The organism is Paraburkholderia guartelaensis (genome assembly GCF_004353905.1).
GTDB lineage: Bacteria > Pseudomonadota > Gammaproteobacteria > Burkholderiales > Burkholderiaceae > Paraburkholderia > Paraburkholderia guartelaensis.
The window spans coordinates 56,476-109,509 of record NZ_SMOD01000028.1 but is presented as its reverse complement, the minus strand read 5'-3'; the positions used below and the strand labels follow the sequence as shown (position 1 = coordinate 109,509).

At 66.1% G+C, this 53,034-nt stretch carries 48 protein-coding genes and 1 pseudogene (1 of these 49 only partly in view); 18 read left to right on the top strand and 31 right to left on the bottom strand.

Annotated elements, in window-relative coordinates:
* The first annotated feature begins 62 nt into the window (after nucleotides 1-62).
* The 3 genes from E1N52_RS30000 to E1N52_RS29990 are packed head-to-tail and all read left to right on the top strand — an operon-like array spanning nucleotide 63 to nucleotide 2,469.
* Entirely contained in the window at nucleotides 63-440 is a 378-nt protein-coding gene (locus tag E1N52_RS30000) for a DUF2306 domain-containing protein (RefSeq protein WP_133186650.1), read from the top strand.
* Nucleotides 437-1,573, top strand: a complete 1,137-nt coding sequence (locus tag E1N52_RS29995; RefSeq protein ID WP_133186648.1) for a sensor histidine kinase — start codon at nucleotides 437-439, stop codon at nucleotides 1,571-1,573. Before E1N52_RS30000 ends, E1N52_RS29995 begins: the two co-directional genes overlap by 4 nt.
* Nucleotides 1,570-2,469, top strand: coding sequence for a LytR/AlgR family response regulator transcription factor (locus E1N52_RS29990; protein WP_133186646.1), 900 nt, complete (start codon nucleotides 1,570-1,572; stop codon nucleotides 2,467-2,469). The genes E1N52_RS29995 and E1N52_RS29990 overlap by 4 nt, the downstream gene beginning before the upstream one ends.
* Nucleotides 2,470-2,496: 27 nt before the next feature.
* On the opposite strand, the gene E1N52_RS29985 is transcribed toward E1N52_RS29990, so the two are convergent.
* The 5 genes from E1N52_RS29985 to E1N52_RS29965 form a co-directional block, all read right to left on the bottom strand.
* The gene (locus E1N52_RS29985) at nucleotides 2,497-3,285 is read right to left on the bottom strand and encodes an AraC family transcriptional regulator (protein WP_133186644.1); all 789 of its coding nucleotides are present in this window, start codon (nucleotides 3,283-3,285) and stop codon (nucleotides 2,497-2,499) included.
* 179 nt (nucleotides 3,286-3,464) lie between these two features.
* Nucleotides 3,465-4,226 carry an ABC transporter ATP-binding protein gene (locus E1N52_RS29980; protein WP_133186642.1) on the bottom strand — a complete coding sequence of 254 codons (762 nt, stop codon included), beginning with the start codon at nucleotides 4,224-4,226 and terminating at the stop codon, nucleotides 3,465-3,467.
* Nucleotides 4,217-6,076: a branched-chain amino acid ABC transporter ATP-binding protein/permease gene (locus E1N52_RS29975; protein WP_133186640.1), complete on the bottom strand. Its 1,860-nt coding sequence runs from the start codon at nucleotides 6,074-6,076 to the stop codon at nucleotides 4,217-4,219. The genes E1N52_RS29980 and E1N52_RS29975 overlap by 10 nt, the downstream gene beginning before the upstream one ends.
* Before the next feature lie 3 nt (nucleotides 6,077-6,079).
* Nucleotides 6,080-6,979, bottom strand: a complete 900-nt coding sequence (locus tag E1N52_RS29970; protein ID WP_133186638.1) for a branched-chain amino acid ABC transporter permease — start codon at nucleotides 6,977-6,979, stop codon at nucleotides 6,080-6,082.
* Between the two features lie 16 nt (nucleotides 6,980-6,995).
* Nucleotides 6,996-8,162, bottom strand: coding sequence for a branched-chain amino acid ABC transporter substrate-binding protein (locus tag E1N52_RS29965; protein ID WP_133186636.1), 1,167 nt, complete (start codon nucleotides 8,160-8,162; stop codon nucleotides 6,996-6,998).
* 274 nt (nucleotides 8,163-8,436) lie between these two features.
* Here E1N52_RS29965 and E1N52_RS29960 point away from each other — a divergent pair, with 274 nt between their 5' ends.
* Together E1N52_RS29960 and E1N52_RS29955 are read left to right on the top strand one after the other, a co-directional pair.
* On the top strand, nucleotides 8,437-9,681 hold the full coding sequence (locus E1N52_RS29960; protein ID WP_133186635.1) for a D-amino acid dehydrogenase: 1,245 nt from the start codon (nucleotides 8,437-8,439) through the stop codon (nucleotides 9,679-9,681).
* Nucleotides 9,678-10,472, top strand: coding sequence for a maleate cis-trans isomerase family protein (locus E1N52_RS29955; protein ID WP_133186633.1), 795 nt, complete (start codon nucleotides 9,678-9,680; stop codon nucleotides 10,470-10,472). The genes E1N52_RS29960 and E1N52_RS29955 overlap by 4 nt, the downstream gene beginning before the upstream one ends.
* A 3-nt stretch (nucleotides 10,473-10,475) precedes the next feature.
* Here E1N52_RS29955 and acs read toward each other — a convergent pair whose 3' ends face one another.
* The 14 genes and pseudogenes from acs to E1N52_RS29885 all read right to left on the bottom strand — a co-directional run bounded on the left by acs (nucleotide 10,476) and on the right by E1N52_RS29885 (nucleotide 27,571).
* Complete coding sequence (acs, locus tag E1N52_RS29950) at nucleotides 10,476-12,416, bottom strand: acetate--CoA ligase (RefSeq protein WP_133186631.1); 1,941 nt, start codon at nucleotides 12,414-12,416, stop codon at nucleotides 10,476-10,478.
* A 60-nt stretch (nucleotides 12,417-12,476) separates the two neighbouring features.
* On the bottom strand, nucleotides 12,477-13,055 hold the full coding sequence (locus tag E1N52_RS29945; protein WP_133186629.1) for an acetate uptake transporter: 579 nt from the start codon (nucleotides 13,053-13,055) through the stop codon (nucleotides 12,477-12,479).
* Between the two features lie 255 nt (nucleotides 13,056-13,310).
* The gene (locus E1N52_RS29940) at nucleotides 13,311-14,276 is read right to left on the bottom strand and encodes a chemotaxis protein (RefSeq protein ID WP_133186627.1); all 966 of its coding nucleotides are present in this window, start codon (nucleotides 14,274-14,276) and stop codon (nucleotides 13,311-13,313) included.
* Between the two features lie 160 nt (nucleotides 14,277-14,436).
* The gene (locus E1N52_RS29935) at nucleotides 14,437-16,758 is read right to left on the bottom strand and encodes a putative bifunctional diguanylate cyclase/phosphodiesterase (protein ID WP_133186625.1); all 2,322 of its coding nucleotides are present in this window, start codon (nucleotides 16,756-16,758) and stop codon (nucleotides 14,437-14,439) included.
* A gap of 297 nt (nucleotides 16,759-17,055) precedes the next feature.
* Nucleotides 17,056-17,349, bottom strand: a complete 294-nt coding sequence (locus E1N52_RS29930; RefSeq protein WP_133186623.1) for a hypothetical protein — start codon at nucleotides 17,347-17,349, stop codon at nucleotides 17,056-17,058.
* 22 nt (nucleotides 17,350-17,371) lie between these two features.
* Nucleotides 17,372-17,890: a hotdog family protein gene (locus tag E1N52_RS29925; protein ID WP_246089266.1), complete on the bottom strand. Its 519-nt coding sequence runs from the start codon at nucleotides 17,888-17,890 to the stop codon at nucleotides 17,372-17,374.
* Nucleotides 17,887-18,714 (bottom strand): beta-ketoacyl synthase chain length factor, encoded by an 828-nt coding sequence (locus E1N52_RS29920; RefSeq protein ID WP_133186621.1) that lies wholly within the window; start codon nucleotides 18,712-18,714, stop codon nucleotides 17,887-17,889. Before E1N52_RS29920 ends, E1N52_RS29925 begins: the two co-directional genes overlap by 4 nt.
* A gap of 5 nt (nucleotides 18,715-18,719) precedes the next feature.
* On the bottom strand, nucleotides 18,720-19,925 hold the full coding sequence (locus tag E1N52_RS29915) for a beta-ketoacyl-[acyl-carrier-protein] synthase family protein (RefSeq protein WP_133186619.1): 1,206 nt from the start codon (nucleotides 19,923-19,925) through the stop codon (nucleotides 18,720-18,722).
* A gap of 28 nt (nucleotides 19,926-19,953) precedes the next feature.
* Nucleotides 19,954-20,814, bottom strand: a complete 861-nt coding sequence (locus E1N52_RS29910; RefSeq protein ID WP_133186617.1) for a polysaccharide deacetylase family protein — start codon at nucleotides 20,812-20,814, stop codon at nucleotides 19,954-19,956.
* On the bottom strand, nucleotides 20,811-23,354 hold the full coding sequence (locus E1N52_RS29905) for an MMPL family transporter (protein ID WP_133186615.1): 2,544 nt from the start codon (nucleotides 23,352-23,354) through the stop codon (nucleotides 20,811-20,813). The genes E1N52_RS29910 and E1N52_RS29905 overlap by 4 nt, the downstream gene beginning before the upstream one ends.
* On the bottom strand, nucleotides 23,354-23,923 hold the full coding sequence (locus E1N52_RS29900) for an outer membrane lipoprotein carrier protein LolA (RefSeq protein ID WP_246089267.1): 570 nt from the start codon (nucleotides 23,921-23,923) through the stop codon (nucleotides 23,354-23,356). The genes E1N52_RS29905 and E1N52_RS29900 overlap by 1 nt, the downstream gene beginning before the upstream one ends.
* 173 nt (nucleotides 23,924-24,096) lie before the next feature.
* Nucleotides 24,097-25,053 (bottom strand): annotated as a pseudogene (locus tag E1N52_RS29895) (LpxL/LpxP family acyltransferase); the annotation flags it as partial.
* Nucleotides 25,050-26,834 (bottom strand): AMP-binding protein, encoded by a 1,785-nt coding sequence (locus E1N52_RS29890; RefSeq protein ID WP_133186678.1) that lies wholly within the window; start codon nucleotides 26,832-26,834, stop codon nucleotides 25,050-25,052. The gene E1N52_RS29890 and the pseudogene E1N52_RS29895, both read right to left, overlap by 4 nt.
* A 68-nt stretch (nucleotides 26,835-26,902) precedes the next feature.
* Nucleotides 26,903-27,571: a COG4648 family protein gene (locus tag E1N52_RS29885; RefSeq protein WP_133186609.1), complete on the bottom strand. Its 669-nt coding sequence runs from the start codon at nucleotides 27,569-27,571 to the stop codon at nucleotides 26,903-26,905.
* Between the two features lie 527 nt (nucleotides 27,572-28,098).
* On the opposite strand from E1N52_RS29885, the gene E1N52_RS29880 reads away from it, so the two are divergent.
* The 3 genes from E1N52_RS29880 to E1N52_RS29870 all read left to right on the top strand — a co-directional run bounded on the left by E1N52_RS29880 (nucleotide 28,099) and on the right by E1N52_RS29870 (nucleotide 30,146).
* Nucleotides 28,099-28,359, top strand: coding sequence for a phosphopantetheine-binding protein (locus tag E1N52_RS29880; protein WP_133186676.1), 261 nt, complete (start codon nucleotides 28,099-28,101; stop codon nucleotides 28,357-28,359).
* Between the two features lie 71 nt (nucleotides 28,360-28,430).
* Entirely contained in the window at nucleotides 28,431-29,147 is a 717-nt protein-coding gene (gene fabG, locus E1N52_RS29875; protein WP_133186607.1) for a 3-oxoacyl-ACP reductase FabG, read from the top strand.
* Nucleotides 29,148-29,387: 240 nt separating this feature from the next.
* On the top strand, nucleotides 29,388-30,146 hold the full coding sequence (locus E1N52_RS29870; protein ID WP_133186605.1) for a glycosyltransferase family 2 protein: 759 nt from the start codon (nucleotides 29,388-29,390) through the stop codon (nucleotides 30,144-30,146).
* Between the two features lie 15 nt (nucleotides 30,147-30,161).
* Here the strand turns inward: E1N52_RS29870 and E1N52_RS29865 are convergent, their stop codons facing one another.
* Nucleotides 30,162-33,740: an indolepyruvate ferredoxin oxidoreductase family protein gene (locus E1N52_RS29865; RefSeq protein WP_133186603.1), complete on the bottom strand. Its 3,579-nt coding sequence runs from the start codon at nucleotides 33,738-33,740 to the stop codon at nucleotides 30,162-30,164.
* A 258-nt stretch (nucleotides 33,741-33,998) separates the two neighbouring features.
* Between E1N52_RS29865 and E1N52_RS29860 the strand changes: the two genes are divergently transcribed.
* The 4 genes from E1N52_RS29860 (at nucleotide 33,999) to E1N52_RS29845 (ending at nucleotide 38,413) form a co-directional block, all read left to right on the top strand.
* Nucleotides 33,999-34,610, top strand: a complete 612-nt coding sequence (locus E1N52_RS29860; RefSeq protein ID WP_133186601.1) for a hypothetical protein — start codon at nucleotides 33,999-34,001, stop codon at nucleotides 34,608-34,610.
* Between the two features lie 302 nt (nucleotides 34,611-34,912).
* Complete coding sequence (locus tag E1N52_RS29855) at nucleotides 34,913-36,070, top strand: HPP family protein (RefSeq protein WP_133186599.1); 1,158 nt, start codon at nucleotides 34,913-34,915, stop codon at nucleotides 36,068-36,070.
* A gap of 121 nt (nucleotides 36,071-36,191) precedes the next feature.
* The gene (locus E1N52_RS29850) at nucleotides 36,192-36,605 is read left to right on the top strand and encodes a MarR family winged helix-turn-helix transcriptional regulator (protein WP_133186597.1); all 414 of its coding nucleotides are present in this window, start codon (nucleotides 36,192-36,194) and stop codon (nucleotides 36,603-36,605) included.
* Between the two features lie 5 nt (nucleotides 36,606-36,610).
* Complete coding sequence (locus E1N52_RS29845; RefSeq protein WP_133186595.1) at nucleotides 36,611-38,413, top strand: chloride channel protein; 1,803 nt, start codon at nucleotides 36,611-36,613, stop codon at nucleotides 38,411-38,413.
* 16 nt (nucleotides 38,414-38,429) lie between these two features.
* Here the strand turns inward: E1N52_RS29845 and E1N52_RS29840 are convergent, their stop codons facing one another.
* The 4 genes from E1N52_RS29840 to E1N52_RS29825 form a co-directional block, all read right to left on the bottom strand.
* Nucleotides 38,430-38,837 carry a DUF2000 domain-containing protein gene (locus E1N52_RS29840; protein ID WP_133186593.1) on the bottom strand — a complete coding sequence of 136 codons (408 nt, stop codon included), beginning with the start codon at nucleotides 38,835-38,837 and terminating at the stop codon, nucleotides 38,430-38,432.
* 91 nt (nucleotides 38,838-38,928) lie between these two features.
* The gene (locus E1N52_RS29835; RefSeq protein WP_133186591.1) at nucleotides 38,929-39,786 is read right to left on the bottom strand and encodes a sigma-70 family RNA polymerase sigma factor; all 858 of its coding nucleotides are present in this window, start codon (nucleotides 39,784-39,786) and stop codon (nucleotides 38,929-38,931) included.
* Complete coding sequence (locus E1N52_RS29830; RefSeq protein ID WP_133186589.1) at nucleotides 39,783-40,259, bottom strand: carboxymuconolactone decarboxylase family protein; 477 nt, start codon at nucleotides 40,257-40,259, stop codon at nucleotides 39,783-39,785. Before E1N52_RS29830 ends, E1N52_RS29835 begins: the two co-directional genes overlap by 4 nt.
* A gap of 142 nt (nucleotides 40,260-40,401) precedes the next feature.
* Complete coding sequence (locus E1N52_RS29825; protein ID WP_133186587.1) at nucleotides 40,402-41,172, bottom strand: alpha/beta hydrolase; 771 nt, start codon at nucleotides 41,170-41,172, stop codon at nucleotides 40,402-40,404.
* 181 nt (nucleotides 41,173-41,353) lie between these two features.
* On the opposite strand from E1N52_RS29825, the gene E1N52_RS29820 reads away from it, so the two are divergent.
* A complete protein-coding gene (locus tag E1N52_RS29820; RefSeq protein WP_133186585.1) occupies nucleotides 41,354-41,974 on the top strand; it encodes a TetR/AcrR family transcriptional regulator in 621 nt (206 codons plus the stop codon).
* On the opposite strand, the gene E1N52_RS29815 is transcribed toward E1N52_RS29820, so the two are convergent.
* The gene (locus E1N52_RS29815) at nucleotides 41,959-42,735 is read right to left on the bottom strand and encodes an SDR family NAD(P)-dependent oxidoreductase (RefSeq protein WP_133186583.1); all 777 of its coding nucleotides are present in this window, start codon (nucleotides 42,733-42,735) and stop codon (nucleotides 41,959-41,961) included. The two genes, E1N52_RS29820 and E1N52_RS29815, sit on opposite strands and share 16 nt — an antisense overlap.
* Before the next feature lie 186 nt (nucleotides 42,736-42,921).
* Between E1N52_RS29815 and E1N52_RS29810 the strand changes: the two genes are divergently transcribed.
* Nucleotides 42,922-43,821, top strand: a complete 900-nt coding sequence (locus E1N52_RS29810) for a LysR family transcriptional regulator (protein ID WP_133186581.1) — start codon at nucleotides 42,922-42,924, stop codon at nucleotides 43,819-43,821.
* 68 nt (nucleotides 43,822-43,889) lie between these two features.
* On the opposite strand, the gene E1N52_RS29805 is transcribed toward E1N52_RS29810, so the two are convergent.
* The 4 genes from E1N52_RS29805 to E1N52_RS29790 are packed head-to-tail and all read right to left on the bottom strand — an operon-like array spanning nucleotide 43,890 to nucleotide 46,604.
* A complete protein-coding gene (locus E1N52_RS29805) occupies nucleotides 43,890-44,522 on the bottom strand; it encodes a LysE family translocator (protein ID WP_133186579.1) in 633 nt (210 codons plus the stop codon).
* A gap of 28 nt (nucleotides 44,523-44,550) precedes the next feature.
* Nucleotides 44,551-45,519, bottom strand: a complete 969-nt coding sequence (locus E1N52_RS29800) for an MBL fold metallo-hydrolase (RefSeq protein ID WP_165979469.1) — start codon at nucleotides 45,517-45,519, stop codon at nucleotides 44,551-44,553.
* Between the two features lie 22 nt (nucleotides 45,520-45,541).
* Nucleotides 45,542-46,153, bottom strand: a complete 612-nt coding sequence (gstA, locus tag E1N52_RS29795; protein WP_133186577.1) for a glutathione transferase GstA — start codon at nucleotides 46,151-46,153, stop codon at nucleotides 45,542-45,544.
* Between the two features lie 49 nt (nucleotides 46,154-46,202).
* Complete coding sequence (locus tag E1N52_RS29790) at nucleotides 46,203-46,604, bottom strand: hypothetical protein (protein WP_246089265.1); 402 nt, start codon at nucleotides 46,602-46,604, stop codon at nucleotides 46,203-46,205.
* Between the two features lie 108 nt (nucleotides 46,605-46,712).
* Here E1N52_RS29790 and E1N52_RS29785 point away from each other — a divergent pair, with 108 nt between their 5' ends.
* Nucleotides 46,713-47,681, top strand: a complete 969-nt coding sequence (locus tag E1N52_RS29785) for a LysR family transcriptional regulator (protein WP_133186575.1) — start codon at nucleotides 46,713-46,715, stop codon at nucleotides 47,679-47,681.
* A 161-nt stretch (nucleotides 47,682-47,842) separates the two neighbouring features.
* Entirely contained in the window at nucleotides 47,843-48,862 is a 1,020-nt protein-coding gene (locus E1N52_RS29780; RefSeq protein WP_069265783.1) for an alcohol dehydrogenase, read from the top strand.
* A 59-nt stretch (nucleotides 48,863-48,921) separates the two neighbouring features.
* Here the strand turns inward: E1N52_RS29780 and E1N52_RS29775 are convergent, their stop codons facing one another.
* Nucleotides 48,922-50,688: a SulP family inorganic anion transporter gene (locus tag E1N52_RS29775; RefSeq protein WP_133186573.1), complete on the bottom strand. Its 1,767-nt coding sequence runs from the start codon at nucleotides 50,686-50,688 to the stop codon at nucleotides 48,922-48,924.
* A 400-nt stretch (nucleotides 50,689-51,088) separates the two neighbouring features.
* On the opposite strand from E1N52_RS29775, the gene E1N52_RS29770 reads away from it, so the two are divergent.
* Together E1N52_RS29770 and E1N52_RS29765 are read left to right on the top strand one after the other, a co-directional pair.
* Nucleotides 51,089-51,673 carry an ANTAR domain-containing response regulator gene (locus E1N52_RS29770; protein ID WP_133186571.1) on the top strand — a complete coding sequence of 195 codons (585 nt, stop codon included), beginning with the start codon at nucleotides 51,089-51,091 and terminating at the stop codon, nucleotides 51,671-51,673.
* A gap of 20 nt (nucleotides 51,674-51,693) precedes the next feature.
* Nucleotides 51,694-52,815 (top strand): CmpA/NrtA family ABC transporter substrate-binding protein, encoded by a 1,122-nt coding sequence (locus E1N52_RS29765; RefSeq protein WP_133186670.1) that lies wholly within the window; start codon nucleotides 51,694-51,696, stop codon nucleotides 52,813-52,815.
* 24 nt (nucleotides 52,816-52,839) lie between these two features.
* Here E1N52_RS29765 and E1N52_RS29760 read toward each other — a convergent pair whose 3' ends face one another.
* Nucleotides 52,840-53,034: the 3' portion of an antibiotic biosynthesis monooxygenase family protein gene (locus E1N52_RS29760; RefSeq protein ID WP_133186569.1), read on the bottom strand. 99 nt of this gene lie beyond the right edge of the window; 195 of the gene's 294 nt are visible here — the last part of the coding sequence; its start codon lies beyond the right edge, outside the window; its stop codon occupies nucleotides 52,840-52,842.

The window sequence follows — 53,034 nt, the reverse complement described above, 5'->3', positions numbered from 1 at the left end:
CCCCGCCCCCACTCAGCACACTGCAGACATCGCCCCCGCTCGACCCGCCAAGGAGAGCCCGCATGTCTGCCATCATTGCTGCGCACGTCGTCGCCGCAACACTTTCTGTCATACTCGGAACCGTCGTCATGCTGACCGAAAAGGGCAGCGCGCGGCACAAGTGGCTCGGCCGCCTTTGGGCGCTGACGATGTTCGCTGCCGCGCTCAGCTCGTTCGACATCCGCGAGCTGCATCCGGGGCATCTGTCCTGGGTGCACGGCCTGTCGCTGCTGACGTTCGTAAGCGTCGGGCGCGCCATCTGGGCGATCCGCCACGGCAACGTCCGCGGCCATCGCCTCGCCATGCGCGGTTCGTTCTTCAGTCTCATCGCTGCCGGTCTTGCCGCCGTTGCGACGCCGCACCGCCTGCTCAACCTCATCGTCACAAGCTGGATCGCATGATTCCTGGCACGCACGTCGAGTTTCCGAACGCCGCCGACCGCTTGCCCGCGCCGGCGGCCAATGCCCTGATCGCCGGATTCGCGCGCGAGGGCATGATCGTCGTCATCGGCAACACGCTGATTGCGGTCGCGCTCACCGTCGCGGGCGTTCACGAGCGATTCATCGACAACCTCGTCTTCAGCCAGGCGATCGGGCTTTCGATCATGCTGCTGCTCGACGTCGCCCGCTTCTTTCTGCAACGCCACAATGCGCTCACGGGCCCGCGACTCGCCCTCGCGATGGTGCTCGCCATCATGCTCGGCGCATCGATCGGGCGCGGCATTGCGAGCGTGGTGCTCGGGATCGGCTTGCACAACGCGTTCGCGACGAAGGATCTCGCGCTCACCGGCTGGATCGCGCTCACCGCCACGCTGCTCGTCACCTGGTATGGCTGGTCGCGCACGCGCATTGCCGAGCTGAGCGAGCAGGTCGCGCGCACGGCATGGCAAAAGGAAGCCGCCGAACGCACGGCCCTGAGCGCGCGGCTGCAAGCGCTGCAGGCGCAGATCGAGCCGCACTTTCTCTTCAACACGCTGGCAACGCTCGACAGCCTGATCGCGTCCGACCCGCCGCGTGCGCGCGACCTGCTCGCGAGCCTCAACCGCTTCCTGCGCGCGACGCTCGAGGCCTCGCGCGCGCAAAGCGAAACGCTCGCGGTGCAGTTCAAGGTGCTCGACTCGATGCTCGCCGTGCACGCAATGCGCATCGGCCCGCGCCTGGCCTACGCGCTCGACCTGCCGCACGATTGCGCCGAACTCCCGGTGCCGCCCATGCTGTTGCAGCCGCTCGTGGAAAACGCGCTCAAGCATGGCATTCAAGGTGCGCTCGAGGGCGGCAGGATCGACGTCGTCGCACGGCGCGACGGTGAGCATCTCGAACTGAGCGTGACCGATACCGGACCGGGCTTTGGCGCGACGCCGGGCACCCAGGGCGCGGGCGTCGGGCTCGTGAACGTGCGCGAGCGGCTTGCAGCGATCTATGGCGAGCACGCGTCGCTCACGCTCATCGAGAACGTGCCGCATGGCCTCGTTGCGCGCGTACGGCTGCCGCTGCGCGAAGCCGTCGGCGTAAGCGTGCAGGAGTCCGGATCATGAAACGCCAGACGGCCGCCGATACGGCGCAACACGGCGACGGCTCGCGCCGCTCGCTAGACACCCCGACCGCGCTGATCGCCGAGGACGAGCCGCTGATCGCCGCAGCGCTTGAGCGCGAACTCGCGGCCGTGTGGCCGGAACTGCGCATCGTGGCGACGGCCAGCAACGGCCGCGAAGCCATCGAGCACATCGGCGCGCTCGCGCCCGACGTCGCATTCCTCGACATCGCCATGCCGGGCGCGACCGGCCTCGATGTCGCGCGCGCGTGCGCGAATCTCGCTGCGCCGCCGCAAATCGTGTTCGTGACCGCCTACGACGCCTACGCGCTCGAAGCCTTCGAGGCCGCGGCCATCGACTATCTGCTCAAGCCCGTGGAGACAGCGAGGCTGGCCCGCACGGTGGAGCGCCTGCGCGCACGGCTCGCGCGATCGGCGACGGACGACGCCGAGGCTCCGCGGATGCAGGCGGATCTGCAACGCGTACTGCGCCAACTGGAAGCGATCACCCAGGACGTGCGCGAAGCGCGCGCCGGTGCGCACGCGGGCAATGCGGAAAGCGCCCCGCGCGGAACGCCGCTGCGTTATCTGCGCGCCTCCAGCGGCAACGACATCCGCATGGTGCCGGTAGACGATGTTTTGTACTTCGAAGCAGCTGACAAATACGTCGTGGTCACGACGCGCAGCGGCGAACTGCTGATCCGCACGAGTCTGCGAGAGTTATGCGCGCAACTGGACCCCGCGCGCTTCTGGCAGGTTCACCGCGGCACGGTGGTCAACGTGGACCAGGTGGAATGCGCCTCGGTCAGCGCGATCGGGAAGATGACGTTGAGGCTGCGCGGCCACGCGGGCGCCCTCGACGTGAGCCGCCAATACGCACACCTGTTCAAGCAGATGTGACACGCGCCGCGAAAACGGCAAACGCCTTCAACGCGGCTCGCTTTTCAAATACCGCTGAGGCGTCTCGCCCATCGTCTTGCGGAACATCGTGATGAACGTGCTCGAATTCGCGTAGCCGAGTTCGGCCGCGATCTCCGCCACGCGCACGCCTTGGGCAAGCTTCGACACGGCCTCGACGATGCGCAATTGCTGGCGCCAGTGGCCGAACGTCAACCCGGTCTCGTCCTTGAAGCGCCGCGCGAGTGTGCGCTCGCTCGCCCCCACGCGCTCGCCCCAGATAGCGAGCGAGTCACCATTGGCCGGCGCCGCCAGCAGGAAATCGCAGATCTGCCGCAAACGCCGGTCGAGCGGCAGCGGCAACCCGCCGCCCGCAGCCTTGCGCGAATCGCGCATTTCACTGAGCAACAGCGGCGCAATGAGCGCGTAACGGCGCTCCGGGTCGCGCTCGCGGTCTTCGACCATCGCCGCCACCAGTTCGCGCAACAGCGACGAAACGCTCACCGCGTGGCATGCGGATTCCGGCCACGGCGACGCCTCCGGCTCGAAGTACACGCTATGCATGCACACCGCGCTCGTCGCGATCAACTCGTGGCCCACGCGCGGCGCGATCCACAGCCCGCGCTGCGGGCCGAGCGTCCACATGCCGATGGGCGTCGTCACGCGCAGCATCCCGCTCACCGTAAAGACGAACCGCCCCTGATCGTGTGAACGCCATGATCCTCTATGGGAAGCATCGTATTGATAGCTTGCCGCCATGATTGGCCGTTCGAGCTTGCGGTGCGGGATTTCAGGCCGATGCAACCAGATCTGATCCACGATCGGAGAGTCCTTCGCTGATTTTCCAAAAAAGCATCCGTTTCGCGCAATTTATGCTCATCGCATCGCACCGGGTCGCCATGTATCGTATTTTGCATCGGATAACGATTAATTGCTAATGCAAACGAGAATGATTCTCTATATGTTGTATGGAAGCTCCAGAGAACCGATGTAGCCGCCTAGACGGCCCCGCCCTCCTGCGCCGCCGCACTGCCGCCGAGATACGTGGCGCGCACGCGGTTATCGTCGGCCAGTTCATGGGCCGAACCTGCGAGCGCCACACGGCCGCCCTCCAGCACGTAGGCCCGGTTCGCAATGCGCAGCGCCTGGCGCGCGTTCTGCTCCACGAGCAACACCGCCGTGCCCGCGTGGCTGATGCGTGCAATCACTTCGAAGATCGCGCGCACGAGCTTGGGCGCGAGCCCCATGGAAGGCTCGTCGAGCAGCACGAGTTTTGGCTTCAGCATGAGGGCGCGCGCAATCGCGAGCATCTGCTGCTCGCCGCCGCTCAATGTGCCGGCGAGCTGATCCTTGCGCTCGCGCAGTCGGCTAAATGTTTCGTATGCCTGAGCAATGCCCTGGTCGAGCGCGCCCGCGTCGCGCCGCAAGAGATAGCCGCCCAGGCGCAAGTTCTCTTCGACCGTCAACCCGCCGAAAATACGGCGCCCCTCCGGCACGTGCCCGATCCCAAGCGCGACGATACGATGCGACGGCAGCCCGACGAGCGCCTGCCCCTCGAACGCAATGTTTCCGCCGCGCGGACGCAGCAGCCCGGAGATCGTGCGCAGCGTCGTGGTCTTGCCCGCGCCGTTGGCCCCGAGCAGCGCGACGATCTCGCCCGGCCCGACATCGAGCGAAACGCCGTGCAGCGCTTCGATGTTGCCGTAGTTCACGCGCAGGTCGCGAACGTCGAGGAGCTTGTCGGACGTCTCTACCCCCATAGCGACTTCTCCCCGTCCGTGGCGTCGGGTCCGTCGTCTTCCTCGGCCGTACCCAGGTAAGCGTCGATCACGACAGGGTCGTTCTGGACTTGCGCGGGCGTGCCCTGCGCAATGATCTCGCCATGATCCATCACGATGATGCGGTCGGACACGCCCATCACGAGCGCCATATCGTGTTCGATCAGCAGCACCGTCACGCCCAGGTCGCGGATGCGGCGGATCTGCGCCATCAACGCGTGCTTTTCGGTTGGGTTCATGCCGGCGGCGGGCTCGTCGAGCAGCAACAGGCGTGGCTGGCTCGCCAGCGCGCGGGCGATTTCCAGCCTGCGCTGATCGCCATATGGCAGGTCCGAAGCATACTCGCTCGCACGCGCACCGAGCCCCACGAGGTCGAGCCAGCGCTGCCCGAGCGCGCCATGCTCGGCGGCTTCGGCGCGCGCGGCGCGCGTGCCCACCAGTTCCGCCACGAGGGCCGTGTGCAGGCGATGATCCATGCCGATCAACACGTTCTCGAACGCGCTCATATGGTTGAAGAGGCGGATGCCCTGAAACGTGCGCGCAATGCCGCGATGCACGTTGCGATGGGGCGCACCGCCGCCAAGCGGCTCGCCGCGCCAAACGAGGCGGCCGCCGCTCGGGCGGATCACGCCCGTCAGGCAGTTGAACACCGTGGTCTTGCCCGCGCCGTTCGGGCCGATCAACGCGAGAATCTCGCCGCTGCGCACCTGGAACGTGATGCCGCCGATCGCACGCACGCCGCCAAAGCGGCGCTCGAGGTCATGCACCTCGAGCAGGGTTTCGTGCGCGGCGGCGGCTTCGAGGCCACTGCTATCGGCGAGAGAAACGGCCGACGTGGGTTCCTTGCCCGCGGCTTCCGCCGCTTCCGCTTCGTGCGCCACCGTCTCCTCTTCGGGCCGCGGCGCGGCGCGCCTCACGCGCGCGGGCCACAATCCTTGCGGACGCAACAACATGAGTACGACGAGCGCCACGGCAAAGCCGAAAATACGCCACAGGTTCAGGAAGCGCAGCATTTCCGGCAACCCCGCGACGATCAGCGCGCCGAGTATCACGCCGGGAATGCTGCCGCGCCCGCCCATCACGACGACGATGAGGATCGTCACCGACTGCAGATACGTGAACGCCGTAGGGTCGATCGTACCGAAGCGCGCGGCGAAGAGACTGCCCGCGAGGCCGCCGATCAGCGCGCCGATCACGTAGGCGAGCATCTTCACGCGCAGGGTCGCGACACCCACCGCCTCGGCGGCGGCCTCGTCCTCGCGGATGCTGGTCCACGCGCGCCCGAGACGCGAGCGTCCGAGCCGCACCGCGAACACCAGCACGACGATGAAGAACGCCATGCCCAGCACGTACACCGAGCGCGGCGAACTGAACTCGAAGCCGAACAGGTTCGGCGGTTCGATGCCGTAGATGCCGTTCGGCCCACCGGTAATGTCGAGATTGGTGGCGACGATGCGCGTGATCTCGCCAAAGCCGAGCGTGACGATGGCGAGATAGTCGCTGCGCAGGCGCAACGTGGGATAGCCGATCACGACGCCGGAAGCGCCCGCGAACGCAAGGCTGAATGGCAGCGTCGCCCAGAACGAGAAATGCAGCAGCGTTTCGAGCAGCGCCGTGGTATAGGCGCCGATGGCAAAAAACGCCGCGTAGCCGAGGTCGAGCAACCCGGCATAGCCCACGACGATGTTCAACCCGAGGCCCAGAATCGCGTAGGTGATGATGGTGAGCCCGACATCGACGATATAACCGCTCGCGAACTTGGGCAGCGCGATCGCCAGCGCGATCAGCACGCCGGAAACGACCCATGAGGTGTCCGTGGCCCGCGCGCGCATGGCTCACATCCTCTCGACTACGCGTTCGCCGAACAGCCCCGTCGGCTTCACGACGAGCACGGCGATCAGCACACCGAACACGAACACGTCGGTCCACTGCGATGACACATACCCTGCGCCGAACGCCTCCAGCAAGCCGATCAGGAAGCCGCCCACCATCGCCCCCGGAATATTGCCGATGCCGCCGAGCACAGCCGCCGTAAACGCGCGCAGCCCGAGCACGAAGCCCATGAAGAAGTTGATCTGTGTGTAGAAAAGCCCTTCCATCACGCCGGCGACTGCGGCAAGCGCCGAGCCGATGAAGAACGTGAGCTGGATGAGCCGCTCGACGTCGATACCCATGAGCCGCGCCGCATCCTGATCGATGGCGAGGGCGCGCATGGCCGTACCGATGAACGTATGGTGTACGAACAAATATAGCGCGATCATCAGCGCGAAGCTGGCCGCGACAATGCCGATCTGCGCGAACGTGATATGCACTTGCGCAATGTCGAAGCCGGTATGCGTGAGCAGGTGCGGATACGTGCGAAAGCCCGCGCCGTAAGCGATCAGCACGCCGTTCTCCAGCAACAGCGAAACGGCTAGCGCCGTAATGAGAATGGAAAGCCGCGGCGCGCGCAGCAACGGCTGGTAGGCCACGCGCGCGATCGCCACGCCGAGCACGCCGGTGGCGAGCATGGCGGCCGCGAAGGCCACGAGCAGCGCGAGCACGAGCGGCAGGTGAGCAGCCGCGAGCACGGAAAGCGCGGTCCAGCCCACGAACGCGCCCACCATGAAGAGATCCCCGTGTGCGAAGTTGATGAGCCGGATGATGCCGTAGACCATCGTGTAACCGAGGGCGACGAGCGCGTAGAACGAGCCGATCGTCAGCCCCTCGATGACGAACTGGAAAAAGGTGCTCATGGGCGGCCCGGCGCGGTTACTTCATTGCCACCCACTTGCCGTTTGCATCCTGGCGCTGGTAAGGCTCGAACTGATCGTTATGCACGACGACCGTGATGTACACGGCGCGGCTGCGGTCGCCCTTCGGATTGAAGCCGATCGTGCCCGTGGCGCCCGGGTAGTTCGTGATCTTGTGCAGCGCGGCGCTGATGTCCGCTGGCTTCGCCGACTTGCCATCGGCGATGGCCTTGGCGGTCACGCCCACGGCGTCGTACTCGTACACCGAGTACGGCCCCGGCCCCTGACCATAGCTCTTGTTGTACTGATCGAGGTATTCATGCGCGCCGGGAAGAAACTGTGCGAGCGGCGCAGTCGTAATGATCATGCCGTCGGCGGCCGGGCCGGCCGTCTTCATGAGCGTCGGGTCATTGGTGCCGTCGCCGCCCATGAAGGTCATCTTCAGGCCCACCTGGCGCGCTTCCTTCACGAGCAGGCCCGCTTCGGAGAAGTAACCCGTGTAATAGATCACGTCCGGCTTGAGCGAGGAAACCTTGGTGAGTGTCGGCGAATAATCCATCTGGCCCGGCGTGATCGAGTCTGCGTAGACCACGTCCACGCCCATCTTCTTGAGCGATTCCACGGTGTTCTGCGCGAGGCCCTTGGCATAGGTCGTGTTGTCGTCGATCACCGCGGCGCGCTTCACGTGCAGCGAATTCTTCATGAAGCTGGCCGCGAAAGGCCCTTGTTCGTCGTCACGGCCAATCGTGCGGAACACGTTGTCGTAGCCCATTTCCGTGAGCTTCGGATTGGTCGACGCGTCGAGCACGTAGGGAATGCCGGCGCGGTGGAAGGCGGTCAACTCGGGCAAGGCCGCGCTCGAGCAGTAGCCGCCGGCCACGGCAACCACGCCCGCGTCCACGAGTTTCTGCGCGGCCTGAACCGCCGTTTGCGCGTCGCACGCGTCGTCTTCGGGCACGAGTTCGATCTGCTTGCCGAGCACGCCGCCCGCCGCGTTGATTTTCGCGGCCGCGAGCTTCGCACCGTTCAGGATATCCGTGCCCGCTGCGGCGCTGCTGCCCGAAAGCGGCACCGGCACGCCGATCTTGATGGTCTGCGCCTGTGCGAGTCCAGGTACGAGCGCAGCGAGCGATAAGAGAGTGAGCGCGAGGGTTGCGTGCAGCGCGCCATTGTTCTGAGGATTCATGTGAGCGGCTCCTGAGCGTGGACCCGACCGGGCGATGCCGCAACGCAGGCGAGCCCGCGCGGTCAGTTAGCGAAACGAAATAATTCGTCCAGTGCGATGCCCTGCAGGTCTCACGCGCTCATGGCGCGCGGCTTGCATGGGGACCGGCGCATAACGACTTATCCATGATAGATGCATGCCACCGTTTAACTGCTATAGGGTATGCGCGTATACAAATTGCGTGCGCTCGCGGCAGCGTGAAGGTACTTTTGTATACACACACGGAGGGGCGCGAATGAAGACCATCGTACTGGGCGGCGGCATCGCAGGCGTCACGAGCGCGTACTACCTCGCGCGCGACGGCCGCGACGTCACCGTTATCGAGCGACGCTCAGGCGTTGCGCTCGAAACCAGTTTCGCCAATGCGGGGCTCGTCGCGCCGGGGCACTCGTACACGTGGGCCTCGCCCCGTGCGCCGAAAATCCTGCTCAAATCGTTGTTCATCGAGGGCCAGGCGCTGCGCCTGCGCCTGAAGGCCGATCCGCACATGTGGGCATGGTGCGCGCAATTCCTGCTCAACTGCACCGAGGCGCGCTCGCGCGAGAACACCTCGCGCAAGGTGAGGTTGTGCCGCTATTCGCAGCATCAACTGCAAGACGTCACGGCACGCGAGCAGCTCGAATACGACCTCATCAGCCGCGGCCTGCTCTATCTCTATCGCGACGCCGCATCGTTCGAGCGCGGCCGCGCCCACATGTCGATCCTCGTCGAGAACGGACTGCCGCTCGAAACGCTCGACGCCGCCGCAGTCGCGGCACGCGAGCCCGCGCTCGCCCACGCACGCGAGCGCATCGCGGGCGCGATCTACTGCCCGACCGACGCAAGCGGCGACGCGCACCGCTTCACGCGTGCGCTCAAGGAGGTTTGCGAACGTATGGGCGTGCGCTTCGTGTTCGACGCCCCGATCGAGGCCATCGAAGCCGCCGGCGACCGCATTGCCGGCGTGCGCACGAGCGCCGGCGTGATCCAGGGCGACGACTATGTGCTCGCGCTCGGCTCCTGGTCGCCGATCCTCGCGCGGCCACTCGGCTACCGCATCGCGGTCTATCCTGTGAAGGGCTATTCGGCCACGTTTCCGTGCGGGCCCGAGCATCGCCCGCCCGAGATGGGCGGGGTGGACGAGAACCACCTCGTGGCATGGGCGCGCTTTGGCGCGCGCCTGCGTTTCACGGCCACCGCGGATTTCGCGGGCTACGACACGCGGCACACGCCCGGCGATTTCACTTCGATGATGCAGGCGGCGCGCGAACTTTTCCCCCAGGGCGCCGACTACACGCAGCCGGCGTACTGGGCCGGACTGCGCCCGATGACGCCCGAAGGCACGCCGCTGATCGGCCGCACGCGCCATCGCAACTTCTTTCTGAACACGGGTCACGGACACATGGGCTGGACCATGTCGTGCGGCACCGCAAAACTGCTCGCCGACATCATGGCCGGGCGTGAGCCCGAACTCGACATGACGGGATTGACGCTGAGATGAACGCTACCCATACCGCACCGCCGCAAAATCACGAGGATGCCTACACAAAACTCGACTTCGCGCTCGACGACGGCATTGCCCGCCGCGCAGCGATCGGGCTCGTCGTGCTGGCCACCGATCATACGATCGAATACGAATGGCGCGACCTGTTGCGCCAGCCGGGCGTGGCGTTCTACGAGAGCCGGCTCGAGAATTCGCCGGACATCACGCCGCCGCGCCTCGCGGAAATCGAGGCGCGCATCGCCCCCGCCGTGAGCCTCATGCTGCCCGGCGAGCGCCTCGACGTGGTGGCGTTCGGCTGCACGTCGGCTTCGATGGTGATAGGCGAAGACAAGGTTGCGGCGCGCATCCGCGAGGCGCGGCCGGACATTGCCTGCACCACGCCGATCACGGCAGCGCTCGCCGCGTTAAAGGCGCTCGAGGTGCGCCGCGTGGCGCTGCTGACGCCCTACGTGCGCACCATCAACGATTTCATGCGCGATTACATCGAGGCGCGCGGCGTGGCCGTCACGCGCATGGCTTCGTTCGAGCATGCGGACGATAACGAGGTGGCACGCATCGACGCGCGTTCGATTCGTAGTGCGATAGAAACGCTGGCGCGCCACGACGATGCCGACGCGGTGTTCGTCTCGTGCACCAGCCTGCGCGTGGCCGCGCTCGTGCCGGAGATCGAAGCGCAGACCGGCAAGCCCGTGCTGTCGAGCAACTACGCGATGGCGTGGCACGCGCTGCGGCTCGCAGGGGTCCAGGATAGCGAGCCGCAGTTGGGGCGCTTGTTCACGCGCCAGTGACGTTCAGTGCGCAACGCGATGATCGATCAACTCCTTCACGACCCTCGGGTCGGCCAGCGTTGAAACGTCACCGAGATTGTCGTAATCGCCGTCGGCGATCTTGCGCAGAATGCGGCGCATGATCTTGCCCGAGCGCGTCTTCGGCAGCACCGGCGCCCACTGGATGCAGTCGGGGCTCGCAATCGGCCCGATCTCCTTGCGCACCAGCGCGACCAAAGCGGCGCGCAGCGTTTCACTCGGCTCCACGCCCGCCTTGAGCGTCACGTAGGCGTAAATGCCCTGCCCCTTGAGCGAATGCGGGAAACCCACCACGGCCGCCTCGGCCACGTCTGGATGCGAGACCAGCGCGCTTTCCACCTCCGCCGTGCCGAGCCGGTGGCCTGAGACGTTCACCACGTCGTCGATGCGGCCCGTGATCCAGTAGTCGCCATCAGCGTCGCGATAGCAGCCGTCGCCCGTGTAGTACTTGCCTTCGAACTGGCTGTAGTAGACCTGGCGCATGCGGTCCGCGTCGCCATAGACGTAGCGCATCTGCCCTGGCCACGAGTCGAGCATGCAGAGGCTGCCTGCCGCTGCGCCTTCGAGCACGGTGCCCTTTTCATCGACGATGGCCGGGCGGATGCCGAAGAACGGCCGCGTGGCCGAGCCGGGTTTGAGCGTGGTCGCGCCGGGCAGCGGCGTGAGCATGATGCCGCCCGTTTCGGTCTGCCACCATGTATCGACCACCGGGCAGCGCTTGTCGCCCACCACCTCGTAGTACCAGAGCCATGCCGCCGGGTTGATCGGCTCGCCCACCGTGCCGAGCAGACGCAGCGACTTGCGTGACGTGCGCTTGACCGGCCCTTCCCCATCGCGCACGAGCGCGCGGATCGCGGTCGGCGCCGTGTAGATGATCTGCACGTTGTGCTTGTCGCAGACCTGCCAGAAGCGCGAGCTGTCCGGATAGTTCGGCACGCCTTCGAACATGAGCGTGGTCGCGCCGTTGGCGAGCGGTCCGTACACGATATAGCTATGCCCCGTCACCCAGCCGACGTCCGCCGTGCACCAGTAGATGTCGCCGTCGTGATAGTCGAACACGTACTGATGCGTGAGCGAAACGTAGGTCAGATAGCCGCCCGTGGTATGCACGACGCCCTTGGGCTTGCCAGTCGAACCGGAGGTGTAGAGGATGTAGAGCGCATCCTCCGCGTTCATTTCTTCCGGCGGACAGTCCGCAGGACTCCGATTGATCAAATCGTGATACCAATGGTCGCGACCTTCGCGCCAGTCGACCTTGCCGCCGGTGCGCCGCACCACCACGCATGTAGTCACGGCAGGACATTTCGCCATGGCGTCGTCGGCGCTCGCCTTCATCGCGATCGTGCGGCCGCCGCGCACGCCTTCGTCCGCGGTGATGAGGATAGTCGACTCGCAGTCCTGAATGCGATTGGCAAGCGCCTCGGGCGAGAAGCCGCCGAACACGACCGAATGGATCGCACCGATGCGCGCGCAGGCGAGCATTGCCACTGCGGCCTCGGGAATCATCGGCATATAAATGGTCACGCGGTCGCCGCGCTTCACGCCTAGCGACTTCAGCGCGTTGGCGAATTTGCAGACCTCGCCGTGCAGCTCGCGATACGTGATCGTGCGGCTCACCTTGGGATCGTCGCCCTCCCAGATGATGGCGGGACGATCGCCGCGCGTCGCCAGATGCCGGTCGAGGCAATTGCTGCTGGCGTTCAGCGTGCCGTCGTAGAACCAGCGTATGTGCAGATCGCGGCTCGCGAACGACACGTCTTTTACCTGGGTATAGGGCTTGATCCAGTCGAGCCGTTTGCCCTGTTCGCCCCAGAATGCTTCGGGGTCCTCGGTCGAGCGGCGGTACATCGCTTCGTAACCGGCCTGATCGACCCATGCTTTTGCGGCCCATTCCGCGGGCGGCGGAAAGACCCGATGCTCATCCATGATCCCCTCCTCGGGATGAGGCGCCGCCGCGCCGCATTGGCGTGGCGGCGTCGGGAACGCTCAAGCCGCGCGCGGCTGCGGCGCGACGTAGGGATGCGTGGGCAGCACGGTGCGCCCAAAGCTCTCGTTGATCACCATGGCCGCGGAGGCGTAGAACGCGAGCGCAGCGGTGATGAGGCCCGTATAGCCGCCCAGACGCGTGATCATGGCCATGCCGCTCCACACACCGATTGCCAGCAGTCCGAAGGTAATCCAGAGCGCGAGAAAGACGAGCTGGACCGAGGTGCTCGTATGCATGGAGCCAATCCACATATAAAACGTGAACACGCCCCATACGAACAGATACCAGCCGACGAACGACTCGGGAACCTTCGTGCCAAGAAACGCAGCGAATAGCGCAAAAGACCACCAGAACGCGCCATAGCTCAAAAACGCCACGGTGCCGAGCGTGTTGCCGCGCGGAAACTCCATCACGCCGGCGATCATTTGCGCCGTGCCGCCGAACGCGAACGCGAGCGCAAGCACGAGGCCCATCGAATCGGCGCTGTACCAGCCCGCGTTGATCATGCTTAGCATCCACGTCGTGAATGCAAATCCGGCAAGGCCTAGCGGTGCCGGGTTGGAAAGATTGCCACCCATGGTCCCTCCTCCACGCGCAGGCAGCCGTCCAATGACATGGCCACAAGCGCGCAAAACAAGTGCATCTGCCGAGTCATTATAGGCAACATATCACAACGTGATATTTATGCCGACAATGTGGCGCCGGATAGCGCGCATATGGCATGCCTGGCGGGCACACGTCTGAGGATTCGGGTTGGCGAATGCGCCAGAAAGAAGGGAGAAAGAGCAACGCGCCGGTACGTTGCGCACCGGCGCGAACATCAGCTGATGAAATCAGGCGTAAATGGGCTTGCCAGCCAGTGCGCTGCGAATCGCACCCGCGAGGTCGCCAGCGGCGAATTTCGCCACATAGCCGCTCGCGCCTGCGTTCTTCACATGCGCTTCATTCGCGGTGCCCGTGAGCGACGAATGGATCACCACGGGAATATCCACGGTGCGCGGGTCCGCCTTGATCTTGCGCGTCAACGTGAAGCCGTCCATCTCCGGCATTTCGAGGTCGGTCAGCACGAGCGCGATGCGATCTTTCGCGCGCACGCCGTCGCGTTCCGCGCTCGTCGCAATCGCGTCGAGCTGCTTCCACGCTTCGAGGCCCGTCTTCGCCATCGTGTATTCCACGCCGAGCGCCTTGAGGCTCTGGCCGATCAGCTCACGCGCGAAACCGGAGTCGTCGGCGGCCAGCACCTTCGCACCCGGCGGAATCATCGCGGGCTCGCCCACGTCCTCCGCCGCGACCGCGCCGTGCTGCGCCGGGAAGACGTCGCGCAGCACCTGCTCCACGTCCACCACCTGCACGAGCTTCTTGCTCTCGGGGTCGTTCTCGAGCCGCGCGATGCTCGTCACGCGGTTGCCCATCGTGACGTCGGCGGTCAGCACCTGGCTCCATTCGAGCCGCACGATCTCGTCCACGCTTTCGAGCGCGAAACCCTGCGTGGAACGCGCGAATTCGGTCACGAGCAGGATGTTCAGGCCCGTGGCCGGCTCGCAGCCCATGAGCCGCGGCAGGTCGATCACGGGCATCACCTGGCCGCGGATATTCGCCGCGCCCAGCACGTAGGGGGACGACGCCGCGATCGGCGTGATCGCCGGCATGCTCAGGATTTCCCGTACCTTGAAAACGTTGATGCCGAAGACTTCGCCAACTTCGCTGCCCGGCGCCGCGCCGAGACGGAAAAGCAGCAGCTCGAACTGGTTCGTGCTTGTCAGGCGGGTTCGATCGTCGATTGCGAAGCCGCTATCCATGATTCTCTCGTGTCCTTTTCCTCTGGCGTGATGCGTGCGGCATCCGCCTCCTGCCAACGTCTACGGCCTGGCGCGGGAAATCTTGAGCCCCCTGCCTTGAGCCCGCCAATCCCGCACGACCGTGCCGGATCGGGGCGCACTCAGGCGCACTCAGGCGCGCTCAGGCGCCCTCGCGCACGCGGCCAGCGGCATGCTCGCGCAGCAGCGCCGCGCAGTCCTGGGCGCTCACCGGCCTGCCGAACAGGTAGCCCTGCTGCCGCTCGCAGCGTAGCGAGCGCAGAAACGACGCCTGCTCGGGCGTTTCCACGCCCTCGGCGGTCACGCGCATGCCGAGCGAGTGCGCCATCGCCACGACGGCCTGGGTGATCGCCACGGAGTCGCGGTTGTCGGGCAGGCCCGCGACAAACGTGCGGTCGACCTTCAGGTGGTGCAGCGGAAAACGCTTCAAATACGAAAGCGACGAATAGCCGGTGCCGAAGTCGTCCACCGAAATGCGCACGCCGATATCGTTCAGCGCGTGCAGGAGCGGCAGCACGCTCTGGCTGTCGCTCATGAGAATGCCTTCGGTGATCTCCACTTCGAGGGCATCGGGCGCGAGGCCCGTGCGCGCGAGGCAACCCTGCACCTGTTCGACCAGCCCGTCCGCGATCTGGCGCGGCGAGAAGTTGACCGCCATGACGAAGTCGGGCGCGAGGAGTCGCCGCCACTGCGCGGCCTGGCGGCACGCGTGCTCGAGCACCCACTGGCCGATCGGGATGATCATGCCGGTGTCCTCGGCCACGGGGATGAACTCCACCGGCGAGACCTGGCCCAGTTCCTCGCTCTCCCAGCGCAGCAGCGCCTCCGCGCCGATCATGCGGCCGCTTTCGCCATCCACGATAGGCTGATAGACGAGCCGCAGCTCGCCCGAAGCGAGCGCGCGGCGCAGCCCCCGCTCGATCTGGAAACGGCGCTGCAGGCGCTGGCGCAGCTCGGTCGTGAAAAACTGGAACTGGTTGGTGCCGCGCTGCTTGGCCGCGTACATGGCCGAGTCGGCGTTGCGCATGAGCGCGGCGGCGCTGCGGCCATCGTCGGGATACAGGCTGATGCCGATCGAGGCGCCCAGGTAGTACTCGTTGCCCGCCACCGCGAACGGCGCGGCAAGCGCGCCGAGCACGCGCTGCGCGAGCGCGACGAGGTCATCCACGCTGTCGTAGCAGCACACTGCGATCACGAATTCGTCGCCACCCACACGCGCGAGCGTGTCCCGCTCGCTCACGCAGCCGATGAGACGCCGCCCCACGTCGCGCAGCAGCGAGTCGCCGGCTTCGTGGCCGCCCGTGTCGTTGACCTTCTTGAACCCGTCGAGATCGACGAAGAGGAGCGCCGGCTTTGCCGAACACGTGGCGCGCTCCAGCATCGCGTGCATGCGCTCGGCGAGGAAGGTGCGGTTGTACAGGCCTGTGAGCGCGTCGCGCGTGGCGAGATAGCGCAATTGCTGCTGCGCCTCGCGCACCGGTCCGATATCCGTAAACGAGACCACCACGGAGACCGGTTCGCTTTCCCCGGGCCGGAAGATCGGCAGCACGTTCTCGCTCACCCAGACGATCTCGCCATCCGCAAGCTCGAGGCCGACCGTCTCGCCGAGCACCGGCTCGCCCGTTTCGAGGGCCTTCATGCTCGGGCGCTTCGAGGTAGGCAGAGGCTTGCCGCTTTCGTCGAGCACGCGCGGAATCACCTGCATGATGCTCAGGCCGATGGCGTCCTCGGGCAGGCGCAGGAGGCGCCGCGCGCTGCGGTTGCAGGCGAGCACGGTGTCGTCGCGGGCCTGCATCACGATGCCTTCGTTGAGGTGGTCCACCACGAGGCGGTGGTGCTCCTCGCTGAGCGCGAGACGCTCGGCCATGGTCTGCTGGTTGAGCATGGCCGCGACGCTGCGGGCGATGTCGCACAGCAACGCCTCCTCGGCCGCGCTGGGCCGCCAGGGCCGGCTCTGGTACACCGCAAGCGCGCCCAGCACGCCGCCGTTGTCGTCGTCGAGCGGCGTGGTCCAGACCGCGCGCAGGCCGCTGTCGAGCGCGATGCGGCGGTACTCGCCCCATTCGTGCGCGAGTTCGTAGTCCTCCACGCATATCGTGCGCCGCTCGGCGATCGCCGTGCCGGACGGGCTCGTGCCGGAACCGACCGGCGTGCCGTCGAACGCGGCGTGATACTGCGCCGGCAAGGACGGCGCGCTGCCGATGCGCAGGCGCTGGCCGTCGGCGTCCAGTTGCAGGACCGCGCAGTTCGCGCCCGCGCCCAGCAGCCGCTCGGCGCGGCAGCAAACTTCCGCCAGCAGTTCAGGCAGCGCCATGCTGCGCGACACCAGGCGCAGTACGCTGCGTTCCTGCGCGAGCGCCGCATCTGTTCCGTTCGCGGCCCCGTCCGATTCTTTCGACACCTCCGACTGACCGCCCCGTGATCCCTCTGCGCCGAACGCTCCCGCCGCTTGGGAATAGACCATACCTTCTTCCCCTCTTGTTGCCGCGGCGCGCGGAGTCCATGCAGCGCCTGCGGCCGGCTCGATCTCAAGTGTGGTACGCGGCAGACCACCCGCCGTCAGGCGAGCGATTGCGCCGCCCCTGCATTAACGGCAAGGGCGGCGCGATTCTTGAAGCGTTGGGATGGAACGGCGGGGGCCGGCGGCGAGCCGGATAACAGGGCGCGGACGGGAAGGCGCGCCGGGTGGAGGGGTATGCGCGGCGCGTAGGCGTGCGCGAGGGTAAACGCCTACGCGTGTCGGCATGCAGCAGAAACTGCCTTACGCCTGGCTCTTCTCGCTGCTTTCGCCGCTGCCGTCCTTGTGGAACACGCGCTTGGTCGCGCGCTTGGTGGCCTCGTAGCCTTCGCGCGACGCATGCGCGATGCCATGGCCCACCGTCTTCGCCGCGTTCGCGGTGGCGTGGCCGAAGTCGCGCGCGGCGTGGCCGGTTTTCGTGGCCGCTTCCTTTGAGTCGTGCTTGATGTTCTCCTTCACTTCGTGAAGGTCGGCGTGCGCCATCGAGCTGGCCATGCCCAGCACGAGCGCGGCAAGTATGAACCGTTTGGATTTCATCATCGGGCTCCCTTTTGTATTGTCATCGAATGACTGCGGACGCGTCGAGCATGACTGCCGCGCGTCCCGTAAGCAGCACGCGGCCCTCGCCGCGCACCGTAAAACCATAGAGTATCGTGTTGCCGCTGCCGCTCACGCGTTCGGCTTCGATCGCGAGCGGGGCGGCGAGCGTGTCGAGGCGCTCGATATGCGCCACCACCGTGCGCACGCTCGCAAGAAAACCCACGCGCGGACGCCCCGCCTCTGCGCCGTCCAGTGCGCCGAGCAACGCGCCATGCACCGCCATCGCCTGCGCCGCGTACTCCACGCCGCAGACCGCCGCAAGGCGGCCGCGCGAGCGCAGCGGATTGTGCGGATCGCGATGGCTCGTCGCTATGCAGCGGATATGCGTCTCATCCCATGACTGTACCGCGTCGAGCAGGCACATCGTGCCGCTGTGCGGTATGCGCGCCGCGATCCATGCGCGGTCGAGCGGCGCGATCGTCGCGGCGTTCTCGATCACATCCGCGAGCGTACCCGGCAGGGTGGCTTGCGTCGTCATGCGCCCTCTCCCATCGCGTCCAGAGGCGTTACGTCGATTTGCACGCGCAGTTCAGGCATGTAGTCGATGACAACGCTCGCAGGCTGGCTGGATGTGTCCATGCACGCGAGCGCTTCGAGCAACGGCAGCACGCGGGCGGCGGGATTGTTCGTGCGCAGGGCTTCGAGTTCGGGCGAAGCGAGCGGCGTTGCAAGCGCTTCGGTGAGCGTCACGTCGAGGCGCGCGAGCGTCGCCGCGCTCGCCTGCGGTGCGAGCACGAGCGCCACGCCAAATGCATCGGCCACGGGACGCAACGTGTGCAGCGGCTCGGGATAGTCGGCGTCGTAGGCGATCAGCAAGGTGGGCACGCCATCCACGGCCACCTGACACGCGCTTTCGAGCAGCCCCGCTGCAAAGCTGCCGTCGTGTGCGCACAGCACGTTCGATGCGGCCTGGTCGCGCGTCGCGATGCTCCAGTAGCCCGCGGGCGCGTTATGCACCGAGTTGTGAAAACGCGTGGGCGAAAGCAGGCGGTCGTCGCCGGCGAGCGCATCGCAGATTATGTGGCAGTTCTGACCATCTCCACCCGAGGCCGCGAACACGGCGGCGAGCGTCGTCGCGTCGCGGCCGCTCGCCGCGACGGCCTCGTGGCCCACGGCGAGCGCAGTCTTGACGACGGCCCCGGTGCGGCGGCGCTCTGCCGCCGGCAGCCCTTCCGGCGGCGGCAGCACCGTGCGTGCACTCGCGTAGGGCGCGCGCGCGGCGAGCACGTCGGCCGTCTGCGGCCAGTTGACGAGACCCGGGCCGATCACGCCGACGCTTTCGATGAATACGGAAAGTCTCATGGCGGTCATCCGTGATGTGCGCGGTCCGCGCGGCCGAACAGGAGGCTGCAGTTCGTGCCGCCAAAACCGAATGAATTGCTGAGCGCGGCACCGACTTGCGCCTCGCGGCTTTCCAGCACGTAGTCGAGGCCGAGCGCGGCGTCGGGCTGCGTGGTGTTGACGCCGGCGGGCACGAAGCGATGGCGCAGCGCGAGCGCCGCGATCACGGCTTCGAGCGCGCCCGCCGCGCCGAGCGAATGCCCCGTCGCGCCCTTGGTCGAGCTGCACGGCGTGCGCTCGAACAGTGCGTTGATCGCGCGGCTTTCAGCGACGTCGTTGCTCGGCGTGGCCGTGCCATGCAGATTGATGTAGCCGATTTCGCTTGCGGCCACGCCCGCGGTGGAAAGCGCCTGCGCCATCGCGGCGCGCGCGCCGAGCCCATCGGGATGCGGCGACGACATGTGATGCGCGTCGCTCGATTCGCCCACGCCGAGCAGCAGGATGGCGTCGTCGTCCATCGTGTCGGGCGTGCGCTCGAGGAAGGCGAACGCCGCGGCCTCGCCAATCGAAATGCCGTTGCGGTTCACGTCGAACGGGCGGCACGGATCGCGCGAAAGCAGCTCGAGCGAGTTGAAGCCGTACAGCGTCGTCAAGCAGAGCGAATCGACGCCGCCCACCACGGCCGCATCGATCAGCCCCGCCTCGATCATGCGGCGCGCGGAGCCGAACACCTTCGCGCCCGACGAACAGGCCGAAGAAATCGACGTGGCCGGCCCGCGCAGGCCGAAGTACGCGCGCACGAACGAAGCCAGCGCGAACGGGTTGTGCGTCTGCGCGTAATGAAAGCCCGGCTTGAGCGCGCCGCTTTCCAGGTCCCGCTGCCGGTAGGCGTTTTCGGTTTCGAGAATGCCCGAAGTGCTGGTGCCGACGAACACGCCCACGCGCTCGGCTCCATAGCGCGCAACGGCGGCCTGAATGTGTTCGGCGAAACCGTCCTGCGTGAAGCCGATCTGCGCGAGACGGTGGTTGCGGCAAGCGTAGTCCGCGAGATCGGCGCGCAGCGTCTCGCTGTCGAGGCCCGCCACTTCGCCTATCCACGTATCGAGGTCCGCACGCTCGAAGTCGCAGCGCGCGAGGCCCCCGCGCTTGCCGCGCAGCGCGTCGAGCGTCGCGTCGAGCCCGCGCCCGAGGCAGCTGGTAGCGGTGAAATGCGAAAGGATGAGTGGTTTCATTCAGTCGTTCCGTTGGCGCAGCGGTGGATCAGGGTTGACCGGCCTCGCCGTCGAGGCACGCGCGCAGTGTGGTCCACTGCAGCTGGCGTTCGGCGGCGGCGCGCAGGAGCGGCGGCAGCACGTCGAGCACGAGCGGCTCGCCGCGCGCGTCGCGCGCCGCGTGGCCGTCGTGCACGAGCAGGATGTCGCGGGCAGCCAGTCCATCGAGCAGACGGTGCGTGACCGTGCCGGCGTCTTTCGCGCGGGTGTCGAAGCCGCGCCGCGTCCAGCTCGCGAGGTGCAGGCCGAGGCCGCACAGCACCGGCTCGAGGAACGGATTGCGCAGGCCAGCCGGTGCGCGGAAAAAGCGCGGCGGCGTACCTGCGATTTCGGTAAGCGTGCGCTGCGCCGCCTCGATCTCGCGCTTCATCACGAGCGGCCCCGAGACCGAAAACGTATGCCGATGGCTCTGACTATGGTTCTCGACGGCATGGCCGCGCGCCACGATCGCTTCGACCAGATGCGGGTGGCGTTGCGCCAGATCGCCGATGCAGAAGAACGTTGCGCGCGCATCGAAGTGGTCGAGCAGGTCGAGCACGCGCGGTGTCACTTCGGGGTCCGGACCATCGTCGATGGTGAGCGCGATGCGCTGCCCCGCGTGTTCGGGCAGGCGCGTCCAGTTCGGGCCGAGCAACGCGCTGCGCGGCCACAGGCCCGCGGCGATGAGCGCGAGATGCGACGCGACCACGCTGCCCGCGGCCCACGGCCATGCGTGCGGCTGCGCGACCAGGGCGGCGGCCGCGCCCGCGTGCACCGCCGCCGCGCCGCAAATGGACGGCGACGGCATCCAGCGGCGCGCCGTGGCGGACGCGGGCGTCACACGCGTAGTGGGCAACGAAGCCGAGTTCATGCGCGGCCTCCGTGCGGGTGGGTCATATGCGCGCGTTCGGGGCGCGGGCGAGCGGGCCGCCGCTCGTCGGGGGTATCGGCGGCCACGTGCGCCTCGGCGCTGCTGTGCACGAGCGGCGGCGCGAGAATCGCCGCGAATACGAGCGCAAGCATCGCGCCGGGCCCGACCGTCAGCCCGAACGTTTCGAGCAGCGGCACATGAGACAGCGAGAGCAGGCCGAAGCCCGCCACCGTCGCGAGATTGGCGACGAGCAGCGAGACGAGCGTGCGCGGCGTGATGCCCGCTGCGTCGTCGCGCTTGCAGAAGAACAGCGCATAGTTCGAGCCCACCGCGACGATGAGCAGCATGCCGACCAGGTGCAGGATGGTGAGCGATACGCCCGCCAGTGCGAATCCCGCCGCCACGACCAGCACCGACGCGACGAGCGGCGCGAGCGCCCTCGCCGCACGCGAGAACGAGCGTAGCGCGAACACCAGCAGTAAGACGATAACGACGAAACCCGCGAGCGAGAGGCGAATGTCTTCGTGCACGTAGTCCACGTACATGCGGTCGGCTTCGGCCTTCATGTCGACGAAGAGCGCGCCCGGCACGTTCGCACGGGCGACGGCATCGCTCACGGAGCTGGCGTCGAGGCTCGGCGTATTCACGGCTTGCGCGCTTTGTGAATGGCGCGGCGCGCGCAAGGCGAGCATGGCGCTCCACTGGCCGTCGCGCTGGGTCAGGAGCGCATCGACGGCGAGCGCCATCGACGTGCCCTTGAGGTCCGCGCGCGTGACGAGCGGCGCGTTGCGCGCCGCCTCGACGTCGGCGAGGAACGGCGTGAAGGCGTCGGGCCTCACGTCCACCGGCTGGTTCTTGATCGCCTCTTGCAGGCGCGCCGTGAGCACGTCCTTGCCGGGCAGGCTCGCGAGGCGCGCACGCTGTGTGGCGTCGCTCGGCAGGTAGCGCGCGGGGCTCTCGAAGCCGCCCAGCACGCCACGCTCGACGAGCGGCTGCAGTTGCGCGCCGACCTTCTCCGCGCCTTCGAGCGCGGCCTGCTCGCTCGCGGCCGGAATCACCACGAGATAGCGCACGTCGGGCGCGCCCACGTCCGCGCGCAGGCGCGTGTCGAGCGCCTGGCTCGCGGTGGGCACCGGGCTCAGGGAGGAAAGTTCGTGGCTCCAGAGGTCGTCGCGATGCAACCAGAGCGACGCCAGCGCGGCGAGCACGAGCGCCGCGAGCGGCCAACGCAGGCGCGGCGCGGCGTGCGCGAGTCGCGCGAGCGAAGCGCCGATGCGCGAGACATCACGAATCGCGACTGCGCCGCCCGACAGCTGCGGCAGCACGAAGCGCGTGACGAGCGCGGCGCTCACGAGGCCCGCAATCGAATAGAGCCCGAGTTGCACGAGGCCGGGGAAGCCCGAGAACAGCATCGTCGCGAAGCCGCACACCGAGGTCAGCACGCCAAGGCGGATGGTCGGCCAGTAAGCGGCGAGCCATGCGCGCATCGTCTCGCGGCTCTGAGGCGCGCCGCGGGGGCCGCCTTGCGACGACTGCACGAACAGATAGATCGAATAGTCCACCGCCTCGCCCATCAGCGTCGTGCCGAAGCCGAGCGTCAAACCATGCACCGTGCCGAACACGAGCGAAACCGTGGCAATGCCCGCCGCCACGCCCGAGAACACCGGCAGGAGCCCGAGCCCCAGCGTGCGCGGCGAGCGGTACAGCGTGAGCAGCAGCGCGACGATCAGCACGAGGCTCAGGGTGGAGAGGCGTTCCACGTCGTGGCGAATCGCGTCGCGCGTGGCGACGCCGAACACGCCCGGCCCCGTCAACGATACCTGGTAGGCCGAAGCATTGGGCAAGGTGCGCGTGGCGGCGGCAAAGGCGGCGCGCACGGCGTCGATGGCGTGGGACTGGGCGTCGGTATCGGAGCCGGCAGCTGCCGTTTGCGCCACCAGCACGGCGCGCCGGCCGTCGCGCGAAGCCCATACGCCGCCGCGGCTCGCAGGCTGCGCCGCGCTGTCGAGCTGGCCGACCATCGCCGCCACTTCGCCCGTGGGGTCGTGCGGCAGCAGGTCCTTGGCAACGAGGCCCGCCGACGAAGTCAGCAGATCGAGGCTCTCGCCCAGCGCCTCGTGCAACCCTCGTTCCGTAAAGTGCTGCGGCGTGACCGCGGGGCTCAGCACATAGCGGTGCGCGAACATGAACTGCTCGTCGCGCGCGTCGTTCTGGCCCGAGCCGTTGTGGATCGCCACGAATTGCGGGTCGGCGCGCAAGGTCGCCGCCACGCGGCGCGAAAGTTCGGCGCGCGTGCTCTCGTAGCCGCCGTCGATGCCGACGAGAATCAGCCGGGAAGCCAGGCCGTCGCGCAGTTGATCGACGAGCACTTGCTGCGTGGGGCTCGGGGAGCGCGGCAGAAACGCCGAGAGATCGGCGGTGAAATTCGCGCGGCCGATCGCCACCGCGCACGCGACGAGGCACAGCAGCCACACCGCAACGGCGCGGCGCTGCACGAGCGCGAAGCCGCGCGCAAGGACCGGATGGGCGCGCGGGTCCATCAGTTCGCGTCCGCGGAAAGGGCATGCAGACGCATCACCGAATGATCGCCGTCTGCCTGCTGGATCGCGACGCTGCGCATTGCGTCGCGCGTGCCGTCGATCGTGATCGTGCTCACCACCTTGCGCATGCGCGAGTCGAGCGGCGTGAGCGTGAGCGTCCAGTCGTCGCCCTCACCCGTGAGCGCGACCTTGTACACCTGCTCCAGCGCGAAGCGGTTGCCCGCGAGCGTCGCACGGATGCTCTCGATGAACGCGCCCAGCTCCGGATAGCGAGCGAGCGCCAGCGTGTATTTGTGGTTCTCGCGCTGCACGGTCAACATGTCGCCGTCCACCACGAGGTGCTCCGGCTTCGGGTTCTGCGTGATCTTTTCCAGATGATCGGGCGCGACGAACACGAGTTCGCCCGACGACTCCACGGGCTGTGCCGCGATCGAGAGGTACTTCGTCTCGGTGAAGCTCGCGTGGCCGGACTTGTGCTGCGCGAGCGTGGACATCAGACGGTCGAGCGTCCAGGCGGGCTGCGCGGATTCGGCAGCCTGTGCCTGCGCGGCAGGCGCGGCCGCCGTCATGATGGAAGCGGCAATGAAAGCGGCGCTCGCCAGCGCACGCTGGCAGCGCGTGCGCAAGGTTGCGCAACGACGGATCGCGCTCATGCGTCGGTCACCTCGTGCACGGGAAGCTCGGCATGGGGGCGCGTCTCGCGGCGGCGCACCGGAGATGGCGCCGGCGCACGGGCCGCGGCGCTTGCTGCCGCGGTTGCCGATGCCGGCGCGCCAGCTTGCGCGCCCTGCTTGCCGCCCTGCCAGAAGTCGTAGTAGTTGAACCAGTTGTACGGCGCCTTGCGGCAATAGCGGTCGAGCAGCGCGACATAGCGCACGAGCGCCGTGTCGATGGCGCGCTGGCGCGCCTCGCGCGGCACGTCGGTGAAGTCCGCCAGCGTTTCGAAGTGCACGTCGTAGCGATTGCCGCCGCGATACAGGCCCGTCATGAACAGCACAGGGCGCTTGAGCATCGCGGCCATGTAGAGCGGACCGAGCGGGAACGCCGCCGGCTCGCCGAGAAACGCCATGCGGCGCATGGTGGCGTCGTCGTCGGCGAGCAGCGTGCGGTCCGCGAGCATGCCCACCATGCAGTTCTGGTCGAGACGCTCGTGCACCTTCAGCATCGAGCCGACCTGGCCGAGCCCGATCACTTCCGGTTTCGCCGCGGGATTCACGGCGGCGAGCGTCGCGTTGATCTTCTGCGCGTTCTCTTCGTACATCGTCACGACCACGCGCAGGTCGGGCCGCGTGCGGCCGAGCGCGCGCACGATCTCGAAGCTGCCGAGGTGCGCGCCCATCAGGAACACGCCGCGCCCCTTGGCGAGCGTCTCGTCCACGAGCGTATGGCCGTGCGGGCGGATATCGAACATGTCGAAGCGCGCGTTCGCCAGGTAGATGCGGTCGTGGATCGTCGAAGCGAACGTGAACACGTGGCGATAGATGTCGCGCCAATGCGCCGGGCGGCCCAGCACGCGGCGCAGGTAGTCGCGCGAGGCCGCGCACGCGCGCGGCGAAAACAGCACGAAATACAGCGCGATCAAATGCAGCAGCGCGCGGCCCGCGCGGCGCCCCAGGCGCAGCGAGAGCCACGTCATGACGCGCAGGAGCAGCGTGTTGCTGCGCTCCTGCTGGTTCGCCCAATCGGTGCGCTTGGTCATGGCTGCGCTCCGGTTTGCGCGCTCGCGCGCGTGAGCGGCTCGGCGCCGAGTGCGTCAACGGGCGCGTCACTGATGACGCCGCTCGCGACATCGCGCGCGCCCGCGCGCAGCGTGAAGCGGATCGCGCCGCTCGCCGCCGCGTCCCATGCGAGGTCGAGTGTTTCGCCCGGCGCGGCCGGGCTCAGGAATTTCGCGGTGCTGAGCTTGAACGTGGTGAACGGCCGGTTCAGCGCGTCGCCGATCGCGTCGATGGCGTGATCGAGCAGCACGACGCCGGGCACGATCGGGTGACCTGGGAAGTGGCCCGGCAGCGCGGGATGATCGGCGGGAATCGTGAACGAAAGCGTGGTCGCGGGTTCGGACAGTGCGCAACGCGTGTCCTTCGCGGTGGGCGCGAGGCCGCCGCGCATCTGCCGCACGACGAACGCCGCGAGCACGTCTTGCGGCAGCTTGCCGGTGTCGTTGCGCGGCAGGGAATCGACGAACAGGAGCGGACGCGGCAGAAACGCGCGATCAATGCGCTCGCGCAGCGCGCGCTGCAGATCGGCGAGCGTCAGCGTGGGCGCGACCACGAGCGCGACGAGGCGCTGCACGACGTCGTGTCCCGTATGCGCATCGTGCTCGAGGTGAGCGGGCATGAAGAACACGCCGTCCACCACGCCAGGAATCGCGTTGAGCTGATGGTTGAGGTAGGCGAGCGAGGTGCGTTTGCCCGCGATGTTGATGAGGTCCGCCTTGCGCCCGTGCAACAGGAAACGCTGCGCGTCGAGCAGTTCGATGGCGTCGCCCATCGGCACCGGTTCTTCCACATGGCCGCCCGAGACCCACATCGTCGGGCCTTCGTCGTCCTGGGCCGCGCTTTCGCGCGCTTCGAAGCGGACCTTCGGGAGCAGTTGCCACGTTGCGCCCTTCGCGGTGCGGCGCGTCGCGATCTGGCCGGTTTCGGTGCTGCCGTAGATTTCGACGAGCGGCGCCTTCAGGCGGGCTTCCGCTTCGAGTGCGAGCTTTTCCGAAAGCGGCGCGGTGGCGGAGAGCACCAGCTCGGCCGGCGGCAGCGCGTGACCGGTGGCGAGCAGCGCACGCAGATGGATCGGCGAGGTCACGAGCACGCGCGGGTGCGGCACGGCTTCGAGTTCGTCGCGGATATCGACGGGATAGAACGGCAGCCGGTTGCTGAACGCGAAGCCGCCGATCAGCGGGAGCAACACGGTCACTTCGAAGCCGTACATGTGCTGCGGCGGCACCGTGCCGACGATCGTGCAATCGTGCACGGCGAGCAGGCCGTGCCGCTCGGCCGCCGCGCGCACGCCCGCCACCAGCACGCCCCACGTCTTGCCATGCGGCACCGGCGCGCCGGTGGACCCCGACGTGAACACGTAGGCCGCGACGCGCGACGCATCGATCTGCGGGACGACGAAGGGCGCGTGCTCGTCGGCTTCCTGTTGGGCTTCGGGATACGCGAAACGCGGCAGGTCGATCGCGCAGTCAGGCGCATCGTGGAGGCAGAACGCGTCGGGTGCGAACGAGGCGAGCTGGCGCACCGTTTCCGGCGTCTGCGTGGAGGGCAGCAGGCTGATGCGGCTGGACACGAGCGCCGCGCACAGGCCGACGGTAAAGCGGTAGCGGTCGCGGCAGACGTTGAACACGTGGCCGCCCGCCGGCAGCGCCGCGGCCACACGCGTGACATCGGCGAGGAACGTGCGCACCGTAACGGGCGCGCCGTCGCGCCAGGCAATGACCTGGTCGGGCGACGTATGAAAAACGAGCGGATGAGTCTGCATAACTTCAGTCAATACGGATTCCTGCGTTGTTCCCTGCTTTGATTCAGGCTGGCGAGCGGCATCCATGATCAGGAATGCTCCGCGCGGGCCTGTGCCGTCTGCTGGGTCGTCTGCCGGTATGCGCGAATCGCGTCGAGCATGCCGGCATTCGGCTCGCCCGGCAGCGCGAAACGCCTGCACGCGTGCTCGGCGACGAACATCACCGCCACGAGCGGCAACGCCAGATAGTTGGCGAACGTCGACCACGCGACGATCGGTGCAACCGCGAACATCAGCGTCGAAACGCCGGCAATCGCGACGAAAAAGAGCGTCCACGCGAGCGTGATCTGGCGCGTATAGCGCGCAACGGCAGGCGTCAGCGCGCCGCCGTGGATCATCGACGCGAACTGCGTGCAAAGCGGCACGCGCCCCGCCGCGAGCGTGCGCCCGAACAGGAGCGCCATCGCGAGGTTGAAGCTCACATGCTCCAGATACAGTCCCCACTCAAAGTGAAAAGCAAGTGGCGTGCGCATGAACCACAGCGCGAGCACCACGAGCGTCCAGAGCGGCAGCAGCCACGCCCGGCGCGGCGAGCGCGCGGCGGCGGCCAGCGCGATCGCGAGCGGGGGCACGAGCGCCATGGCCAGGCCGAAGCCGTGCGCGCCCGGCGTCGCCACCGCGTAATGCGCGCCGATTTGCCAGCCAGCCACCGCCGCCACGCCAGCCACCGCGCGCGCCGCCGCAGCCACCGTGCTCATCGCCGGCCTCCGCGCACGCGCGCGCCAGGCCGCCGTGCGCACGGCGCCGGCTGGCAGGCGCCCCCGGTACGGTCCAGGACGGGTTGGCTGGGCGAGGAAAGCATCTGGCGAATATCGCAAATACGGTCGAAAGTGAATTGTATGGTTAGGCAAGCGCCACGAAACATCATAAGAAACGCAAGTATCGGGCCGGTTTCTTGCAAGCTCGTTCAGGCACGCACATTTTAAGATTGGCGGGACACGATCACCTGTCCTGCCAGACGCCGGTTTGTAACTGAATGTTCGGAATCGCGCCAGACAAGGCTTTTGTCCGATCCAGACAGGCCCGAAGCCGCGCAAGCGTCTCGCGCGTTCCGATCCCAAAAATGCGCGGCGCCTGGCACCGACCCTCTGTAACCCTTTCGCCTGGGAGCACCGTATACGCACCGAAACCCTTCACTTAGAATCCTGGTAACTTTTACATCAAACGAACCCTAAAAACGGGTGGCCGGCGCTTTCGGCCCGCACGCCCGGAGAGCCCACGCATGATGAACGCACTGGAACAAGAGCTCGCCACGCAGATCGTGAAAGAGCTGAATCTCGAAGATGTGTCGCTCGACGAAGTGAGCGCCGACACCCCGCTGTACGGCGAAGGCTTCGGGCTCGACTCGATCGATATTCTGGAAATCGCGCTGCTGATCTCGAAGAAGTACGGCTTCGAGCTGCGCTCGGACAACCCGGAAAACGAAAAGATCTTCGCCACGCTCGGTTCGCTCGCCGCCTATGTCGCGGCGCACCGCGTGCGCTGACGCGCGCTGCGCGCGGTCCCGTGACTGCCGGCGCCGGCCAGGATCTAGCCAGGATTGATGGAGGAAACCCCATGCGTGCACTCGTGACAGGCGGCAGCGGCGCACTCGGGCAGGCCATCAGCGTTGCGCTCGCGCAGGCGGGCCACGAGGTCTGGGTGCACGCGAACCGGCGTCTGGCAGAGGCCGAGGCCGTCGCTCAGCGCATCGTTGCGGCGGGCGGCAGCGCGCACGCCATCGCCTTCGACGTGACCGACGCCGACGCGGCCGAAGCCGCGCTCGCACGTCTCGTGGAAGACGCGCCCGTGCAGATCCTGGTGAACAACGCCGGCATTCACGACGACGCGCCGTTAGTGGGCATGAAGCGGGAGCAATGGCGCCGCGTGATCGACGTCTCGCTCAACGGCTTTTTCAACGTGACGCAGCCGCTTCTCATGCCGATGATCCGCACGCGCCACGGGCGCATCGTCAACATCGCCTCGCTCGCGGGTGTGATGGGCAATCGAGGCCAGGCGAACTACGCGGCCGCGAAGGCTGGGCTGATCGGCGCGACGAAATCGCTCTCGCTGGAGCTGGCCTCGCGCGGCATCACGGTGAACGCCGTGGCGCCCGGTATCATCGCGTCGCCCATGGCGGAGCACGCGTTTCCCGCCGAGCGCATCAAGCAGCTCGTGCCCGCGCAGCGCGCCGGCCAGCCCGAGGAAGTCGCGGGCATGGTGGCGTACCTGGTGTCCGACGCGGCCGCCTATGTGACAGGGCAAGTGCTCTCGATCAACGGCGGCCTGGCCTGAACACGCGGCGCGTTTTCCGCTGCTGCATCCTCTGAGGAAATACGAGTGTCTGTGCAACCCTTCGACGCAACGCGACAGTCGCGCTCCGCGCCCGGCACAAGCACGGGCGCAAGCGCCGAGGCACCCGGTTACGAAGTCCCCGCGCACGATGCGCCGGACTCCCGCCCTGGCGGTTATGCGCGCGCAGCGGCGCGACCTAAAATTTTTTCAGGGTCTCACGCGGTGGAAGCGCCCGCTGCCATGTCCACGCCTTCGTCCACGCATCTCGTCCTGATCCCGAGCTACAACCCGGGCGCCAAGCTCGAGGAGACCGTGCGCGGCGCCCGCGCGCAATGGAACCCCGTGTGGGTCGTGGTGGACGGCAGCACGGACGGCAGCGCCGCGCGCCTGCAGGCCATGGCCAACGACGACCCCGGCCTGCACGTCATGGTGCTGCCCGCCAACCGGGGCAAGGGCGGCGCGGTGCTCGCGGGGCTCGAAGCCGCCGCGGCGCGCGGATTCACTCACGTGCTGACGATGGACTCCGACGGCCAGCACCCCGCCGCGCTGATTCCCGAATTCATGGCCGCCTCGCAGGCCGCGCCCGAAGCCATGGTGCTGGGCCGGCCGAAGTTCGACGCGAGCGCGCCGCAACTGCGCGTGCAGGGACGACGCCTCTCGAACTTCTTTGCCGACTTCGAGACGCTGTGGGCCGGCATCGGCGATTCGCTTTACGGCTTTCGCGTGTACCCGATCGCGCCGCTCAAGTCGATCATGCACAGCCAGACGTGGATGCGCCGTTTCGACTTCGATCCCGAAGCCGCCGTGCGCCTGTGCTGGGCCGGCGTGCGGCCCATCCAGATCGAAGCGCCGGTGCGCTACTTCGGCGCCGATGAAGGCGGCGTTTCGCATTTCAACTACGTGCGCGACAACCTGCTGCTCGCGGGCATGCACCTGCGGCTCGTGAGCGGCTTCGCGCTGCGCCTGCCGCGCTTGATCGGCAGGCGCCTGCTTCCCTGAACGCTCGATGGCTTCTTACGCCGTGGCGCGCATCGCTGCGGGCGTGCGGTAGTCGGCCAGCAAGCGCTCCTGCTTTTTCCCGGCGGCAGCAAGATTGCGCGCCTTGACGTGGCCGAAGCCGCGAATCTCGTCGGGCAGCGCCGCAAGCTGCAGCGCGAGGGGCAGACGCTGCGCGTCGAGGCTCGTGCAGAATTCGTCCACGAGCGCCACGTATTGCGCAATCGAGCGGCGTTCGTCGCGACGCTCTTCGGTCTTGCCGAACACGTCGAACGCCGTGCCGCGCAGCCCCTTCATGCGGGCCAGCGTGCGCAACACCGGCAGCACCCACGGACCGAAACGGCGCTTCACGAGATGACCGTGCTCGTCGCGCTTGGCGAACAGCGGCGGCGCGAGCCAGAAGTTCAGCTTGTAGTCGCGGCCCGGCTCGCCTTCGAACTGCTCGCGCAGCTTCTGCAGATACGCAGGATCGGCATACAGACGCGCGACCTCGTATTCGTCCTTGTAGGCCATGAGCTTCGCGAGATTCACGGCAACGGCGCGCGTGAGCGGCAGCTTCGCGTCGCCGCCAAGCGCCGTCTCTTTCACGCGAATGCGTTCGACCACGCTGCGATACTGCTCCGCATACGCGGTGTTCTGATACGCGGTGAGCAACGCTTCGCGCGCGGCAATCACCTTGTCGAGCGATTCGGGCATGTGCAGAACAACCGCTTGCGGCTCTGCCGGCGTCTTGGTGAGCGCGCGCACGACCGCCTCGCCATGATGCGCGACGTAGCGGCCCCAGTTGAACGCCTGCTGGTTCTTTTCCACGGCCACGGCGTTCAATTCGATCGCGCGACGCAGGTGCGCGAGTTCGAGCGGCAGCCAGCCCTTTTGCCACGCATAGCCCAGCAGCAGCGGATTGCTGTAGATCGTATCGCCGAGCAGGGCCAGCGCGAGCGCATTGGCGTCCACGAACGCACACCCTTCGCCGATGCTCGCACGCAGTTCAGACTCGGTCTGCGCGCCCGGGAACGTCCACTTGGGGTTCTTGACGAATTCCGCAGTCGGCGTCGCGCCGCTGTTGATCGCCGCGACCGTCACGCCATGCTGGGTGCGCGAGAGCACGTCGCCCGAAGCGGAGACGATCGCATCGCAGCCGATCACGAGGCGCGCCTCGCCCGTGGCGATCCGCGTGGCGTGCAAGGCGGCAGGCGTCGCCGCCACCTGCACGTGGCTCAGCACGGCGCCGCCCTTTTGCGCGAGCCCAGCCATGTCGAGCACGGTCACGCCCTTGCCCGCAAGATGCGCGGCCATGCCGATCAGGCCGCCGATGGTCACGACACCCGTGCCGCCCACGCCCGTCACGAGAATGCCGTAAGGCTTCGCCAGTTGCGGGAGCACCGGCATGGGCAGCGCGTCGAAATCGATCGATGCGGCGCTGGACACGTTTGCCGCGCGCGGCTTGCGCAACTGCGCGCCCTCGGCCGTCACGAAGCTCGGGCAAAAGCCCTTCACGCACGAGAAGTCCTTGTTGCACGACGACTGATTGATCTTGCGCTTCGTACCGAGCGGCGTATCGAGCGGCTCGACGGACAGGCAGTTCGATTGCACCGAGCAGTCGCCGCAGCCCTCGCACACGGCGTCGTTGATGAACGCGCGGCGCGCCGGGTCGGGATAGGCACCGCGCTTGCGGCGTCGGCGCTTTTCGGTGGCGCAGGTCTGATCGTAGATCAGCACGGTGGTGCCGGCGATTTCGCGCAACGTGCGCTGCACGCTATCGAGCTGGTCGCGATGGTGAACATCCACGCCTGCGGGCAATACGATATTCGAGTCGTACTTTTGCGGCTCATCCGTGACGATGACGATGCGCTTCGCCCCTTCGGCATGCACCTGATGCGCGATCTGCGGCACGGTGAGCACGCCGTCCACGGGCTGGCCACCCGTCATCGCCACCGCGTCGTTGTAGAGAATCTTGTAGGTGATGTTGGCGTTCGATGCGATGGCCGCGCGAATCGCCAGCAGTCCTGAGTGAAAGTACGTGCCGTCGCCGAGATTCACGAACACGTGCTTGTCGCCCGAGAAGTGCATCTGGCCGAGCCACGCCACGCCCTCGCCGCCCATCTGGCTGAACGTTTCCGTCTTGCGGTCCATCCACATCGACATGTAGTGGCAGCCAATGCCCGCCAGCGCACGCGAGCCTTCGGGCACGTTCGTCGAGGTGTTGTGCGGACAGCCCGAGCAAAACCACGGCTTGCGCTCTACCGTTACGCGCGGCTTCGCTGCCTCACGCTCCTTCGCCTCGATGATCGCCACGCGCGCCAGCATGCGCGCGCGGACTTCCTCGGGCACGTCGGCGCGTGCGAGACGCCGCGCAATGGCCTTGGCGATCAGCGCGGGCGAGAGTTCGTAATGCGCGGGCAGCAGCCAGTTGCCGCGCGGCACCGACCATTCGCCGCCTTCGTTGTCGCGCTCGTCGAACTTGCCGTAGATCTTGGGGCGCACGTCTTCGCGCCAGTTGTATAGCTCTTCCTTGAGCGCGTATTCGAGAATCTGGCGCTTTTCCTCGACCACGAGAATTTCTTCGAGCCCGGTAGCGAAGCCGCGCGCGTCCTGCGCGTCGAGCGGCCACACACAGCCCACCTTGAGCACGCGTACGCCGATCTGCGCACAGGTTTCGTCGTCGAGGCCGAGGTCGGTGAGCGCCTGGCGCACGTCGAGATACGCCTTGCCCGCGGTCATGATGCCAAAGCGTGCGCGCGGCGAATCGATCACCACGCGGTTCAGCCGGTTCGCGCGCACATAGGCGAGCGCGGCGTACCACTTCTCGTCGAGCAGGCGCGCCTCCTGAGCGAGCGGCGTGTCGGGCCAGCGGATATTGAGGCCGCCTTCGGGCATCGTGTAGTCGGCGGGCGTGACGATTTCCACGCGATCCGGGTCGAGGTCGATCGACGCGGTCGATTCGATCACGTCGGTCACGCACTTCATGGCGACCCACAAGCCCGAGTAGCGGCTCATGGCCCAGCCGTGCAAACCGTAGTCGAGATACTCCTGCACGTTCGCGGGATAGAGCACGGGAATGCCCGCCGCGATAAGCGCGTGCTCGGACTGGTGCGCAACCGACGACGATTTCGCCGCGTGGTCGTCGCCCGCGAGCACGAGCACGCCGCCGCGCGCGTCGCTGCCCGCGGAGTTGGCGTGCTTGAATACGTCGCCGGTGCGGTCGACGCCGGGGCCTTTGCCGTACCACATGCCGAACACGCCGTCGCGCTGCGCGCCGGGCCAAAGATTGATCTGCTGCGTGCCCCACACGGCAGTGGCGGCGAGGTCTTCGTTCACGCCGGGCTGGAACACGATGTCGTGGGCCTGGAGATGCTTTTTCGCCTTCCAGAGCGACTGGTCGAGCGCGCCGAGCGGCGAGCCGCGATAGCCGGAGACGAAGCCCGCGGTATTCAGGCCGGCCTTGCGGTCGCGCGCCTTTTGCAGCATGGGCAGGCGCACCAGCGCCTGGGTGCCGCTGATGTACACGCGGCCTTTCTCCAGCGTGTATTTGTCGTCGAGAGAAACGGATGCGGCTAGCGATGCAGCGTCTACGGCGGCACGGTCTGGGGCGTTCATGGCGGGGCTGTCTCCGGAATCGGTACTTCATCAGTACGTTTTCCGGCCGAGTATAGGAAGCCGAAATGCCATCGTAAAATCACAAATTGGGAACACTGGTATGCGAAAAACGGATGGCTACGCGCAGAGAAAACCGTGCATCGAGCGGCGCTTGCTCAAGCCCCTCGGGCATTTGCCGTTAACACACGGGACCAGCAACCATTCATTCCGGAGTCCCGCTTGAACGCGAAACCGCGCGCTCTGCCATCTGCATTTGTTTTGTTCGGAACCCTGGCCGCAACGCTGATGATTAGCGGCTGCGTCTCGAGCCCCCGCGTCGCCACGGCACCCGCGCGTCCCACGACCGTGGTTGCCGCTCCCCCGCCGCCGCCCCCGCCTGTCGTCGTCGCACAACCCGTTTATGTGCCGCAGCCGTACGACGCCTATATTTCGGTTGTGCTCGACCGCGACGTGGTTTACGCCGGCGGCAACACGTATATCTGGATCGTGGGGTCGGATGGCCACCGCCAGCGCCGCTACTACGGCCGCGGCGACCTGCGCGGCGAAGTCCTGCACCGCCGCGCGGAATTGCGCGTGGTGATGGCGCACAACGAAGGCCATCTGCCGATGCAACACGCACGCATGCCCGAGCCGCAGCGCGTGCGCGTCACGATGCAGCCGCACGGCACGCCGCCGCATGGCTACCGGCCTCAGCCAGGCGGGCATCCGCCGGCACACACCGCCCAACATCGCCCGCCGCCCGCGCCGAACCGCAGCGCGAACGCCAGCGCCAACGCCAATGCCAATGCCGGCCATCACCGCCACCCCGATGGCCATCCCAACGCCGCGCCTGCGCCGCGTTTCGCGGGCCAGCCGCCGCATGCCGGCTAATGCTGGCTAGTGCCGGCTAAGGCCTAAGACCGGCTGAAGTTCGAACCGCCGGCCAGCGTTCGCTGGCCGGCCTTAAAGGCGCCGCCGCACCCCACTGGCGGCGCTTCCTCCCCCTGCCTCGCTTACCGCCACCCGCTGCGCGGTTGCCGTTGCGTCCCCCAAAATTCCCGTCTAACGCGCATCCGCGGCACAACATCGCCGCGACGAAGTGTCGCGATATATATCACATCGCGATATAATCCCTTTTCTTTGGGCGGCGCCGAGCCGTCTGCGGTCCATCCGTTCCAGATCCGTTCCGAATCGTGTCACGCTTCAAAGTCCTTCGCTGGCTCACCCGCTTCACCCCCTCCAGGGTCACCATCACATGGCGCGAGCGCCTGCGCTCGGGCGGCGGCGCGCTGGTCGGCATCGCGCTGACGGGTGCGCTCGCGCACCGGCTGCTCGGCGGCGATCCGAGCATTCCGTACCTGATCGCCCCCATGGGCGCCTCCGCCGTGCTGCTCTTCGGCGTGCCCGCCAGCCCGCTCGCGCAGCCCTGGTCGATCATCGGCGGCAACCTCGTTTCCGCCACCGTGGGCGTGACCGCGGCGATGTGGATCCATGACCCCGTGCCGGCCGCCGCCGTGGCCATCGCCGTGGCCATCGTCGCGATGTTTACGCTGCGCTGCGTGCATCCGCCTTCAGGCGCGGTCGCGCTGACCGCGGTGCTGGGCGGCCCCGCCGTGCATGCGCTCGGCTATGAGTTCGTATTCGTGCCCGTCGCGCTGCAGTCGTTCCTGCTGCTCGGCGGCGCGCTCGTCTATCACGCCGCCACGGGGCATCGCTACCCGCACGCCGCGCGACGCCCGAGAGTGGCGGGCCCTGTCCCCGCGCAGGCTGGTTTCACGCGCGCCGACCTCGAAGCCGTGCTGCGCGAGCGCGACGAAATGCTCGACATCGACACCGACGACCTCGAAGCCGTGCTCCAGGACGCCGAGATCCGCGCGTACGCGCGCAGCTTCGGCGAACTGACCTGCGCGGACGTCATGTCGGCCAATGTGGTCAGCATCACGCCCGCTACGACCGTTGGCGAAGCGCGCTCGCTGCTCAAGCGCCACGACGTGAAGGCGCTGCCCGTGGTGGACGCGCATCGCCAGGTGAAGGGCATCGTCACGCGCGCCGACCTCGCCGACGACGGGCGCGAGCGGCATCCGCTGCGTCTCATGCTCTACGCGATCGCGCGCATGTTCCGGCCGCACGCCGAGTCCGGCCAGAGCGTCGGCACGCTGATGACCACGCATGTGCTGACCGTCGCGAACACGACGCCGATCGTCGAACTCGTGCGTATTTTTGCGGGCCGCGGGCACCATCACGTACCGGTGGTCGATCACGAACACAGGCTCGCGGGCATCATCACGCAGGCCGATTTGATCTCGGGGCTCTATCACCAGGCGAAGACGCCGCAGCAGGCGCCGGCCTGAGCCGGTTAGCGGCCGGATTCGCGGCCATACACCTGGCCGAGATGCTGATGTGACGGGCGTTTTCGGGCGAAAATATCATGTCGTGATATATTAGGGGACTAAACCGTTCCAGGGACTCCCGATGAAAAAAAGCGCGCGCGACCTCGACAAGGTCGACTTTGAACAGCTGTCCGAATTTCGCTACCAGATGCGCCGCTTCGAGCGCTTCTCGGAGCAGGCTGCGCAGGCCGAAGGTATTACGCCGCTGCAATACCTGCTGCTGCTGCACGTGAAGGGCTATCCTGGCCGCACGTGGGCGACCATCGGCGAGCTGGCCGAGCGCTTGCAGGCGCAGCATCACGGCGTGGTGGCGCTTGTCTCGCGCTGCGAGGCGATCGAACTCGTCGAACGCCGCGTGAGCGAGCGCGACCGCCGCCAGGTGGAAGTGCATCTGCTCGCCGCCGGCGAAAAGCTGCTCGCGCGCCTGGCCGAACTGCATCGCGCCGAGTTGAGATCGCTCGACGGCGCATTCACCATTCCGCATATCGATCTTTAGACACCATGCATTCCGACGATTCCCACAAGCGCGACTTTTCGGCGAACGCACGCCTGCCCGGTATCAGCGTGCTGGCCGCCGTGATCGGCGTACTGGCCACGCTCGCGGCGTTCGTGCTGCTGAGCCTGATCCACTGGTTCACGAACCTGTTCTTCTTCGGCCAGTTCTCGTTCGCCGACCGCTCGCCCGCGCTCAACACGCTGGGGCCGTGGGTCATCGTCGTGCCGGTGATAGGCGGGTTGATCGTTGGGATGATGGCGCGCTTCGGCTCCGAGAAAATTCGCGGCCACGGCATTCCCGAAGCCATCGAAGCGATTCTCTTCGGCAAGAGCAAGATGTCGCCGAAGGTGGCCGTGCTCAAGCCGCTTTCGTCGGGCATCGTGATCGGCAGCGGCGGCCCGTTCGGCGCGGAAGGCCCGATCATCATGACGGGCGGCGCGCTCGGGTCGCTGCTCGCGCAGTGCGTGCGTGTCACGTCCGCCGAGCGCAAGACGCTGCTCGTAGCGGGCGCCGCCGCGGGCATGACCGCCGTGTTCGGCACGCCGGTCGCAGCCGTGCTGCTCGCGGTGGAGTTGCTGCTGTTCGAATGGCGCCCGCGCAGTTTCCTGCCCGTGGCCCTTGCGTGCGCGGTGGCCGGATTCGCGCGCTCCGTGTTCTTCGGCACGGCGCCGCTCTTCCCGATGCAGACGCTGCCGCCGCACGCCGTGGCGCTCTTTTCTTGCATCATCGCCGGGCTGTTGGCGGGCGCGCTCGCGTCGGGGCTGTCGGCAGCACTCTACAAGGTCGAGGACCTGTTCGGCCATCTGCCGCTGCACTGGTCGTGGTGGCCGGCCATCGGCGGGCTCGTGGTGGGCATTGGTGGCTTCATCGAGCCGCGCGCGCTCGGCGTGGGCTACGATGTAATCGGCGATCTGCTGCATCAGCACATCATTCTGCAGGTCGCCATTGCGATTCTGGTCGTGAAAGCCGTGATCTGGGTCGTGGCGCTCGGCTCCGGCACCTCTGGCGGCGTGCTCGCCCCGCTGCTCATGCTCGGCGCGGGGCTCGGCTCGGTGTTGAGCCACGTGCTGCCCGGCAGCGACCCGGCGCTGTGGCCGCTCGTGTGCATGGCGGCGACGCTCGGCGCCACGCTCGGCGCGCCGCTCACGGCCATCGTGTTCGCGTTCGGCCTCACGCACGACACCAATGCGCTGCTGCCGCTTCTCACGGCCACGCTGGTCGCGCACGGCTTCGCGACGGTTGTCATGAAGCGCTCGATCATGACCGAAAAGATCGCGCGCCGCGGTTATCACATCTATCGCGAGTACGGCGTCGATCCGCTCGAGCGCCATTACGTCGATGAAGTGATGACGCGCAATGTCGATACGATCGACGCGAACGTCACCGTGCGCGAAGCCCTCGAGCGCTATTTCGGATCGACCCAGCAGCGCCGCGCCTTCCCGGTGCTGCGCGACGGCGCGGTGATCGGCGTGGTGGATCGCGCGATGCTCGACGCCGTGCGCGCGAGCGCCTCGACCGAAGCACTGGATACGCCGCTCGAGTCGTTGCTCGCGCAACGTTCCCCCGACATGGCGCTGCCCGCCGAGACCTGCCGGCAGATCGCCACGCGTCTCGCGATTCACGGGCTCGAACGCCTGCCCGTGGTGGCCGACCGCGAATCGCGGCAGCTCGTGGGCATTGTCTCGCGCAGCGACCTCGTCAAGCTCTCGCTTTCGCACTTCGAGGAAGAGCACAAGAAGGAGCGCTTCCGCCGCATTCCCATGGGCAACAGCAAGCGGCGCTTTCCGCCGGTGCGCAAGGCGGGGTGATGGAAACGGCGCGCGTCTACTGATGCAGCGCCAGCCCCTTCACCGCCTTGTCCACTGCGTTCTTCGGGCCGTATAGCGCGATTCCCACCAGATCGGGATTCTCCGGGTCCTCGGCGCGAAAGACCTCGCGGTTCGCCGCGTCGTGGCCCGTCGAAAACATGGCGTGCACATACGGCACGATCGTGAGTTCGCGCGACACGCCGCGCCGCAGCGCCGCCTGCAGACCCACGACATCCGCGCCATAGATCATCATCGGCTGACCCAGCATCCTGCCGTAACGTTGCCCGCGCGCGTCTTCGTAGGGCTCGCCAAGCGCTTCGGGCACCGCCGCCGCGATGCCCGTGGCGAGAAACGCGGTCACATTGAGCTTCTGCCAGACCGCGAGGTTTTCCCGCACGACCAGCGCGACTTTCGTATCGAACATGCTGCCTCCTTTTTCGAGGCAGTCATGATCCGCGAGACGCGGCAGCAAGTCTGGAACGTTTGTGCACGGCAGCGCCCGGAAGCCGCGCGCCTCAGTGCAGATGCCGCAGCTTGTCCGGATTGCGCATCACGTAGATGGCCGTGACCTTGCCGTCTTCGATCTCGAGCGCGGTGGTCTGCAACTCGCCATCTGCCTCGCGCGTGACGAAGCCTGGCAGGCCGTTGATGAAACCCGCACGCACGAAAGTCGAGCCATTCTTGCGAAACAGGTCGGCTAGCTGCGCGTGGAACTTCATCACACTCTCGAAGCCGAACACCGGGTGGCCGATCGCCGGACGCTTGCCGCCGCCGTCCGCATGCATGCTCACGTCGTCGGCGAGCATGGCGCCCAGCGCGCTCATGTCGCCGCTGCGCGACGCCGCGAAGAACGCTTGCGCCAGTTCGAGGCCGCGCGCTTTCTCCACATGAAAACGCGGGCGCGCCTCTCTCACGTGAGTGCGGGCGCGCGCCGCGAGCTGGCGGCATGCGGCGCTCTCGCGCCCGATCGTGGCCGCGACTTCGTCGAACTCGAGCCCGAACACGTCGTGCAGCAGGAACGCCGCGCGCTCCAGCGGCGAAAGGCGTTCGAGCGCGAGCATGAGCGGCAGCGTGACGTCCTCCTGCTCGTCCTCTTCGACGACCGGGTCGGGCAGCCACGGACCGATATAGGTTTCGCGCTGATGCCGCGCCGACTTGAGCTGGTCGAGGCACATGCGCATCACCATGCGGCGCAGGAACGCCTCGGGCACACGCACCTCGTCGCGCTCCACGTCCGCCCAGCGGATGAACGCGTCCTGCACGATGTCCTCGGCGTCGGCGACCGAGCCGAGCATGCGGTACGCCACGCGGATCAGCTTGCGCCGCAACGGATCGAAACTCGCTGCGGCGTCCGTAAGGCCAGGGTCCGTCATGCGGCGACCATCTTCCTGGCCATGGCTCTCGCCGCCGCCGGATCGACCCACAGGCCGAAGCCGACCGCAAGGCGGTTCCAGCCGTTGATCACATTGATCATCAGCGTAAGCTTCACCTGCTCCTCCTCGGTAAAGTGGTCGGTGAGCGCCGCGCGCGCCTGTTCCAGCACATGACCTTCGGAAAGGCGCGTGAGGGCGTCGGTCCAGCCGAGCGCCGCGCGTTCGCGGTCGGTGTAGCAAGGCGCTTCTTTCCACGCGGACAGCAGGTAGAGACGCTGTTCGGTCTCGCCATCCTCGCGTGCGTGGGCGGTATGCATATTAAGACAGTTCGCGCAGCCGTTGATTTGCGACGCGCGCACCTCCACCAGCGCAATGAGGCTCGGCTCGAGGCTCCCGGACACGGCGAGCGAGGTGCCCATCCAGGACTTCATCAGGGTCGGAGCGGCGGCGAACAGGTCTAGCTTGGCGGTCATGGTTACATCTCCTTTCGGTTGGGTTGCCATGACATGACGAGACAGCCTGGGCCGCGTGTGACATTGGGGCAAAAAAAGTTCGACTGCGGCAAGCGAGCCGCCTCGGCCGGTATCGCGGCCGAAGGCGGCACGTCACGCTGCATCACTCTTTGCCCGACTGCGCTGCGGCTTGCTCGATGACCTTCGCCACTTCCGCCGGATGCGACATGTAGACGACGTGGCTCGAGTTGATCTCGACCGTCTTGCTGCCGGCGCGCTGGGTCATGAAGCGTTCCAGATCGGGATTGATCGCGCGGTCCGCCGTCGCCACGACGGCCCAGCTCGGCTTCGATCTCCAGGCAGCGTGCGTGATCGGAACGCCGAACGACTGCGCAGCGGGCGTCACCTGCGAGATGGCCATGAAGCGCGCCTCGGTGGCGGGCAAGTCGGCGGCGAAATCCTCGTGGAAATTGGCCGGGTCGATATACAGGTGGCCGTCGGCAGTGGCCTTGATCGCCGTGGTGGCCGGCGGCGTCTTCTTCGTCAGTTCGAGCGGCGATTCGCCCGTATCGGGCTGGAACGCGGCTACGTAGACAAGACCCGCGACCTTGTCGTCGTTGCCCGCCTCGGTCGCGACCGCGCCGCCGTAGCTGTGGCCGACGAGGATGCTCGGGCCGTCCTGGGCATCGATCACGCGTGTCGTCGCCTTCACGTCGTCGTCGAACGACGTTTCCGGCTCCTGCACCACGGACACCTTGTAGCCGTCGCGCGTGAGGATCTTCGACACGGCCTGCCAGCCCGAACCGTCAGCGAAGTAGCCGTGCACGAGCACGATGTTCTTGACCGGCGCGGCCGTGGCGGCCTGCGAGCCGAGCGCGGCGGCGGAAAGGGCAACGGCGGCGGCGATGCGGGTTACGTATGAGGAAATCTTCATTTTCATGCTCCGGGGAGTGAGGTGATCTTGAGAACTCGACAGGACATTGCCTGTTCGATGTAGCCATCCTACTAGTAGGATGGTTGAGAGGCAAGAAAAATTTTAGAGGGGGCTTGGGGTGGCAATTGGTCCCCGCTCCGCGTAAGCTATCGGTAATTCAACCGACTAGATGGTAGGCAAAATGACAGTTAGCGGCGAACTGACGGCCGACAGGATCATTGCGGCAGGACGGCAGCTCATCATGCGGCGCGGCTACAACGGATTCAGCTATGCCGACATCGCGGATGCGATCGACATTCGCAAGGCGAGCATTCACCACCACTTCCCCGCCAAGACCGATCTCGTCGTTGCCGTGCTGGACGCATGGCAGGAAGCGCTCGACGCCGATGTGGCGGCGCTGGAGACGAGCGGCGCTGACGCCATCGCACAGTTGCGCGCCTACATCGGCCATTGGGAGCGCTGCATTGCCGACGACACGGCGCCGTTCTGTGTCGCGGGCATGCTGGGCGCCGAGCTGCCTTCGCTGCCCGAAGAAGTGGCTCAAGGGGTGAAGACGTTCTTCGATCACCTGACTGCGTGGCTTGAACGGGTGCTCGAAGCCGGCGTGAAAGGCGATCTCCTCAAACTGGAGTCGTCGATTCACGCCGAAGCGGCCACGCTCGTCTCGCTGGTCTACGGCGCCATGCTCGCTGCGCGGGCGTATGCGAACGTCGAGCAGTTCAAGCAGGTAACCGAGGGCGCGGTCGAAAGACTGGTGAAGCCCCGCAAACGCACCCGCTCCACCGGTCAGGCGACCGAGTAGCCGCCGTCGGCCACCAGAGCGTGGCCAGAAACGTAGCTTGAGTCGTCGGAGGCGAGGAACGCCACGATCGTCGCCATCTCCTGGGCGGTGCCCCAGCGGCCAGCGGGCGTGCCGGCAGCGAACTGCTGCTGCACTTCGGCCGATGGCCAGATGCCGCGATGATGGAACGGCGTCTCGATCAACCCTGGGCACAGTGCGTTCACGCGTATGCCTTGGCGGAACCATTCGATCGACGCCGATTTGGTCATGCCGACTACTGCGTGCTTGCTGGCGATATACACCGACGCGTTCGCGAAACCGATCAGTCCGCCCATCGAGGCGTTGTTGATGATGCTGCCCGAGCCTTGCCCGAGCATGACTTCCGCTTCGTATTTCATCGAGTTCAACACGCCGCGCACGTTCAGCTCGAAGACCATGTCGAATCTTTCGGAATCCTGTTCGATGAGCGGCGCGAATACGCCCTCGGTTCCCGCATTGTTGAAGGCGATGTCGAGCCGCCCATAGGTCTGCACCGTGTAGTCGACAAGACGCTTGATGTCGGCTTCTTTCGAAACGTCCGCCACGAAGGCTGACGCTTCGCCACCCTGGGCGGCGATTTGCTGCACGACCTCGTCGAGTTCGCCCTTGCGGCGGGCCGCCACGACGACCTTCGCGCCGCGGCGGGCGAGTTCAAATGCAGAAGCGCGGCCGATGCCGGAGCTTGCGCCGGTCACGAGCGCAATTTTCCCTTCGAGCTGACGTTGTGTGCTGATCGTGTTCATGATGTCGTCCTTTGTTCCAGTGGATAGTCTGCAAAGTGGTCGATCTGGCGAGCTACGTTGCCTCACGCCTGGGACGAAGTATGGATAGTCGGCGCTCGAAGGTGAATGGAATAGTCACGCATTCACAATTCCTGTTTTGGGAATTTTCAACGACAATGACTCGTCATTCTCAGCGCAGGAACAATCATGCTCAATCGCCTTGATCTCCTGAGGATCTTTCTGGCCGCCTCGTCGTCTACGAGCTTTCGCGAAGCCGCCGCGCGACTCGGCGTTTCACCGCAAGTGGTCACGCGTGCGGTGCGTGAACTGGAGGAGCAACTGAGAGAAACCCTGTTCCATCGCAATACGCGACGTGTGCAGATCACGACGTTCGGCCAGTCGTTCGTCGCCCATGCACAGGCGGCGTTAGCGGGCGTCGACAGTCTGTTCGGCGAGGCCAGCAAGAGTGACGACGCAATGGGCGTTGTGCGCATTACCGCGCCGTCAGCCCTCGGTCGTTACTACGTCCAGCCGATTTTGATGGAATTGATGGCCCGTCATCCCGGTCTGATTGCCGACCTCAGAATCTCGGATGCCCCTTCTGCCGTGGTGGATGAGCAGATCGACGTAGGCGTGCGTGTGGGCGCAATTGGCGACAACCGGTATGTCGCGCGCGCTATCGGGCCACTACCGGTATGGACCGTCGCCTCGCCTGCATTGATCGAGCGGGTGGGAGAGCCGAAGAACCTGAAGGACCTGGAAGCACTACCTGTTACATGCTTGATCGACCCCGCAAGCGGCCGTCCGTGGCCATGGATATTTCGCGGAGAACGTCACTTCGAGCCCGCCGCGCCTGCATTCGTGACCAATGACACTTCAGTGGAAGTCAACGCGGCGTGTGCGGGAATTGGGTTCAGCCAATGTACCGAATATCTGATCCGGCCTTACGTTCAGCGGGGTCAACTCGTCCGGCTTTTACCCCGCCTCGATCCCGAACCCTGGAAACTATACGTTTATCGTCCCCAACGCGGCCCGGTATCGAGGCGAATTCGTGTCGTCTTCGACGAGCTGGTCGCCAAACTGCCCGTTGCAACTTTGCGTGAGTAGTTGGCGCGCGCTCTGAAGAACGAACGCCAGTTCCATGCAAGAAACAAAAGGCGAATACTGAAACCAGACTAGATACGCGCCGCCAGAAGTTTGATCCCGGCGACCCCGAACACGACAGCCAGACATCCTTCCAGCGCGCGACGGGTCCGCACGTACAGCTTGCGAGCCGAATCCGTCGAAAACAGCACGGCATAACCGCCGAACACCAGGCATCCGATAGCCGCACAGCCTGCGATTAGCGCACCATGGGCAGATCCCGCGCTGTTCGACGACAGCGCGACAATGGAAACCCACACGAGGATGGCTTTCGGATTGGTCAGATGGAGCGTAGCGCCGCGCAAGTAGATGCTCCTCAATGTCGGCGTTCGTTCCACCTGCAATGCGGAGGCGGCTGTTGTCGAAAGCGCGTTGCGTCCGGACTTGAACGCGAGCCACAAGAGATATAGACCACCAAAGATCTTGATTGCAATGATGAACTGCGAATAGGCGATCAAGGCAGCCGACACGCCCAGCGATGCCACCGTCGCCCAAAACATCGACCCCGAGATGACACCGAGTGCGAACATCATCGCCGCCTTCCGCCCATGACTGGCCGCGATGGACATAATGGCAAGGTTGCTCGGCCCGGGACTCGCGGTGCCGATGAAGTACGCCGTATAGGCAAGCAGCAGATTTGTCGAAAAGAAGGCGCTTCCAGTCATGATTGAAAGAGGTTCAATAATTCGTTAGTCAAAGAGAGAAACGCTTGCCTACCGCCGACGGTACGACTCGATCCTTGAACCGCGTTGCCAGTGCGCCAATTGCCCGCCAGCCGGTGCAATGCGCGGCGGCGATCAGCGCAAGATTGAACGGCTCCAGCGCTTCGACTGTGTCTGGAATGATGCTTTCCGTTGCGCCTGACAAATGGAATCCGCCTAGTACCCCGTAGATCGGAACGTCAGGGAATCGATTGCCCGCATGCGTCAAAACGTTGATGAGACCTGCGTGTGAACAGGCTGTAAACACAAACAAACCCTTATTGGCGATATGCACGGCAACATACCGTTCATCCACGAGGGCTTCGTCCAACTCCCATTCGCCGTTAGGGCCGAGCCTGTGCTGGCCAGGCATACCTCGCTCGAAGCTTGTCACGCGCGGGATTTCTCCGCTGACGTAGAACGACTTCGACAGCACCGACTGCTCAACTCTCGTAATCACGAGTTCTGCACCGTTACCGGCAAGCACCTGTTGGCCTGGAATATCCTCCATCGGCATCATGCGGCCCTGCGGATTCTTGACCGCTCGCGATGCAAACATTTCCGGGTGCATATAAGTCGGGACGGGCTTGCCGCCGTTTGCCAGCGTGATCATCTGCAGTGCCCGCGGCATGGCTGCTGCATGATCCCAATGTCCGTGTGACAGCACCATCGCGCCGACCTTGCCGAGATCGAGGCCGAGCCTGACGACGTTACGCTCGAACACCCACTCGTCCGGCCCCGTATCGAACAGAAGCGAGTGCTCCTTGTCGCCAGTTCGGGCTGTGATCAGACAAGACAAACCGTGAGCGGCGCAACAAAGACATTGCCCGCCAAGCCATTTCATCCCGCGCTTCCACGCCCCGGCAACCTCTGTTTCCACATACTTTGGATTTGATGAAAGGTTGTCGGTCACGTTGTCGACGATGACCGTAATCTCCAGGCTGTCGATCGGCTCAATCATATCTGCACCTCCCGGGTACCGTTCAGTTCCGCAGCAGACCTTCCGCCATAAGTGCTTCCCGAACCTGCGGGCGACCGGCCGCGCGTTGCTGAAACGCGGTGACGGCGGGCAGCCGCGAAAAATCCACGCCAACGTGCCTTGCCCAATTCGTCACTGTGAAAAGATAGGCGTCGGCCACCGAGAATCGCTCTCCCAGCAACCATTGCTGGTGCGTGAGGGACCGCTCCACTAAGGCATAATATTTGAACAGTACTGCTCGCTTGTCGTTGCGGATCGATTCGGGCATCGCCGGATTGAAGAGCGGAGCGTAAGTCGTGTGCAAATCGGAATTAATGAAGCCGAGCCATTCCTGCAAACGGTATCGCGCCATCGTCCCGTTGCGAGGAACGAGATCGCGTTCCGGCTTCAAGTCCGCGAGAAACTGCATGATCGCGGGACCTTCCGTAAGAAACATTCCGTCGTCCAGTTCGAGCACCGGCACGTTCCCCTTTGGATTGATGGTGAGAAAGTCGATTCCGCCTTGCGTGCGCTTCGACGACATATCCACCCTTTCGAGTTGAATCGCGATACCCGCTTCGCGTGCAACGATATGCGACGCAAGCGAGCATGCTCCCGGCGAGTAATAAATCTTCATGTTTGGTCCTGACAACGAGTTAGTTCAGCCCAGCACGCTATAACGCTTTCTATTGGGGAGCGGGCGGATTCAGGAGCTTGCTCAACGGCTTCAGTGGGCCTATTGGCAAAAGTGAGAATGTCATCAAGTGGGCCTTTCCCAAGGGAAGCGCCTCGAGCATTTCATGCGCTTGATTGACGTCTGTTACGTTCAGGATGAATGCCACCCCGGCCCGGTCTTGCAGTGAATACCACTGGTCAACTTTGCCCTCGAGGTAGAGCTGCGCCGTCTCGCGCACTTCGGTCGGAAGAATGCTTTGGACAAGTTGCATATCCGTGCCCGGCGGAAAGGTGCCAATCGCCAGAATCTTCGTGGTTGGCGTGGCAGGCATAGGCGTGGTTTGCGACATGGAAACTCCAGCAAAAGCGACCAGCGCAGAGGCGATGGTCAAGTTAAGAAGAAAGCGTTTCATCCAGCGTCCCGTTACGGTGGTGTGAGCCGCTGAATCTCCGGCCCAATTGATGGTGCCAAGGTATCATCGCTATTCGCACGCGGGTATTCATCACAATGTTGACGGGCCATGAAGCAGAACTTCACAGTCAGGCAGGGCGCGCTGGACGGCGTGGAGGTGTTCCTGCGCGTTGCCCAGCATCGGAGTTTTCGCAAGGCGGCCGCGGAACTCGGTGTGACGCCGTCGGCTATCAGCCAGACGGTGCGCGTACTCGAAACGCGCATCGGCGCAGCGCTCTTCATACGCAACTCGCGCAGTGTCGGCTTGACCGAAGCCGGCGAACAGTTTTTCGCGCGCGCCAAGCCGGCCTTCGAGGAACTGGTCGCCGCCAGTGAAGTTGCGCGTGGACTTGGCCAGCGACCGGCTGGATTGCTGCGTCTCTCGGCGCCGCGCGCGGTCATCCCGACCCTGCTGGAGCTGGTCACATCGTTCTGCCGGGCGTATCCCGAGATCGAGGTGGAGCTTGCTGCGAGCAAGGAGGTGACCGACCTGGCAGCCGAAGGATTCGACGCCGCTATCCGGCAGGGGCATCTCGTTGCCCCCGATATGGTCGCGGTGCCAATGACGCCGCCATTTCGTCTCATCGTCGTCGGCAGCCCTGATTACCTCGCCGGGCTCAGCCTGCCCGCTCACCCGAACGATCTGCGCCAGCATGCATGCTTGCGATGGCGTCGGTCCAACGGCGCGCTCGCACTCTGGTCATTCAATGACGACGACCAACCAGTCGAGATCGCCGTATCCGGCCCCCTCATCGCTAGTGACTTTCCCACCGTGCTTGGCGCCGCGATAGAAGGACTGGGCCTGGCCCAGGTGCCTGAGCCTTTGGCCGCTGTCGGGCTGCGATCGGGAGAACTGATAGAGGTGCTGGCGGCCTACGCGCCGATGAGGCCAGGGATGTTTCTCTGCTATCCGGGCCGCCGGCAGGCCATGCCGAAGCTGCGCGCGTTCATCGACCATATGAAGAGCCGCACAGCGGTCGATGGAAAAGCCCGCATACAAGCCGGCGCGAAGCGCGCTGGGTCGCGAAAAGGAGGCTGATACCGCAAAGCCTTCACACTCATAACGCTAACAAACATCCCTCCGCCAAAGCCTCCACGCCGCGCAGCGCGAAGCGCGCGCTCCATCGTCCTACAATGTCGCAGTAGCTATACGTCGCCACGACATCACCGGTGCAAACCTCTCTTTCCCAGGAGCAGACGATGCCAAAGATGCACGTAGTGCAGGTAGCAAAACCGGGCGCCCCTCTCGAACTGGTCGAGCGCGATATTCCCGAGCCGCCCGAAGGTCACGTCCTCGTCAAGGTGCAGGCCTGCGGGATCTGCCATAGCGATTCGCTCACGAAAGAAGGCCAGTGGCCGGGCCTCCAGTTTCCTCGCGTGCCCGGCCACGAGATCGCAGGCGTGATCGAAAAGCTTGGCCCGCGCGTCGACGAATGGAAGGTCGGACAGCGCATCGGCGTGGGCTGGCACGGCGGCCACTGCGGCCATTGCGAACACTGCCGCCATGGCGACTTCGTGCTCTGCAAGAACGGGCAGATTCCCGGCATCAGTTACGACGGCGGCTACGCCGATTACATGGTGGCGCCGCAGGAAGCGCTCGCGCGTATGCCCGACGACCTCTCCGACGTCGACGCCGCGCCGCTCCTGTGCGCGGGCATCACCACCTTCAACGCGCTGCGCAACAGCGGCGCACGCGCGGGCGATGTCGTGGCGATTCTCGGCATTGGCGGTCTCGGCCATCTCGGCGTGCAATACGCCCGCAAAATGGGCTTCGTCACCGTGGCCATCGCGCGCGGGCAGGACAAGGCGCCGCTCGCGAAACAGCTCGGCGCGCATCACTACATCGACAGTTCCTCGCAGGACGTCGCGCAAGCGTTGCTCGCGCTGGGCGGCGCGCGCGTGATCCTCGCCACGGCCACGAGCGGCAAAGCCATGAGCGCTGCGCTGGGCGGTCTCGGCCTGAATGGCAAGCTGATCATGATCGGCGTGTCGGAGGAGCCCGTGGAGGTGCCGATCACGCAGTTCATCATGGGCCGCCACTCGGTGCAGGGCTGGCCCTCGGGCACCGCCGCCGATTCTCAGGATACCCTGGCATTCAGCGCGCTCTCGGGCGTGAAGCCGATGATCGAGGAATATCCGCTGTCGCGCGCGGCGGAAGCCTATGAGCGGATGATGAGCGGCAAGGCGCGCTTTCGCGTTGTGCTCAAGCCCGGCGCCTGACCGGCATCGACGCAAAGTACGGTGCGGTACTGCAAGGCCGGCACCGCATACTCTTTGCGCTACCGTCCCTCTTGCGGCCCGGCTTCGTCTTTCGCGAGGCCGGTCTCGTCGACATAGCGATCGACAGCACTGCTTACGGTCGGATCGAAGCGGTCCGGGCCGATGTCTTCGAGCAAGTCGAAGCGCTTGAGCTTGTCGCGCACCGGGTCCTTCATCTCCGCGAAATGCAGCGCGATGCCGCGCTCGCGCAACGCCTGGGTCAGTTCGCGCAGCATGTCGGCGGACGTGACGTCCACACTCGTCACGGGCTCCGCCGCCACCACGACCCGGCGCACCGGCGTGGGCGACGCTTCCACCGCCTCCATCAGGCGCTGCTGAAACAATTCGGCGTTCGCGAAGAACAACGGCGCGTCCCAGCGAAACAGCACGAGTCCCGGCGTGCGCACGGCTTCGGGATAGCGCTCGATGTCGTGATAGCCGCGCACTCCCTCCACACGGCCGAGCACTGCGAAATGGGGCCGCCAGCCGTCCCAGAGGAATTCGATCACGGCGATCAGGACAGCGAGGCCAATGCCTGGAATCGCCCCGAAAACCGCGACTGCCACGAAGCAACCGATCGAAAGCCAGAACTCCCACTGCTGAATCCGGTAGATGCGTTTGAGATCCGCGATTTCGAACAGCCCGAGCGCGGCGGCGATCACCACCGCGGCGAGCGCGCTATTGGGCAAATAGCGCAACAGATTGGGCGCGACCATGAGCAGCGCGGCCACGGCGAGCGCACCCACGACGCCGGTGAGCTGCGTGCGGGCACCCGCGGCTTCGGCAACCGGCGTGCGCGAAGCGCTGCTGCTGATCGGAAAGCCCTGGAACAAGCCTGCCGCGAAGTTCGCCACGCCGAGGCCCACCATCTCCTGGTTCGGGTCGACGCGCGCATGAAAGCGCGCCGCGTAGGTACGCGAAAGCACGCTCGTATCAGCGAAGGCGATCAACGCGACGGCTGCGCCGCCCAGGACGATCTTGACCAGGTCCACGTTGTCGACCCACGGCAGCGAGAGTCCAGGCAACCCCTGGGGAATCGTGCCCAGCACTTTCACGCCCATGGCGTCGAGATGGAAGAGACTGACCGAGAGCGTGGCCACGATCACGGCGATCAGGATGCCGGGGACCTTGTCGAAGCGCTTGAGCACCAGGATCAGCACGAGGCTTCCCGCGCCCACGGCAAAGCTGTACCAGTTGGCCTGGCCGCGCGCGAGCGCCTGAGCGAGGCTGAGCAGGTCCCTCATCGGACCCTGCTCGTCGATGGAGATGGCGAAGAGCTTCGGCAACTGGCTGATGAGCACGGCTAGCGCAATGCCGTTCATGTAGCCGTATCGAATAGGCTTGGACAGCAGCTCCGTGATGAAGCCGAGACGCAGCAGCCCCATGACGACGCATACGAGACCGGAAACGATCGCCATCATGCTCGCCACGCCGATGGCGCGTGCGGGGTCACCGCCCGCTACCTGCACCACCACGGCGAGTATGGGCGCGGCAAGCGCGGAGTCGGGGCCGAGCACGAGAATGCGGCTGGGCCCGAAAATCGCGTAGGCCAGCAGCGGAATGATCGTGGCATAGAGACCGTAGACACCGGGCACGCCGGACGCCGCCGCATAGGCAATGCCGACCGGCACGAGCATGGTCGTCAGCACCAGTCCCGCGGCGAGATCGCTGAGCAACCAGCCGCCCTGATACGTCTTGATCAACGTGACGCCCGGCAGCCAGCGCAGCCAGGACTGGCTTGCGGTTGCACTTGCGGGCCGTGCTTGGGGGGAGGCGGGTCTTTCCATTTCCATTGGCCGGTTAATTGTCGTGAGAATGCGGGCGCTGGGAATCGTGGAGCCGACGGCGTGCGCTAAAAAGAATAGGTGAAATATGCGTGTCACAAAAGCCGCGCTCGACTGTCTCGAGTCAGGAAACGTGAGCGCAGATTCAGGCCGCACTTTTTCGGGCATCGCCCACAACCACTGCGCCAACTGAGTGCGCCGTATCGACGTCCGCACTGCTGCGGTGCACAACGCGTTGCACACCGCGTTTCTTCACGGCGCGCCGCAGACCCCATCCGGCGCGGCTTTGCGGCCATCGGACAAACTGGCACGCACCTTGCTGATTCCTCGTGCGCGCCCAGCGATGGCGCGTCATGCACCGATTAACCGTCGAAGACGTCATGCCGACGACCACCGAAATCCCATGCTGCGCGTATTGCTCGTAACCGACACCGACAAGCCTATCGGCGACCTGCGCGACGCGCTCGCCAAGCTCGGCTACGACATGCTTGCCGAGCCCGCGACGCCGCAGGCGCTGCATCGCGTCGTCGAGCGCGAGCGGCCCGACGTCATCATCATCGACACGGAGTCGCCCTCGCGCGACACGCTCGAACAGCTCGCGGTGATGAACGCCACTGCGCCGCGCCCGGTGCTGATGTTCAGCCACGACGCCAACCAGCAGCTGATCCGCTCGGCCGTGAACGCGGGCGTGACCGCCTATCTCGTGGAAGGGCTCGCGAGCGAGCGCCTCGCGCCGATCCTCGAAGTCGCGCTCGCGCGCTTTGCACAGGAAGCGCAGCTGCGCGAGCGTCTCACGCTGGCCGAGAACGAACTGGCCGAGCGCAAGCTGATCGACCGCGCGAAGCGCATCCTGATGGAGCAACAGAAGCTGACTGAGCCTGCCGCCTACGCGGCGCTGCGCAAGCGCGCGATGAACCAGAGCGTGAAGCTCGCCGAGGTCGCCCGCCAGATCGTCGCGCTCGCGCAAGCGCAGGATCGCCAAGATTGAGCACGAACGATGCGCCGCCCATGAACGCCACCACCACACTCACCGCGCCCGAGAAAACCCACCTGAAGATCGGCTTCGTGCCGCTCGCCGACGCCGCGCCGCTCGTCGCCGCGAAGCTGCTGGAGTTCGGCCACGCGCACGGCCTCACGCTCGAACTGTCGCGCCAGCCCTCATGGGCCGCGCTGCGCGACAAGCTCCTATCCGGCGAACTCGACGCCGCGCATTCGCTCTACGGGCTCGTGTATGGCGTGCAGCTAGGCCTGGGCGGCCCGCAGACCGACATGGCCGTGCTGATGGTGCTCAACCGCAACGGCCAGGCCATTACGCTCTCGAACCGTCTCGCGGATGCGCTCGCGGAACACGGCTCGCTGCCGCTCGCGCTCGCGACGCTTGCCCGCAAGCCCGTATTCGCGCAGACCTTCCCCACCGGCACGCACGCGATGTGGCTGTACTACTGGCTCGCTTCGCAAGGCGTGCATCCGCTGCGCGATATCGAGAGCGTGGTGATCCCGCCGCCGCAGATGGTGGCTGCGCTCGCGGAAGATCGCCTCGACGGCCTGTGCGTGGGCGAGCCGTGGCCAGGGCTCGCGCAGCAGCGCGGCGTGGGACGCACGATCATCGCGAGCGGCGCGATCTGGCCGGATCATCCCGAGAAGGTGCTCGCCTGCCGGCGCGATTTCGTCGCGCGCCATCCGAACACGGCGCGCGCGCTCGTGCAGACGATGCTCGAAGCGTGCCGCTGGCTGGACGGCGAAGGCAATCGCCGAGAGATTGCGCAGTGGCTCGCGCGACCGGAGATGCTGGGAGTCGACGCCGCGCTGATCGCGGCACGGCTCGAAGCGGACACGGCCTCGCGCACGCCGGGCATGAAGTTCTTCGAGGAAGGCCGCGTGAACTATCCGCACGAATCCGAAGGCGTGTGGTTTCTTACGCAGTTCGAACGATGGGGCATGCTCGCACGCCGAAACGACTATCGCGAGATTGCGCTCGGCTTGAACCAGACGGCGCTGTATGGGCAAGCGGCGGCGGCAATGGGAATTACGCTGCCCGCCGAGACCGCCACCGCGCCGTTCGTCGATGGACGCGTTTGGGATGGCAAAGACGCGGTGGCGTATGTGGAGGGGTTCGGTATCAAGGCGTAAGCGCGGCTGGCCGCGCTCAGCCTCTTACTTCACGACGACCTGCGTGTGCCCCACGACAGGCGGCTTCTCGAAGTACGGGCCGACGAGGCGCCGCCACTCCTGAAAGTCGTCCGATTCGCGAAAGTGCACCATGTGATCCTCGACGGTATCCCACTGCACGACGAGCACATACTGGTTCGGCTCTTCCACGCCGCGCTGCAGTTCCACGCTGCGGCAGCC

Bases quoted from the DNA above. Each gene is read 5' to 3' on its own strand.
- E1N52_RS30000 (WP_133186650.1), top strand. From the start codon at position 63: ATGTCTGCCATCATTGCTGCGCACGTCGTCGCCGCAACACTTTCTGTC.
- E1N52_RS29995 (WP_133186648.1), top strand. From the start codon at position 437: ATGATTCCTGGCACGCACGTCGAGTTTCCGAACGCCGCCGACCGCTTG.
- E1N52_RS29990 (WP_133186646.1), top strand. From the start codon at position 1,570: ATGAAACGCCAGACGGCCGCCGATACGGCGCAACACGGCGACGGCTCG.
- E1N52_RS29980 (WP_133186642.1), bottom strand. From the start codon at position 4,226: ATGGGGGTAGAGACGTCCGACAAGCTCCTCGACGTTCGCGACCTGCGC.
- E1N52_RS29975 (WP_133186640.1), bottom strand. From the start codon at position 6,076: ATGCGCGCGCGGGCCACGGACACCTCATGGGTCGTTTCCGGCGTGCTG.
- E1N52_RS29970 (WP_133186638.1), bottom strand. From the start codon at position 6,979: ATGAGCACCTTTTTCCAGTTCGTCATCGAGGGGCTGACGATCGGCTCG.
- E1N52_RS29965 (WP_133186636.1), bottom strand. From the start codon at position 8,162: ATGAATCCTCAGAACAATGGCGCGCTGCACGCAACCCTCGCGCTCACT.
- E1N52_RS29960 (WP_133186635.1), top strand. From the start codon at position 8,437: ATGAAGACCATCGTACTGGGCGGCGGCATCGCAGGCGTCACGAGCGCG.
- E1N52_RS29955 (WP_133186633.1), top strand. From the start codon at position 9,678: ATGAACGCTACCCATACCGCACCGCCGCAAAATCACGAGGATGCCTAC.
- acs (WP_133186631.1), bottom strand. From the start codon at position 12,416: ATGGATGAGCATCGGGTCTTTCCGCCGCCCGCGGAATGGGCCGCAAAA.
- E1N52_RS29945 (WP_133186629.1), bottom strand. From the start codon at position 13,055: ATGGGTGGCAATCTTTCCAACCCGGCACCGCTAGGCCTTGCCGGATTT.
- E1N52_RS29940 (WP_133186627.1), bottom strand. From the start codon at position 14,276: ATGGATAGCGGCTTCGCAATCGACGATCGAACCCGCCTGACAAGCACG.
- E1N52_RS29935 (WP_133186625.1), bottom strand. From the start codon at position 16,758: ATGGTCTATTCCCAAGCGGCGGGAGCGTTCGGCGCAGAGGGATCACGG.
- E1N52_RS29930 (WP_133186623.1), bottom strand. From the start codon at position 17,349: ATGAAATCCAAACGGTTCATACTTGCCGCGCTCGTGCTGGGCATGGCC.
- E1N52_RS29925 (WP_246089266.1), bottom strand. From the start codon at position 17,890: ATGACGACGCAAGCCACCCTGCCGGGTACGCTCGCGGATGTGATCGAG.
- E1N52_RS29920 (WP_133186621.1), bottom strand. From the start codon at position 18,714: ATGAGACTTTCCGTATTCATCGAAAGCGTCGGCGTGATCGGCCCGGGT.
- E1N52_RS29915 (WP_133186619.1), bottom strand. From the start codon at position 19,925: ATGAAACCACTCATCCTTTCGCATTTCACCGCTACCAGCTGCCTCGGG.
- E1N52_RS29910 (WP_133186617.1), bottom strand. From the start codon at position 20,814: ATGAACTCGGCTTCGTTGCCCACTACGCGTGTGACGCCCGCGTCCGCC.
- E1N52_RS29905 (WP_133186615.1), bottom strand. From the start codon at position 23,354: ATGGACCCGCGCGCCCATCCGGTCCTTGCGCGCGGCTTCGCGCTCGTG.
- E1N52_RS29900 (WP_246089267.1), bottom strand. From the start codon at position 23,923: ATGACGGCGGCCGCGCCTGCCGCGCAGGCACAGGCTGCCGAATCCGCG.
- E1N52_RS29890 (WP_133186678.1), bottom strand. From the start codon at position 26,834: ATGCAGACTCATCCGCTCGTTTTTCATACGTCGCCCGACCAGGTCATT.
- E1N52_RS29885 (WP_133186609.1), bottom strand. From the start codon at position 27,571: ATGAGCACGGTGGCTGCGGCGGCGCGCGCGGTGGCTGGCGTGGCGGCG.
- E1N52_RS29880 (WP_133186676.1), top strand. From the start codon at position 28,099: ATGAACGCACTGGAACAAGAGCTCGCCACGCAGATCGTGAAAGAGCTG.
- fabG (WP_133186607.1), top strand. From the start codon at position 28,431: ATGCGTGCACTCGTGACAGGCGGCAGCGGCGCACTCGGGCAGGCCATC.
- E1N52_RS29870 (WP_133186605.1), top strand. From the start codon at position 29,388: ATGTCCACGCCTTCGTCCACGCATCTCGTCCTGATCCCGAGCTACAAC.
- E1N52_RS29865 (WP_133186603.1), bottom strand. From the start codon at position 33,740: ATGAACGCCCCAGACCGTGCCGCCGTAGACGCTGCATCGCTAGCCGCA.
- E1N52_RS29850 (WP_133186597.1), top strand. From the start codon at position 36,192: ATGAAAAAAAGCGCGCGCGACCTCGACAAGGTCGACTTTGAACAGCTG.
- E1N52_RS29845 (WP_133186595.1), top strand. From the start codon at position 36,611: ATGCATTCCGACGATTCCCACAAGCGCGACTTTTCGGCGAACGCACGC.
- E1N52_RS29840 (WP_133186593.1), bottom strand. From the start codon at position 38,837: ATGTTCGATACGAAAGTCGCGCTGGTCGTGCGGGAAAACCTCGCGGTC.
- E1N52_RS29835 (WP_133186591.1), bottom strand. From the start codon at position 39,786: ATGACGGACCCTGGCCTTACGGACGCCGCAGCGAGTTTCGATCCGTTG.
- E1N52_RS29830 (WP_133186589.1), bottom strand. From the start codon at position 40,259: ATGACCGCCAAGCTAGACCTGTTCGCCGCCGCTCCGACCCTGATGAAG.
- E1N52_RS29825 (WP_133186587.1), bottom strand. From the start codon at position 41,172: ATGAAGATTTCCTCATACGTAACCCGCATCGCCGCCGCCGTTGCCCTT.
- E1N52_RS29820 (WP_133186585.1), top strand. From the start codon at position 41,354: ATGACAGTTAGCGGCGAACTGACGGCCGACAGGATCATTGCGGCAGGA.
- E1N52_RS29815 (WP_133186583.1), bottom strand. From the start codon at position 42,735: ATGAACACGATCAGCACACAACGTCAGCTCGAAGGGAAAATTGCGCTC.
- E1N52_RS29810 (WP_133186581.1), top strand. From the start codon at position 42,922: ATGCTCAATCGCCTTGATCTCCTGAGGATCTTTCTGGCCGCCTCGTCG.
- E1N52_RS29805 (WP_133186579.1), bottom strand. From the start codon at position 44,522: ATGACTGGAAGCGCCTTCTTTTCGACAAATCTGCTGCTTGCCTATACG.
- E1N52_RS29800 (WP_165979469.1), bottom strand. From the start codon at position 45,519: ATGATTGAGCCGATCGACAGCCTGGAGATTACGGTCATCGTCGACAAC.
- gstA (WP_133186577.1), bottom strand. From the start codon at position 46,153: ATGAAGATTTATTACTCGCCGGGAGCATGCTCGCTTGCGTCGCATATC.
- E1N52_RS29790 (WP_246089265.1), bottom strand. From the start codon at position 46,604: ATGAAACGCTTTCTTCTTAACTTGACCATCGCCTCTGCGCTGGTCGCT.
- E1N52_RS29785 (WP_133186575.1), top strand. From the start codon at position 46,713: ATGAAGCAGAACTTCACAGTCAGGCAGGGCGCGCTGGACGGCGTGGAG.
- E1N52_RS29780 (WP_069265783.1), top strand. From the start codon at position 47,843: ATGCCAAAGATGCACGTAGTGCAGGTAGCAAAACCGGGCGCCCCTCTC.
- E1N52_RS29775 (WP_133186573.1), bottom strand. From the start codon at position 50,688: ATGGAAAGACCCGCCTCCCCCCAAGCACGGCCCGCAAGTGCAACCGCA.
- E1N52_RS29770 (WP_133186571.1), top strand. From the start codon at position 51,089: ATGCTGCGCGTATTGCTCGTAACCGACACCGACAAGCCTATCGGCGAC.
- E1N52_RS29765 (WP_133186670.1), top strand. From the start codon at position 51,694: ATGAACGCCACCACCACACTCACCGCGCCCGAGAAAACCCACCTGAAG.